General features: G+C 65.0%; 50 protein-coding genes (2 of these 50 running past the window's edge). 29 read left to right on the top strand and 21 right to left on the bottom strand.

The genetic code is table 11. The annotated features are described in order from the left end of the window. The 12 genes from C3Y92_RS13000 to C3Y92_RS12945 all read left to right on the top strand — a co-directional run. A protein-coding gene (locus C3Y92_RS13000; RefSeq protein ID WP_129353180.1) for a monovalent cation/H+ antiporter subunit D family protein crosses the window boundary here: on the top strand, positions 1 to 927 show its 3' portion. It extends 567 nt beyond the left edge of the window; the window shows 927 of its 1494 coding nt (coding positions 568-1494); its start codon lies beyond the left edge, outside the window; it ends in the stop codon at positions 925 to 927. 223 nt (positions 928 to 1150) lie between these two features. Continuing rightward, complete coding sequence (locus C3Y92_RS12995; RefSeq protein WP_129353178.1) at positions 1151 to 1417, top strand: hypothetical protein; 267 nt, start codon at positions 1151 to 1153, stop codon at positions 1415 to 1417. Continuing rightward, positions 1404 to 3215: a Na(+)/H(+) antiporter subunit D gene (locus C3Y92_RS12990; RefSeq protein WP_129353176.1), complete on the top strand. Its 1812-nt coding sequence runs from the start codon at positions 1404 to 1406 to the stop codon at positions 3213 to 3215. The genes C3Y92_RS12995 and C3Y92_RS12990 overlap by 14 nt, the downstream gene beginning before the upstream one ends. A 24-nt stretch (positions 3216 to 3239) precedes the next feature. Further along, entirely contained in the window at positions 3240 to 4814 is a 1575-nt protein-coding gene (locus C3Y92_RS12985; RefSeq protein WP_129353174.1) for a complex I subunit 4 family protein, read from the top strand. Then, complete coding sequence (locus C3Y92_RS12980) at positions 4811 to 6214, top strand: NADH-quinone oxidoreductase subunit N (RefSeq protein ID WP_129353172.1); 1404 nt, start codon at positions 4811 to 4813, stop codon at positions 6212 to 6214. Before C3Y92_RS12985 ends, C3Y92_RS12980 begins: the two co-directional genes overlap by 4 nt. Before the next feature lie 59 nt (positions 6215 to 6273). Beyond that, positions 6274 to 6666 carry an NADH-quinone oxidoreductase subunit A gene (locus tag C3Y92_RS12975; RefSeq protein WP_006917786.1) on the top strand — a complete coding sequence of 131 codons (393 nt, stop codon included), beginning with the start codon at positions 6274 to 6276 and terminating at the stop codon, positions 6664 to 6666. Beyond that, a complete protein-coding gene (locus tag C3Y92_RS12970) occupies positions 6630 to 7160 on the top strand; it encodes an NADH-quinone oxidoreductase subunit B (protein ID WP_129353170.1) in 531 nt (176 codons plus the stop codon). Before C3Y92_RS12975 ends, C3Y92_RS12970 begins: the two co-directional genes overlap by 37 nt. Beyond that, positions 7157 to 7705, top strand: a complete 549-nt coding sequence (locus tag C3Y92_RS12965) for an NADH-quinone oxidoreductase subunit C (protein WP_129353168.1) — start codon at positions 7157 to 7159, stop codon at positions 7703 to 7705. Before C3Y92_RS12970 ends, C3Y92_RS12965 begins: the two co-directional genes overlap by 4 nt. Positions 7706 to 7719: 14 nt before the next feature. Beyond that, positions 7720 to 8877 (top strand): NADH-quinone oxidoreductase subunit D, encoded by a 1158-nt coding sequence (locus C3Y92_RS12960; RefSeq protein ID WP_129353166.1) that lies wholly within the window; start codon positions 7720 to 7722, stop codon positions 8875 to 8877. Continuing rightward, positions 8874 to 9860 (top strand): NADH-quinone oxidoreductase subunit NuoH, encoded by a 987-nt coding sequence (gene nuoH / locus C3Y92_RS12955; protein ID WP_129353164.1) that lies wholly within the window; start codon positions 8874 to 8876, stop codon positions 9858 to 9860. The genes C3Y92_RS12960 and nuoH overlap by 4 nt, the downstream gene beginning before the upstream one ends. 1 nt (position 9861) lies before the next feature. Next, on the top strand, positions 9862 to 10365 hold the full coding sequence (locus C3Y92_RS12950; RefSeq protein ID WP_129353162.1) for a 4Fe-4S binding protein: 504 nt from the start codon (positions 9862 to 9864) through the stop codon (positions 10363 to 10365). 342 nt (positions 10366 to 10707) lie between these two features. Beyond that, positions 10708 to 11865: an iron-containing alcohol dehydrogenase gene (locus tag C3Y92_RS12945; RefSeq protein ID WP_165352113.1), complete on the top strand. Its 1158-nt coding sequence runs from the start codon at positions 10708 to 10710 to the stop codon at positions 11863 to 11865. A 166-nt stretch (positions 11866 to 12031) separates the two neighbouring features. Here the strand turns inward: C3Y92_RS12945 and C3Y92_RS12940 are convergent, their stop codons facing one another. The 5 genes from C3Y92_RS12940 to C3Y92_RS12920 form a co-directional block, all read right to left on the bottom strand. Beyond that, on the bottom strand, positions 12032 to 13453 hold the full coding sequence (locus C3Y92_RS12940; RefSeq protein ID WP_129353160.1) for a radical SAM/SPASM family putative metalloenzyme maturase: 1422 nt from the start codon (positions 13451 to 13453) through the stop codon (positions 12032 to 12034). 145 nt (positions 13454 to 13598) lie between these two features. Next, positions 13599 to 15092 carry a glycerol kinase GlpK gene (glpK, locus tag C3Y92_RS12935; RefSeq protein WP_129353158.1) on the bottom strand — a complete coding sequence of 498 codons (1494 nt, stop codon included), beginning with the start codon at positions 15090 to 15092 and terminating at the stop codon, positions 13599 to 13601. A gap of 13 nt (positions 15093 to 15105) precedes the next feature. Further along, positions 15106 to 15864, bottom strand: coding sequence for an MIP/aquaporin family protein (locus tag C3Y92_RS12930; RefSeq protein WP_129353156.1), 759 nt, complete (start codon positions 15862 to 15864; stop codon positions 15106 to 15108). Positions 15865 to 15942: 78 nt separating this feature from the next. Next, entirely contained in the window at positions 15943 to 17601 is a 1659-nt protein-coding gene (locus C3Y92_RS12925) for a glycerol-3-phosphate dehydrogenase/oxidase (protein WP_129353154.1), read from the bottom strand. 12 nt (positions 17602 to 17613) lie between these two features. Next, positions 17614 to 18561: a sugar-binding transcriptional regulator gene (locus tag C3Y92_RS12920; RefSeq protein WP_129353152.1), complete on the bottom strand. Its 948-nt coding sequence runs from the start codon at positions 18559 to 18561 to the stop codon at positions 17614 to 17616. 129 nt (positions 18562 to 18690) lie between these two features. On the opposite strand from C3Y92_RS12920, the gene C3Y92_RS21500 reads away from it, so the two are divergent. From C3Y92_RS21500 to C3Y92_RS12895, 5 genes are read left to right on the top strand one after another with little or no spacing between them, the layout of a single operon-like run. Then, positions 18691 to 19137: a hypothetical protein gene (locus C3Y92_RS21500; protein ID WP_235669483.1), complete on the top strand. Its 447-nt coding sequence runs from the start codon at positions 18691 to 18693 to the stop codon at positions 19135 to 19137. Between the two features lie 42 nt (positions 19138 to 19179). Then, positions 19180 to 20220, top strand: a complete 1041-nt coding sequence (locus C3Y92_RS12910) for a DUF6599 family protein (RefSeq protein WP_129353151.1) — start codon at positions 19180 to 19182, stop codon at positions 20218 to 20220. Then, positions 20217 to 21278: a DUF362 domain-containing protein gene (locus C3Y92_RS12905; RefSeq protein WP_129353149.1), complete on the top strand. Its 1062-nt coding sequence runs from the start codon at positions 20217 to 20219 to the stop codon at positions 21276 to 21278. The genes C3Y92_RS12910 and C3Y92_RS12905 overlap by 4 nt, the downstream gene beginning before the upstream one ends. A 4-nt stretch (positions 21279 to 21282) precedes the next feature. Then, positions 21283 to 23022 carry a 4Fe-4S binding protein gene (locus C3Y92_RS12900; RefSeq protein ID WP_129353147.1) on the top strand — a complete coding sequence of 580 codons (1740 nt, stop codon included), beginning with the start codon at positions 21283 to 21285 and terminating at the stop codon, positions 23020 to 23022. Between the two features lie 14 nt (positions 23023 to 23036). After that, positions 23037 to 24260 carry an aldo/keto reductase gene (locus C3Y92_RS12895; RefSeq protein WP_129353145.1) on the top strand — a complete coding sequence of 408 codons (1224 nt, stop codon included), beginning with the start codon at positions 23037 to 23039 and terminating at the stop codon, positions 24258 to 24260. A 60-nt stretch (positions 24261 to 24320) separates the two neighbouring features. Here the strand turns inward: C3Y92_RS12895 and C3Y92_RS12890 are convergent, their stop codons facing one another. Beyond that, the gene (locus C3Y92_RS12890) at positions 24321 to 24692 is read right to left on the bottom strand and encodes a holo-[acyl-carrier-protein] synthase (protein WP_129353143.1); all 372 of its coding nucleotides are present in this window, start codon (positions 24690 to 24692) and stop codon (positions 24321 to 24323) included. Between the two features lie 110 nt (positions 24693 to 24802). Then, positions 24803 to 25528, bottom strand: a complete 726-nt coding sequence (locus C3Y92_RS12885; RefSeq protein WP_129353141.1) for a pyridoxine 5'-phosphate synthase — start codon at positions 25526 to 25528, stop codon at positions 24803 to 24805. Between the two features lie 234 nt (positions 25529 to 25762). Here C3Y92_RS12885 and C3Y92_RS12880 point away from each other — a divergent pair, with 234 nt between their 5' ends. Together C3Y92_RS12880 and C3Y92_RS12875 are read left to right on the top strand one after the other, a co-directional pair. Continuing rightward, the gene (locus C3Y92_RS12880; RefSeq protein WP_129353139.1) at positions 25763 to 27103 is read left to right on the top strand and encodes a UDP-glucose dehydrogenase family protein; all 1341 of its coding nucleotides are present in this window, start codon (positions 25763 to 25765) and stop codon (positions 27101 to 27103) included. Positions 27104 to 27292: 189 nt separating this feature from the next. Next, a complete protein-coding gene (locus tag C3Y92_RS12875; protein WP_129353137.1) occupies positions 27293 to 29548 on the top strand; it encodes a hypothetical protein in 2256 nt (751 codons plus the stop codon). 246 nt (positions 29549 to 29794) lie between these two features. On the opposite strand, the gene C3Y92_RS12870 is transcribed toward C3Y92_RS12875, so the two are convergent. The 5 genes from C3Y92_RS12870 to C3Y92_RS12850 form a co-directional block, all read right to left on the bottom strand. Continuing rightward, a complete protein-coding gene (locus tag C3Y92_RS12870; protein ID WP_015861409.1) occupies positions 29795 to 30022 on the bottom strand; it encodes a hypothetical protein in 228 nt (75 codons plus the stop codon). Positions 30023 to 30098: 76 nt separating this feature from the next. Then, positions 30099 to 30536, bottom strand: coding sequence for a bactofilin family protein (locus C3Y92_RS12865; protein WP_129353135.1), 438 nt, complete (start codon positions 30534 to 30536; stop codon positions 30099 to 30101). A gap of 31 nt (positions 30537 to 30567) precedes the next feature. Next, positions 30568 to 30849 (bottom strand): hypothetical protein, encoded by a 282-nt coding sequence (locus C3Y92_RS12860; protein WP_129353133.1) that lies wholly within the window; start codon positions 30847 to 30849, stop codon positions 30568 to 30570. Between the two features lie 148 nt (positions 30850 to 30997). Beyond that, the gene (locus C3Y92_RS12855; RefSeq protein WP_129353131.1) at positions 30998 to 33655 is read right to left on the bottom strand and encodes a mechanosensitive ion channel domain-containing protein; all 2658 of its coding nucleotides are present in this window, start codon (positions 33653 to 33655) and stop codon (positions 30998 to 31000) included. A gap of 197 nt (positions 33656 to 33852) precedes the next feature. Next, a complete protein-coding gene (locus C3Y92_RS12850) occupies positions 33853 to 35148 on the bottom strand; it encodes a citrate/2-methylcitrate synthase (protein WP_129353129.1) in 1296 nt (431 codons plus the stop codon). Between the two features lie 142 nt (positions 35149 to 35290). On the opposite strand from C3Y92_RS12850, the gene C3Y92_RS12845 reads away from it, so the two are divergent. From C3Y92_RS12845 to C3Y92_RS12835, 3 genes are read left to right on the top strand one after another with little or no spacing between them, the layout of a single operon-like run. Continuing rightward, a complete protein-coding gene (locus C3Y92_RS12845) occupies positions 35291 to 36013 on the top strand; it encodes a (Fe-S)-binding protein (protein WP_129353127.1) in 723 nt (240 codons plus the stop codon). Next, a complete protein-coding gene (locus C3Y92_RS12840; RefSeq protein ID WP_129353125.1) occupies positions 36010 to 37422 on the top strand; it encodes a lactate utilization protein B in 1413 nt (470 codons plus the stop codon). Before C3Y92_RS12845 ends, C3Y92_RS12840 begins: the two co-directional genes overlap by 4 nt. Next, entirely contained in the window at positions 37419 to 38078 is a 660-nt protein-coding gene (locus tag C3Y92_RS12835) for a LutC/YkgG family protein (protein ID WP_129353123.1), read from the top strand. The genes C3Y92_RS12840 and C3Y92_RS12835 overlap by 4 nt, the downstream gene beginning before the upstream one ends. Positions 38079 to 38336: 258 nt before the next feature. Here the strand turns inward: C3Y92_RS12835 and C3Y92_RS12830 are convergent, their stop codons facing one another. Next, positions 38337 to 38861, bottom strand: coding sequence for a shikimate kinase (locus tag C3Y92_RS12830; RefSeq protein WP_129353121.1), 525 nt, complete (start codon positions 38859 to 38861; stop codon positions 38337 to 38339). Between the two features lie 160 nt (positions 38862 to 39021). Here C3Y92_RS12830 and C3Y92_RS12825 point away from each other — a divergent pair, with 160 nt between their 5' ends. Further along, positions 39022 to 39633, top strand: a complete 612-nt coding sequence (locus C3Y92_RS12825; RefSeq protein WP_235669482.1) for an RNA polymerase sigma factor — start codon at positions 39022 to 39024, stop codon at positions 39631 to 39633. Further along, complete coding sequence (locus C3Y92_RS12820; RefSeq protein ID WP_129353119.1) at positions 39626 to 40027, top strand: hypothetical protein; 402 nt, start codon at positions 39626 to 39628, stop codon at positions 40025 to 40027. The genes C3Y92_RS12825 and C3Y92_RS12820 overlap by 8 nt, the downstream gene beginning before the upstream one ends. A 6-nt stretch (positions 40028 to 40033) precedes the next feature. Here the strand turns inward: C3Y92_RS12820 and C3Y92_RS12815 are convergent, their stop codons facing one another. After that, positions 40034 to 42583 carry an ABC transporter permease gene (locus C3Y92_RS12815; protein WP_129353117.1) on the bottom strand — a complete coding sequence of 850 codons (2550 nt, stop codon included), beginning with the start codon at positions 42581 to 42583 and terminating at the stop codon, positions 40034 to 40036. Between the two features lie 195 nt (positions 42584 to 42778). Between C3Y92_RS12815 and C3Y92_RS12810 the strand changes: the two genes are divergently transcribed. Both C3Y92_RS12810 and ltrA read left to right on the top strand, forming a co-directional pair. After that, positions 42779 to 44812, top strand: coding sequence for a methyl-accepting chemotaxis protein (locus C3Y92_RS12810; RefSeq protein ID WP_129353115.1), 2034 nt, complete (start codon positions 42779 to 42781; stop codon positions 44810 to 44812). A gap of 555 nt (positions 44813 to 45367) precedes the next feature. After that, entirely contained in the window at positions 45368 to 46639 is a 1272-nt protein-coding gene (gene ltrA / locus C3Y92_RS12805; RefSeq protein ID WP_207213993.1) for a group II intron reverse transcriptase/maturase, read from the top strand. 97 nt (positions 46640 to 46736) lie between these two features. On the opposite strand, the gene C3Y92_RS12800 is transcribed toward ltrA, so the two are convergent. The 5 genes from C3Y92_RS12800 to C3Y92_RS12780 all read right to left on the bottom strand — a co-directional run bounded on the left by C3Y92_RS12800 (position 46737) and on the right by C3Y92_RS12780 (position 52042). Next, positions 46737 to 47999, bottom strand: a complete 1263-nt coding sequence (locus C3Y92_RS12800) for an ABC transporter permease (RefSeq protein ID WP_129353113.1) — start codon at positions 47997 to 47999, stop codon at positions 46737 to 46739. Then, positions 47977 to 48681, bottom strand: a complete 705-nt coding sequence (locus C3Y92_RS12795; protein ID WP_129353111.1) for an ABC transporter ATP-binding protein — start codon at positions 48679 to 48681, stop codon at positions 47977 to 47979. The genes C3Y92_RS12800 and C3Y92_RS12795 overlap by 23 nt, the downstream gene beginning before the upstream one ends. After that, positions 48678 to 49946 (bottom strand): efflux RND transporter periplasmic adaptor subunit, encoded by a 1269-nt coding sequence (locus C3Y92_RS12790; RefSeq protein ID WP_129353109.1) that lies wholly within the window; start codon positions 49944 to 49946, stop codon positions 48678 to 48680. The genes C3Y92_RS12795 and C3Y92_RS12790 overlap by 4 nt, the downstream gene beginning before the upstream one ends. A 140-nt stretch (positions 49947 to 50086) precedes the next feature. Further along, positions 50087 to 50584, bottom strand: coding sequence for a hypothetical protein (locus C3Y92_RS12785; RefSeq protein WP_129353107.1), 498 nt, complete (start codon positions 50582 to 50584; stop codon positions 50087 to 50089). A gap of 93 nt (positions 50585 to 50677) precedes the next feature. Further along, positions 50678 to 52042, bottom strand: a complete 1365-nt coding sequence (locus tag C3Y92_RS12780; protein ID WP_129353105.1) for a phosphomannomutase/phosphoglucomutase — start codon at positions 52040 to 52042, stop codon at positions 50678 to 50680. A gap of 80 nt (positions 52043 to 52122) precedes the next feature. On the opposite strand from C3Y92_RS12780, the gene hflK reads away from it, so the two are divergent. Beyond that, a complete protein-coding gene (gene hflK, locus C3Y92_RS12775) occupies positions 52123 to 53235 on the top strand; it encodes an FtsH protease activity modulator HflK (RefSeq protein WP_129353103.1) in 1113 nt (370 codons plus the stop codon). Beyond that, positions 53232 to 54080 carry a protease modulator HflC gene (hflC, locus tag C3Y92_RS12770; RefSeq protein ID WP_129353101.1) on the top strand — a complete coding sequence of 283 codons (849 nt, stop codon included), beginning with the start codon at positions 53232 to 53234 and terminating at the stop codon, positions 54078 to 54080. The genes hflK and hflC overlap by 4 nt, the downstream gene beginning before the upstream one ends. A 335-nt stretch (positions 54081 to 54415) precedes the next feature. Here hflC and C3Y92_RS12765 read toward each other — a convergent pair whose 3' ends face one another. Continuing rightward, entirely contained in the window at positions 54416 to 54817 is a 402-nt protein-coding gene (locus C3Y92_RS12765; RefSeq protein WP_129353099.1) for a response regulator, read from the bottom strand. Between the two features lie 239 nt (positions 54818 to 55056). On the opposite strand from C3Y92_RS12765, the gene C3Y92_RS12760 reads away from it, so the two are divergent. Continuing rightward, positions 55057 to 55839: a nitroreductase family protein gene (locus C3Y92_RS12760; protein ID WP_129353097.1), complete on the top strand. Its 783-nt coding sequence runs from the start codon at positions 55057 to 55059 to the stop codon at positions 55837 to 55839. Between the two features lie 124 nt (positions 55840 to 55963). Here C3Y92_RS12760 and C3Y92_RS12755 read toward each other — a convergent pair whose 3' ends face one another. After that, on the bottom strand, positions 55964 to 55971 hold the end of the coding sequence (locus tag C3Y92_RS12755; RefSeq protein WP_165352112.1) for a SpoIIE family protein phosphatase. Its footprint extends 2008 nt past the window's final position; the window shows 8 of its 2016 coding nt (coding positions 2009-2016); its start codon lies off the right edge, out of view — the gene reads right to left on this strand; its stop codon occupies positions 55964 to 55966.

The raw sequence follows: 55971 nt of genomic DNA, 5'->3' as shown, positions 1-55971 counted from the left end.
CTCACCTACGTTCTGTGCGGCACCCTGGACTTCAACCTCGGCGACATCTCGCGCGGCATGTTCCCGCCGGGGGCCGATCCCAAGCTCGTGACCATCACCTACTTCCTGTTCCTCTACGGCCTGGGCAAGGCGGCGCTCATGCCCATCCACAACTGGCTGCCCTCGGCCATGGTCGCGCCCACCCCGGTCTCGGCCCTGCTGCACGCCGTGGCCGTGGTCAAGGCGGGCGTGTTCTCGGTGTCGCGCATCATGTTGTCCTGCTTCGGCGTGGATCTGCTGTCCACCCTGGGTTTGGGACTCATCACCGCCTACCTGGCCGCCTTCACCATCGTCGTGGCTTCCATCATCGCGCTCACCAAAGACGACCTCAAAGCCCGGCTGGCTTATTCCACCGTCAGCCAGCTCTCCTACATCATCATCGGCGTGGCCATGCTCTCGCCCCTGGCCGTCAAGGGCGGGCTGCTCCACATCGCCCACCACGCCTTTGCCAAAATCACGCTCTTTTTCGCCGCCGGCGCGATCTACGTGGCCACCCACCTCAAAAAGATCCCGCTCATGGACGGCATCGGCCGTAAGATGCCGTTCACCTTCGGGGCCTTTGCCGTGGCCGCTTTGTCCATGATCGGCGTGCCGCCGGTGTGCGGCTTCGTCACCAAATGGTATCTGGCCAACGGGGCCGTCAGCATCCACCAATACATCCTGCTGCTGGCGCTGCTCGCCTCCACGCTCTTAAACGCCGGTTACTTCGTGCCGGTGGTCTACCGGGCCTTTTTCCGGCCCCCGGCCGAGGGCGTGGATCATTCCCACTTCAAGGAGGCCCCCATGGTCATGGTGGTCCCCCTTTGCCTGACGGCGCTGATCTCCGTGCTGCTCGGGCTTTTCCCGGGAACCTTCGGCTCGTTCACCGACGTGTTCGGAGGATTCTAGGCAAGCCCCGCCGCGCAATACGCCCGTATCGCGCAGGCCAGGCGCCGAGGCAGGAAGCCCGAAACGGGCGGACGCGCGGCGCGAGAGCAGGGGAGTCGTGGCCATGACCGGCCGTCCGGGAGAAGTTGGGCGGTTGGAGACCTCAGGCAGAAAAGCCGGGGTCGCGTAAAACGAAAGTTGCCGGCGCGGGGAACGCGCCGTTTGGAAAGCAAGGGAGGACGTCATGCGGGAACCGCAACTGCTGGGGAGCTGGCTCGAAGCGGCCAGGGCCAGGGCGGACGCCTGGAAAAAGGCCTTGTTTACAGTGCTCGGGGTGCTTGTGGCCTTGAATCTCTTTATAACGCCCCATCATCCGCATTTTACCGGCGAAGGCCTGCCCGGCTTCTGGGCCGTGTTTTCCCTGGGCGCGGCCATAGCCATGGTCTACGTGCTCAAAAAGATCGTCTACCCCGTGTTGGCGCGTCCGGAGGATGACAATGGCCGGCCTTGATCAGCTCGCGGGGATCCATTTCCTCCATCCCTCCATCGGCTTTTTGGCCCTGGCCCTGGTCATGGCCTTTTTGTCCAACGAACGTTACATGACCTGGCGCTGGCTGCTCCTGGCGCCGCCGGTGCTGGCCATCTTCTCGGTCATGGCCCTGACCTTTGGCGGCGACGGCGCGCGCGAACTGGCCACCCTGCACTACCTCGGCCAGACCCTGTCCTTGGGCCGGGTGGACACGTTGGCCCTGGTTTTCGCCAACGTCTTCGCCATCCAGTCGCTGATCGGCTTCATCTACGCCCTGCACGTGGCCGACCGGGGCCAGCACATGGCCGCCTGCCTCTACATCGCCGGCGGGTTTGGCTGCGTGTTTGCCGGCGACTACGTGACGCTCTTTATCTTCTGGGAAGTCATGAGCATCGGCTCGGTCTTCCTCATCTGGCTGCGCGGCACCCAGGCCGCCACGGCCGCCGGTTTCCGCTACTTCCTGTTCCACATCTTCGGCGGCCTGTTCCTCCTGGCCGGCCTGCTGCTGCGCTACGCGGAACTGGGCACCTTCGCCTTCACCGCCGTCTCCCCTGAGGCCGCGCGCTACTACGACTACATCATCCTCATCGGTTTCCTGGTCAACGCCGCCTGCGTGCCGCTGCACGCCTGGCTGCCCGACGCCTACCCCGAAGCCACGGTCACCGGCGCGGTCTTCATGAGCGCCTTTACCACCAAGACCGCCGTCTACGTCCTGGCCCGGGCCTACGCCGGCTTCGACATCCTGGCCGTGGCCGGCGTGGTCATGTGCCTCTACGGCGTCTTCTACGCGACCATCGAGAACAACGCCCGGCGCATCCTGTCCTACCACATCGTCTCCCAGGTCGGGTACATGGTGTGCGGCATCGGCATCGGCACGGCCATGACCATCGACGGGGCCTGCGCCCACGCCTATGCCCACATCCTCTACAAGGGCCTGCTGTTTATGGGCGCGGGCTGCCTGCTGTACTCGGCCGGCACGGCCAAGCTCACCGAGCTTGGCGGACTGGCTTCCCGGCTGCCGCTCGTCATGATCTGCTACATGGTCGGCGCGGTCTCCATCTCGGGCATGCCGCTTTTTAACGGCTTCGTCTCCAAGACCATGACCATCACCGGCGCGGCCGAGGCCCATCGCACCTGGCTGGCCCTGGGCATGGAGCTGGCCGCCGTGGGCACGTTCCTTTCCGTTGGCATCAAGCTCCCGTACTTCGCCTTCTGGTCCAAGCCGAAAAGCACCGTGGAATTAAAGCCCATCCCCTGGAACATGTACCTGGGCATGGCCGTCTCGTCGCTGTTGTGCCTGGGCACGGGCCTGTTTCCGGAACTGCTCTACGGGATCTTGCCGTACCCCACCGATTACCAGCCCTACACCGCCTGGCACGTGCTCCAGGCCTGTCTGATCCTCGGCTTCACCGGCCTGGGTTTTTATCTGATGCGGGCCATCATTCCGCCCCATGCCAGCCGCAACCTCGACTTCGACATCCTCTACCGCCTCATTGGCCGGTGGTTTGTGAAGCTCGTCAGCGTGCCGGCCGCCGCCATCGACAACATCTGGACCGACGTCTACGAGAAGATCGGACTCAAGGCGCTTATCGAAGCCGGTTTTCTCACCAGCGTGTTTGACGTCAAGGTCATAGACGGCGTCCTGGACGGTTCGGCCAAGGGCGTGCGCGAGGTCGGCGGGGCGACGGTCGCCCGCAGCCAGACCGGACGGTTGCAGGATTATCTGGCCGCCGCCGTGGCCATCGGCCTGGTCGTGTTCGTGGCCGTGTGGCTGCGGTAACGGGCAGGGAAGGGAGCGATACTCATGATGACCCAAAACGGATTCCCGGTGGTGACGGCGCTTATTGTCGTGCCGCTTATCGCCGCCGTGGCGCTGCTTTTTATGCGCCGCGACTGGACGGTGCGGGTGACGACCCTGGCGGTCGGCATCCTCGAATGTCTGCTGTCCTTGCCGCTGTTAGGTTATGTCCCTGACGGAGCGGCCTTCCAGTTCGTGGAAAAGGCCGATTGGCTGCCGGCCCTGGGCATGACCTACCACCTGGGCGTGGACGGCTTAAGTCTCTATATGATCCTCTTGACGGCGCTCATGCTGCCCTTGTGCGTGCTCGGGTCCTGGACCTACATCGCCAAGCGCGTAACCGAGTTCCACGTCTGCCTGCTGCTCATGACCGCCTCGTGCATCGGGGTGTTCGCAGCGCTGGACTTTGTCCTGTTCTACGTCTTCTGGGAGGCCATGCTGGTCCCCATGTACCTGCTCATCGCCGTCTGGGGCGGCCCCCGCCGGCGCTACGCCTCCATCAAGTTCTTCCTCTACACCCTGGCCGGCTCCACCTTGCTCCTGGCCGCCATCGTGGCCTTTAGGCAGGTGGGCGGCACCTTCTCCATCCCCGAACTGATGGAAAAGAGCTACGCCTTCAAGTTCCAGTTCTGGGCTTTCCTGGCCATGGCCCTGGCCTTTGCCATCAAGGTGCCCATGTTTCCGTTCCACACCTGGCTGCCGGCCGCCCACGTCGAGGCCCCGGCCGCCGGCAGCGTGCTCCTGGCCGCCATCCTCTTGAAGATGGGCACCTACGGCTTCCTGCGCTTCTGCTTGCCGCTGACCCCGGCCGCGTCCGAGACCTTCGCGCCGCTGCTCATCGCCGTGTCCATCGCCGGCATCATCTACGGCGGCTGCATTGCGCTGGGGCAGACGGACATCAAAAAGCTCATCGCCTACTCGTCGGTGGGCCACATGGGCTTTGTGACGCTCGGCATCTTCCTGTTCAGCGTCAAGGGCGTGTCCGGCGCCATCCTGCAGATGCTCAACCACGGCATCACCACCGGCGGCCTGTTCATGATGATCGGCCTGCTCTACGAGCGCAGCCACAGCCGGGAGATCGCCGACAACCAGGGGCTGGGCAAGTTCATGCCGGCCTTCATGTTCCTGTTTGGCGTCTTCTCCCTGTCCTCCCTGGCCTTCCCCGGCACCAACAGCTTCGTGGGCGAGGTGCTGGTCCTCATCGGGGCCTTCCAGGGCAATCCCTGGATCGGCTTTGCCGCCGTGCCCGGGGCCATGCTGGCCGCCGCCTACATGCTGCGCCTGCTCCAGCGGGTGACCTGGGGCGAACCGGCCGCTTACAAGCCGTCCTGGGGCGACCTGGGGCTGCGCGAATGGGCGGCCCTGGCTCCCTTGGGCATCCTGGTCTTCTACATCGGTCTGGCCCCGGCCCTGTGCATCAAAACCATCGAGCCCTCCATCACGCGGGTGCTGTCCGTCATGGAGGCCAAGAACACGGCCATGGGACTGACCAAGGACATGTCCATGGCCGAGCGGTTTAACCTGGCTGCGCCCCTGGCCGTGGCCGAGGCCGCCGACGCCGTCTCCAAGGAGCATCCATGAGCATCTTCTCGCTTCTGCCCGAACTGTGGCTTTTGGGTCTGGTGTGCGCCCTTTTTGTCGCCAGCATCAGCGACAAGAAGCAGTCGGTGGCCTCCTGGCTGCCCGCCGCCGCCGGCCTTGGCGTCCTGGCTGCGCTTTTCGCCCTGGGCGAGCGCGGCGAGTTCCTCTACGCCGCCTACAAGCTCGATGGCCTGTCGCAGTTTTTTAAATTGCTCATCGCCTTCGGGTTCGCCGTGGTGACGGGCATCGCCGCCGGCAACAAGGAAGGCAAGGACCTGACCCCGGACTACTTCATGCTCCTGGCCTTGTCGGCCTGGGGGCTGATGCTGCTCGCCTCGTGCGTGGAGCTCATCACCCTCTATCTGGCCCTGGAGCTGTCCTCTTACAGCCTCTATGCCCTGATCCCGCTTCGCGGCCAGGATCGTCGGGCGGCCGAGGCCGGCATCAAGTACATCCTGTTTGGCGCGGCCGTGACCGCCCTGGCGCTTTTCGGCCTGTCCTACATCATCGCGGCCAAGCACACGACCTATCTGTCGGGTCTGGCCGCCACGTCCTGGAGCTTTGCCGACGCGCCCATGGCCGTTATTGGCTTAACACTCTTCCTGGCCGGCTTCTTCTACAAGCTGGCCCTGTTCCCGTTCCACTTCTGGTGCCCGGACGTCTATCAGGGCGCGAAAAACGAAACCGCCGCCTACGTGGCCACCATCCCCAAGCTCGGGGCCGTGGTGGTGCTGATGCGGCTGGCCGCCTTCGTGGCCCCGCATCTTGAGGTCACCACCATCCTGGCCATCCTCGGCGCGGTGTCCATGACCGCCGGCAACCTGGCCGCCCTGGTCCAGCGCGACCTGAAGCGCTTGCTCGGTTTCTCCTCGGTGGCCCACGCCGGCTACGTGATGCTCGGCCTTGCCGCCGGCTCGGCCGCCGGCATGTCGGCCGCCGCCTTCTACAGCCTGGCCTACATCCTCATGAACCTGGCCGCCTTCTACGTCGTGTGCGCCATCGCCAAAAACGACGAGAACCCCAGTCTCGACGACCTCGACGGCCTGTACAAGCGCGCCCCGGCCCTGGCCATGATCCTGGCCGTGGCCGCCTTCTCCCTGGTGGGGCTGCCGCCCACCGCCGGTTTCGCCGGCAAGCTGTTTTTGCTCTCGGCCGCCTGGGACCAGGGCTACCACTGGCTGGTCATCGTGGCCGTGCTCAATACGGCCATCTCCATCTACTACTACCTGAGCATGGTGCGCCATGCCTACACCGGTGAATCCGACGCGCCGGCCATTGTCTGGCCGCGCGGCTACCTGATCTTTGGCGGGGCCTTGGCCGTGCTGGTGCTGCTGCTCGGCATCCTGCCCGCGCCCATGTACGACTTGGCCGCCCAGGCGGCCGGGCAGCTGCATCCGTAACCGTGCGTCCCAACGCCTAGAGACACGGTTACCGCAACTTCGAAAGGAGGAGAGGACGCATGGTTTTCACTTGGCTGCAAGCGGCGATACTGCTCTTTTTCCTGGGCGGCATCCTCTTTGCCGCAGGCCCGCTGGTCGGCTCCCTGCTCATCGCCCCCAAGGCGCATGGCGGGGCCATGGGCGAATCCTACGAGTGCGGCGTGCCCACCCACGGCAACTCCTGGATCAAATTCGGCATCAACTACTACTTCTACGCCCTGATCTTCTTGGCCTTCGAGGTGGACATCCTCTACCTCTTCCCGGTGGCGGCGGCCTACGCCTCGCCCCAGGGACTGGCCACGACGTTTAAACTGTTGGTGTTTCTGGCTGTGCTGGCCGCCGCCGTCGTCTACTTCATGCGCAAGGGAGTGTTCACATGGCCCCGCAAAATCCAAGTCTCGCCCCGGCCGTAAATACGGTCGACCCGGCCCTGATCGCCCAGCCGGCGGTCCAGAAGCTGGTGGACGTGTGCCGGGCCATGTCCATCTGGCCCATGACCTTTGGCCTGGCCTGCTGCGCCATTGAAATGATGGCCGTGGGCATGGCGCGCTTCGACATCGCCCGCTACGGCGCCGAAGTGTTCCGGCCCTCGCCGCGCCAGTCCGACCTCATGATCGTGGCCGGCACGGTCAACAAGAAGATGGCCCCGGCCGTGGTGCGGCTCTACGAGCAGATGCCGGCCCCGCGCTACGTCATGGCCCTGGGCAACTGCGCCATCTCCGGCGGCCCGTTCAACATCGAAAACCAGTACAACATCGTCCAGGGCGTGGACACGCTCATCCCGGTCGACGTCTACGTGCCCGGCTGTCCGCCCCGTCCCGAAGCGCTGCTGGAAGGCCTTTTCGCCATCCAGGAGAAGATGACCGGACGGCGCTGGTGGCAGGTTCCCCAGGGAGGCCAGTCATGATCCCGGCCTTTGTCGCCAAGATGGGGCCGGTGTGTTCCGCGCCCATGGACCATGCCAAAACCGGCATGAGCTTGTCCGTCACCGTGGAGGCCGCCAAGGTGGTAGCAGCCATGGAAGTCCTCGACGCCGAAGGCTATCTGCTCGAAGACGTCATGGCTTCCGATCTCCAGGACGGCTTTGAGATCACCTACCACCTAAGCCTGCTGGACGGGGCCAACCGCCTCGTGGTGCGGGCCATGATCCCCCACGACGCCCCGAGCCTGCCGACCATCAGCACGGTCTACCCGGGCGCGGACTGGCACGAGCGCGAATGCTTCGATTTCTACGGCATCCGCTTCGAGGGCCACCCCAACCTGCACTATCTGCTGTTGCCCGAGGACTTCGAGGGACATCCGCTCATTAAAGCCGACAAGGCCCGCAAGTCCCTGGCCGACCTCATGCCCCTTGGCTACCTCGTGGACTGCGGCCTGGCCGAACCCGAGGCGGAAAAGCCCAAACCCGCCGCCGTCAAGGCCGTTAAAACGGCCAAGACCGAAGACGCCTAAGGCGCGGAGGATGCATGCAAGCTTTTGACACCGCCCAACTGCCGCGCGACCCCTCGTCGGTGCGCTTCGAGCCGGGTCCCACCGAAGACAAGCTCATTTTGAGCATGGGACCCCAGCACCCGTCCACCCACGGCGTGCTGCGCATCCTGCTCGAACTCGACGGCGAGTACATCGTGCGGGCCGAACCCGTGCTCGGCTACATCCACCGGATGCACGAGTGGATGGCCGAACAAAAGACCTACTTCCAGTTCATGCCCAACATGGGCCGGGTGGACTACCTCCACGCCATGGCCTGGAACTGGGCCTATGCCGGGGCCGTGGAACGTCTGGCCGGCATCGAGGTGCCCGAGCGCGGCGAGCATATCCGCGTGGCCGTCACCGAACTCAACCGCATCAGCTCCCACCTGCTCTGGTGGGGGGCCTATCTCCTCGACCTGGGGGCATTCACCCCCATCATGTACGCCTTCGACGACCGGGAAATCCTCCTGGACATCTTGCAAGCCGTCACCGGCTCGCGCCTGACCTATTCCTACTTCACCTTCGGCGGCGTCTATAACGACGTGCCGGACGACTTCGCGCCGCGCTGCCTGGCCTTTACCAAGCATCTGCGCTCGCGGCTGCCCATGTACCGCGATCTGGTCACGGACAACGTGATCCTGCGCGGCCGCTGCGAAGGCATCGGCGAGATGGACGTGGATCTGGCCCGCCGCTACGGGGCCACGGGACCGGTCATCCGGGGTTCGGGCGCGCCCGTGGACACCCGCCGGGCCGAACCCTACAGCGTCTACGGCAAGTTCGACTTCCGCATCCCGGCCTACAAAGAGGGTGACGCCATGGCCCGGTACATGGTGCGCATGGACGAACTGGAAACGAGCTGCGACATCATCGACCAAGCCGTTTCCAACTTGCCCGACGGCCCCTGTTCGGCCAAGGCCCCCAAGACCTTGAAGCCCCCCAAGGGCGAGGCCTGCTACGCCGTGGAAGGCGCGCGCGGCAAGATTCTCGTCCATGTGCGCTCCGACGGCGGCCCCAAGCCGTACCGCGTGAAGCTGCGCGCCCCGGGCTTCTCCAATCTGAGCGTCTTCTGCGAGCTGGCCAGGGGAACCCTTCTGGCCGATGCCGTGTCCATCCTGGGCAGCCTGGACCTCGTCATCCCGGAGATTGACCGATGAGCCCCGACCTTTTGAGCTTCGACCATCCCCTGACGCGTCTCGTCGTCGGGCTGTTGTGCGTGTTCGCCTTCGTGGGCTTAAACGGCCTCGTCCTCGTCTGGGTGGAGCGCAAGGTGGCCGGCCATGTGCAGTTGCGGCCCGGCCCCCTGCATGTCGGCCCCTATGGCCTGCTCCAGCCCATCGTGGACGCGGTCAAACTGGTGGGCAAGCAGCTGGCCATGCCGGCCGGCGCGGACAAGTACCTCTACTGGGCCGCGCCGCTTCTGGCTTTCGCCCCGGTGACGGTGTGCTTTTTGCCGCTGCCCTTTGACCCCGACCTCGCGCCCATGCGCCTGAACATCGGCCTGGTGCTGATTCTGGCCTTCTCGGGCCTGGGCGTGCTGTCGCTGATCCTGGCCGGGTGGGGTTCCAACAACAAATGGGGCCTTCTTGGCGCGGCCCGGGCCGTGGCCCAGTCCGTGGCCTACGAAGTGCCGCTGCTGCTGGCCGTCATGTCTGTCGCCATCACCGCCGGGTCGCTGGATCTCTACGAGATCACGGGCAAGCAGGGCGGCTGGCCCTGGCAGTGGTACGGCGTGCAGAACCCGTTGGCCTTTTTCATCTTCCTGGTCTGCGCCGTGGCCGAGACCAACCGCGCCCCCTTCGATTTGCCCGAGGCCGAATCCGAGCTGACGGCCGGCTTCCACACGGAATATTCCGGCATGGGCTTTGGCCTGTTTTTCCTGGCGGAATACGCCAACATGATCGTGGTTTCCGGTGTGGCCGCCGCGCTGTTCCTCGGCGGCTGGCAGGGACCCTTTATGTCCGGCATCCTGTGGTTTCTGGTCAAGGTCTACGCCATTTTGCTGCTCATGATCTGGATGCGCTGGACCTATCCCCGCGTGCGTTTCGACCAGCTGCTCAATCTGAGCTGGAAGTGGCTCACGCCGCTGGCGATCATCGATCTGGCGCTGGTGGTCATCATCAAGGGCATCGGAGGCTGACATGTCGGTGAGTGAACTGTTCGAGGAAGCCCGTACCGGCCTCAAGAGCCTGTTTGTGGGCCTTGGCATCACGGGCAAGGCCTTCTGCCAGCCCCAGGTGACGGTGATCTACCCCAAGGAAGAGGTCGACAACCTCTCCACTTTCCGGGGCCATGTCGAGCTGGTGGGCAAGGAAGACGATCCGTCCGTGCCGCGCTGCGTGGCCTGCGGGGCCTGCGTCAAGGCCTGTCCGTCGGATTGCCTGACCATCCTGTGTCCGGTGCCGGCCAAGGAAGGCCAGGAAGACGCGCCGGTGGTCATGGGGCCGGCTCCGCAAAAGGGCAGCAAAACGCCCGGCGCGGTGATCGTGGATTTCTCGTTGTGCAGTCTTTGCGGCCAATGCGCCAAGACCTGCCCGGTGGATTCGCTGCGGTTTTCCGACAACCCGTACATGGTGGCCCTTGATCGCAAGGAGTTTCGCATCGACCTCATGGCCCGGCTCAAGCGCCAGGCCGAGGAGGAATAGCAGCTAAACCACGCTGGGCCAGAGGCGAATATTCGGACAGGCAACCGAACGTTCCCTTCTGCTGGCCGCAGCGGTAACGCCGCACCCTCTATAACCATTCAGGGGGTCCGGGGGGAATGATTCCCCCCGGCCGCCGGAGGCATCTTCCTCTTCTGCTTCTGCTTCTGCTTCGCATCATGCTGCCGTCTTCGGCGCGGGGAGCACCCTGCCGCGAGCCGCGCCGAAGTATTGCCCGGTTACCCTCCCGGGCTCCCTTGGAACCCCCCGCTCAACCCGGCCGGGGGGTTCTTTTTTTGCGGGCAGGGGGTTGCCTGGGGGGAGGGCTGAGGCCATAATGGAGCCATGAACTTCGAATTCGCCGCACCGGCCAAGATTGTTTTCGGTCCCGGCCAGGCCGCGCGCCTGCCGTCCCTTGTCACGCCCTTGGGCAAACGCCTGCTGCTGGTCGTGGGGGCCAGTCCCGGCCGCCATACGGCGCTGGCCCAGGCGTTTGCGGCCGCCGGCCTTGGGGTGACGCTCTTTTCCGTGGCCGGCGAACCGTCGGTGGACATGGCCAAGGCCGGCGTCGCCCTGTGCCGTGAGGCCGGCTGCGACGTTGTCGTCAGCGTCGGCGGCGGCGGGGCCATCGACGCCGGCAAGGCCGTGGCCGCCCTGGCGACCAATCCCGGCGACCCTTACGACTATCTGGAAGTGGTGGGGGCCGGGCGGCCCATCACCGAACGGCCCTTGCCCCATGTGGCCGTGCCGACCACGGCCGGCACCGGGGCCGAGGCCACGGCCAACGCCGTGCTGACGGCCCCGGCCGAGCGGGTCAAGGTGAGCCTGCGCTCGACCATGATGCTGCCCACCGTGGCCCTGGTCGATCCCGAGCTGACGGTCTCCATGCCGCCGGCCGTGACCGCCGCCACGGGTCTCGATGCCTTGACGCAATTGCTGGAGTCCTTTGTTTCCATCAAGGCCAATCCCATGACCGACGCCTTGTGCCGCGACGGCTTGCGCCTGGCCGCGAAGCATCTGGCCGCCGCCTACGACGACGGGGCGGGCATGGCCGCCCGGGAGGGCATGGCCCTGGCCAGCCTGTACGGCGGCCTGGCCCTGGCCAATGCCAAGCTTGGGGCGGTGCACGGGTTTGCCGCGCCCATCGGCGGGCTTTTCGACGCGCCCCATGGGCAGGTCTGCGCCAGCTTGCTGCCGGCGGTGGTGGCGGGCAACATCGCCGCGCTGCGGCAGCGCGAACCGGGTTCGGGGCGGCTGGCCGCCTATGCCGAGGCGGCGGCCATTCTGACCGGCCGGGCGGAAGCCTCTCCCGAGGACGGGGCGGTCTGGCTGGAAGCCTTGTGCCGCCGCTTGGGCGCGCCGACGCTGACCGCCCTGGGCTTGACCCACGGCGACATTCCCATGGTGGTGGAAAAGGCGGCCCGGGCCAGCAGCATGCAGGGCAATCCCATCGTGCTCACCACGGCCGAACTGACGGCCATCGTGGAGCGCGCCCTGGGCTGAACCCACGGGAGAGAAACGGCCCTCAGCCGTTTTGAATGATAGTGTTATCGCGGAGAAAACGGCTGTGCCAGTCCAGCCGGGCCTAAGCCGTCGGGTTTTGGACTAGCGACGGCTCGGCACCGGGGACGATCAGCGACAGGCCAAGGGCTTGGTCTGCCGCATAAGGTCAGGATTGGAGCAGATTGCCGTCCTGCACGCCGGGCCGGAAACGGTCGCAGGGAGGGGTAGCACCCGTGCCCAAGGCGTCTTCCTGGAATTCGCCATGAAGGTCTTCCTGCCCCATGCACTGTAAAAGCCCCATGCTCCACAGGCAGTCGCCGCAAGGGACGGTCTCGCCGTAGCAATCGTTTTCGAAATCGAGGCTGTTGATGTCCTCGCAGGGATAGACGTTGCAGCTCGGGCAATGGGGGTAGCGCCGGCGCAGCACGTCGTCGCGGAAGGCCGTATAGGCCGGATTGTTCCAGATGGCCGAGAGCGGTTCCCTGGTCAGATCCCCGAAGACCTTGCGGCCGACCTGTTTCTCCCGGCCATAGAAATAGCAGGAAAAGCTGCGCCACAGAAAATGGCACGGGGAGACCGTGCCGTCCCAGGCGACGAACATTCCGCCGTGTTTGACGCCCAGGCAGGCCTGTCCGCTGACCGGCCGGACCGGCGGCAGGACAAGTCTGAGGCCAAGCCGCTCGGCCACGGCTTGGGCTTGCCCGAAGACGTCTTCCGTCTGGCGCAGATCCTCGCCGACGATGCTGTTGGTCACCTGAAAGGGGATGTCGTGTTTTACGGCTGTAAACACCATCTCTTGGACGAAATCCACAAGCCGCTGTTCTTGCGGGGTCTTGTGATACTTCCAGGCGATCTCGAAATACTGGTCCAGGGACAGGCCTTTGTCCTTGGCCGTGTCCGACCACGCTTCGTAGTATTGCCTGGCCTGCCGCGTGTTGACGCCAAAGACCGGCTGGTTCGCCATGGCGGCGCTAAACGGCAGCACGTGGGACACGACCAGGGTGCTTGCGCCCCTTTGGGCCAGCCAGGAGACAAGTCCCGGCAGCTCGGCCAGATTGTCCCGCATGACCACGAACTCCGCCCCGACTTCCAGCGTGCGGCCGGGGTGGGCCTGCCTGGCTTCGGTCAAGGCGGCCAGGGCGCGTTCCACGTGGCCCAGGCTGCCGCCGGCCCGGACGGCTTGAAAAAGTTCCTGGGAGGCGGCGTCCACGGACAGAAAGATTCTGTCCAAACCGGCAGCGGCAAGCGACGCGGCCCGAGTCTGGTCGAGGAGATGGCCGTTGGTTTGAAACCCCACCCAACCATCGGCCGGCATGGCGTTTTTGGCGGTCCTTATGAACGCCTCCAGGCGGGGGTGGAGCAGGGGTTCGCCGATGCCGTTGAGGATGAGGGCGTCGAGGTTGGGCAGCGCCGGTTCCAGGGCGCGAAACGTTTCCGGCGACATGTCGCCCTCGGCTTGGACGCCGTGGCCGGAATGCTTGACGCACATGGCGCAGCGCAGGTTGCACCGGGAGGTCACCTCGACGAAAAGCCGCGAGGGATGATCAAGCCGGGACACATCTTCGGTAGCGTGGCGATTGGTCGTCATGGGAGCCTCTGGCTGCGGCGGAGCGGGAAATGGTGATCCTTGTCGAGCCGATGGGAGCAGAATCGGCGGCGTTTCGCAAGCCATAAAAAAGGGGCGCGACCGGGTGGGTCGCGCCCCTTGGCGTCGGGTGCGGGAACGTCCTGGACTAGGCTTCGATCCAGGCCTTGCTGCGGGCCACGGCGCGCTGCCAGTCGTGGAGGAGCTTGTCGCGGTCGGACTGGGCCATGTTGGGTTCGAAGCGGCGGTCGAGCTGCCACATGGCGGCGATCTCTTCCTCGCTCTTCCAGAACCCGACGGCCAGGCCGGCCAGGTAGGCCGCGCCCAGGGCCGTGGTTTCGGTCACCATGGGGCGCTCGACGGGCACGCCCAGCACGTCGGCCTGGAACTGCATGAGCAGGTTGTTGCGGGTGGCGCCGCCGTCGGCGCGAAGGGTGTCGAGCTTGATGCCGGCGTCTTTTTGCATGCAGTCCATGATGTCCAGGGTCTGCAGGGCGATGGACTCCAAGGCGGCGCGGGCGATGTGGGCCTTGGTGGCGCCGCGGGTGATGCCGACCATGGCCCCGCGGGCGTACTGGTCCCAATGGGGCGCGCCCAGGCCGGCAAAGGCCGGCACGAGGAAGACGCCGCCGTTGTCGGGCACGGATAGGGCGAGTTGTTCGACATCCGGGGCGCTCTGGATGATGCCCAGGCCGTCGCGCAGCCACTGGACCACGGCGCCGGCGATAAAGACGCTGCCTTCCAGGGCGAAGTAGCGGCCCGACGGGGTGGCCCAGGCCATGGTGGTCAGCAGGTTGTTGTTGCTGGGGCGGGGGGCCTTGCCGGTGTTCATGAGCATGAAGCAGCCGGTGCCGTAGGTGTTTTTGGCCATGCCTTCCTTGAGGCAGGCGTTGCCGTAGGTGGCGGCCTGCTGGTCGCCGGCGTTGCCGGCGATGGGCAGGGCCTTGCCCAGGAATTCGGGGTGGATTTCGCCCACGACTTCCGAGGACTTGGACACCCGGGGCAGCATGGCGGCGGGCACGCCGATGATGGCCAGCAGCTCGTCGTCCCAGGCTCCGGTGTTGATGTTGAAAAGCAGGGTGCGGCTGGCGTTGGACTCGTCGGTGACGTGGACCGCGCCCTTGGTCAGGTTCCAGATGAGCCAGGAGTCGATGGTGCCAAACAGCAGTTCGCCCTTGTCGGCCTTTTCCCGGGCGCCGGGCACGTTGTCGAGGATCCAGCGGACCTTGGTGCCGGAGAAGTAGGCGTCGATGACCAAGCCCGTTTTCTGGCGGATGACGTCGGCCAGGCCCTTGGCCTTGAGTTCGTCGCAGAAGCCGGCGGTGCGGCGGTCCTGCCAGACGATGGCGTTGTGGATGGGCGCGCCGGTTTTCTTGTCCCAGACCACCGTGGTTTCACGCTGGTTGGTGATGCCGATGGCGGCCACGTCCGAGGCGTCCACGCCGGCGAACTGCAGGCATTCGCGCATGACGTAGGATTGGGTGTCGAAGATCTCGTTGGCGTTGTGCTCGACCCAGCCCGGCTGGGGGTAGATCTGGGTGAACTCTTTCTGGGCGATCTGTTTGATGTCGCCTTCGCGGGTGAACAGGATGGCGCGGGAGCTGGTGGTGCCCTGGTCGAGGGAGAGAATGTAATTGGCCATGGGTGTACGCCTCCTAGGCTTCGAGATCCTTGTTGAGCGAACCGGTGGTCTTGTCGTAGATCAGCGCGCCCAGGGGGCCGCCGATGAGCGGGCCGATGATGGGCACCAGCACGATGCTCACGTCCATGAGGTTGGGCTGGGTGAAGCCGGCCACCAGGGCAAAGAAGCGGGGGCCGAAGTCGCGGGCGGGGTTGATGGCGTATCCGTTCATGGCGCCAAGGCTCATGCCGATGCCCATGACGAGCATGGCCACGGCGATGGGGCCGAGCCAGCCGTTTTTGTTTTTGGCGGCGAAGTCGCCGATGGCCAGGACGCCGAAGAGCAGGATGGCGGTGCCGATGATCTGGTCGATAAAGCCAGGCCAGAAGCCCGGCACGGCCGGGAAGGTGCAGAAGATGCCGGCGGTCTTGACCAACTGCGGATCAAACAGGAGCCATTTGGCGTGGAAGTCGGTGAAGACCAGGGCCGCTCCGGCAAAGCCGCCGGCGGTCTGGGCCAGGGAGTAGGGCAGCACTTTCTTCCAGGGGAAGCGGCCGGTGACGGCCAGGGCCAGGCTCACGGCCGGGTTGATGTGGGCTCCGGACCGCAAGCTGGCCAGGACGCCAAAAAGGACGCCCATGCTCCAGCCAAGGGTAATGGTGTTCCAAGTGACGGTCAGCGCGTCCCCGAAAAAGACTTTCATGGCCACGCAGCCTGCGCCGAACAGGATGAGAACCATGGTCCCCATGAATTCGGACAGCATTTCCCTGCCCAGTGACGACTCGTTGCTCATGTAACCCCTCCTCCATTTGCACCGTTTGCCGCATCCCTCCTGGCGGGTGGGGAAGCGGCGGTTGAACCCAGACCTTCCCTAGCCGTTTTGGGCCTGCGCGGCGGCCTGGTCCTCCCGCCCGGCGTACCAGGCGGCAAGCAGCCGGCAGGCGTTTTCCACTTCGCTGTCGCGCCGCGCCTCGTCCCAGCCGAGTTCGCGGGCCATGATGGCGGCCACGGCCCCAGCGGCCTCCTGCGCGTGGCGCATGTTGAGCAGCCCAAGGGGCAGACGGCGCAGGAGCACGTCGCCCACGTGTTGGGCCATTTCGCGGCGCACGGCGAAAGCCACTTCCGCGCCGACGTAAGGGTGTTCGGGATGCAGCGGGGTCAACAGATCCTCGTCGCGGCCCAGTTTGACGATGGCGGCGGCTTCGTCGCCGTACAGGGTCCACAGGGAGCGGGCCAGCTCGTCGGCCACGCCCTCGCGGCGGGCCAGATCGCGCCAGCCCTCGGGCAGGTAGGCCCGGGAGCCGAGCAGACGCAGTTCCTGGGTGACGCAGGGGCGGGACTGGCCCAGGCAAAACGTCCGGCAAGCGGCGTCCACGGCTTCCTCGGCCATGCTGCGGTAGCTCGTCCATTTGCCGCCGGTCATGGTGAGGAGTCCCGAGGCGCTGATGTCGATGACGTGGGAACGGGCCAGTTCCTGGGTGTTTTTCTTGTTGGGATTGAAAACCAGGGGCCGCAGGCCGCTCCACACGGCCAGCACGTCGTCGCGGGTGACGGGGCGAAGCAGGTAGGCGCTGGCGTAGCGCAGCAGATAATCGACGTCGCGGCGTTCGGGAGCCGGATCGAATTCGATGGGCGCGGGTTCGTCGGTGGTGCCAAACAGCACAAACCCCTGCCAGGGGATCATGAAGAGCACCCGGCCGTCCTCGGTCTTGGGGATCATAAGCGACAGGTCGCGGGGGGCGACCTCGGCCGGCAGCAGGATGTGGATGCCGGAGCTGGTCTTGAGCATGGGGGCGACGTCGGGATCGTCCATGCGCCGGATGGCGTCGGCAAAGGGGCCGGCGGCGTTGACCACACCCTTGGCGGCGATGGTGAATTCCTGGCCGTCCAGGCGGTCGCGCACGGTAACGCCCGCGATGCGGCCGCCCTGCTTGACCAAGCCGGTGACCTCGACATGGTTGGCGCAGACCGCGCCGTAGGCGGCGGCGGTGCGGGCCAGCGTCACGGCCATGCGGGCGTCGTTGAACTGTCCGTCGCTGTAGATGACGGCGGCCACGTAGCCGTCGAGGTTGAGCTGGGGAAAAAGCTTGGCGGCCTTTTTTTTGCTGACCACGGCGCTACGCCCCAGCGACAGGCAGCCGGAGAGCATGTCGTAGAGCACGAGTCCCGCGTAGATGTAGGCGGCCTCGCGCCAGGTCTTGACCGGGGTCATGAGCCGGATGGAGTGGGCCAGGTGGGGGGCGTTTTTGAGCAGGCGGCCGCGTTCGCGAAGGCCCTCGCGCACCAGGTCGAACTGGGCCTTGTCGGCCTTCATGATGGCCTTTTCGAGGTAGCGCACGCCGCCGTGGACAAGCTTGGTGCTTTTGCTGCTGGTGCCCTGGGCGAAGTCGTCGCGTTCCAGCAGGGCCACGGACAAGCCGCGCGTGGCGGCGTCCAGGGCGATGCCGCAGCCGGTGGCCCCGCCGCCGATGACGACCAGATCGAAGGGGCCGCCTTGGCGCAGCCGATTGATGTTGTCTTGTCTGTTCATGATACCGCCTTGTTACGCGTCGAGAAGGCTTTGCGCCGTCTGGGCGTCGGTGACGCAGACGTGGACGTAGCCCCGGCGCAGGATGGTTTGAAGGATCGGGACCTTGGCCATGCCTCCGGACACGAGGACGATGTGCGGGACGTTGAGCAGGCCGCCGAAATCCGGCGACATGCTGCAATGGTTGACCTCGTGGTCGAGGACGTTGCCCTCGGCGTCGAGGAAGCGGCCGAAAAATTCGCCCACGGCCCCGGCCCGGGCCAGATCGCGGCGCTGGTCGAGGCTGATGGCCCCCAGGGCGATGTTGGTGGCCTGGGCGGTCATGTCGCCCACGGCGGTCAGGATCATGTCCACGGCCAGGGCTTCCTTATAAAAGGTGCGGAAGAAGGGCTGGGCGGCGATGGTGTCGCGCACTTCCGGGGTGGAGACGAACATGGGGGCGGGCAGGTGGTTGCACACGGCGGCCGAGAGCTTTCGGGCGAACATGGCCGTGGAGTCAAACGGGTTGACCGGGCTTCGGGGCACGCCGCCGTAGAGGGAGGTGACGGAGATGTCGCGGAAGTTGCGCACGGCCATGCCGTTTATGGCCGAGCGGATGGTGTGCCCCCAGCCTACGCCGATGGACTGGCCGTCCTGGAGCTGGATTGAGGCGTATTCGCCGGCCGGGCGGCCGATGGCGTCGTAGTAGTAGCGTCCGCCGCGTTCGGGGGTGGGCAGGACAATGGCCCGGGCCAGCCCGTATTCCTTGGCCAGCCCGGCTTCGAGGGCGACGCAGTCCTTGAAGGCGGTGTTGATGACGACGCGGATGAGCCCGGCTTCGCGTCCGGCCTGGAGCAGCCGGTTGACCTTGATGCGGGTGATGCCGAGGCGTTCGCCGATTTCGGCCTGGGTGAGCTCTTCCTTGAAGTACAGCCAGGCGACCCGGGAGATGAGCTGGTGTTCGCTGTCGTCTGGGGTGGTCATGGCAGGCTCCGAGGGTCCTGGGCCGGGTTTGGCGTGTGAACTTTTGGTGACCAATTAGTACAATTGTTATGCGGGTGCGTCAATAGCGCTTCGAAAAAACGACAGGATATCCACATAAAGGCGTCGATAATGGCCATGGTCGGCTTCAAGTTTTTATGGCTACTATTTCTCCTGATAGATCGAATTGTTGCTGCTGGCGGGGGATTGCCGCTGATGAGGTCGGGTTTGACAAATTTGGAAACAAGTGGATCATCTGTTCAAATTTACGGCATCTGTTCGAAAAAAAGTCTGGACGCGAAAGCCCATGGTGGGGTGCTGGAGCACAGCGGCCTGGAAATCGCGGAAGAGGCGGGCAAGGCCGTTCTGGCCTCGTCCTTTGTCCCGGCCAAGCGGGCGGCAAGCCCTAAACAGCCGGGCCATCCGCATCATCCGTTTCAGGGGCAATTGTTCCGGCCAGGGTACGGCCGGGCCTCTTGGCCGTGGCCTTGGCGGCGAGGCTTGCCTTCGCCGGACAAGGTTGGTAGTGGGCAGGCATCCTCGGTATCCCTTTCACGACCGTGTGGGATGGACGCGTGACGGCCTGGCAACGGGCCGCGCGGCAATCGGGCGGGTGCGGCCATGACGGCAAGACGCAAGCGTGTTTCGCGTCGGGAGCGGTGGACGGCCTGGGGCGTGTTGACAGTCCTGGCCGCCATTGTCGTCTGGCTGGGGCTTGCCCAATCGCGCCTGAACCCTGCCGTGCTGGTGGCGCTGAGTCCGCCGCCTGCGACGGGCGTGGCCGCTTCCCAAGCTTCGGGCCGGACCTTTGCCGACGCCGCCTGGCTGGAGAGCCTGCCCGGCGCCCAACCGGCCGGGCCGGTGGAAAGCTACGACCCCGAAACCCTGTCTGATCGCATCGACGGCAAGGCCGAGCTGTATCTGGCCGCAAATTTTCAGGAAATGTCCATACGCGCCTTCAGACTGCCCGATGGGACGCGTCTGGAGGTCGCCGTCTACACCCAGGCCACGCCCACCGACGCCTTTGCCGTCTTAAGCTCCCAGCGCCGGCCCGGGGCCAGCCCCAGTCCGGTCTCCCCGGACGCCTACGCCACGGAAAACGCCCTCTATTTCACCAAGGGCAATCGCTACGTGGAAATGACGGCTGACCGGGCCGAGGCGGCGACTGGTCCGGCCCTGGCCGCCCTGGCCCTGAAACTGGCCGAAGCCCTGCCCGCCGAGGCCGCTGCCAAGCCTGGGCAGGGGGCCGCCCGAAACGTCAAGGCACTCTTTCCGGCCGAGGGTCTGGTTCCCGGCAGTGTGCGGCTGGCCGCCTCGGACGCCATGGGTATGGAAGGCTTTTCCAATGTCTATACCGCCGAGTACGACTTGCCGTCCGGCTCGGCCACGGCCTTTCTGGCCGAGCGCGATACGGCCGAGGCGGCCGCAGCCGACGCCCGGGCCTTTGCCGGTTTCCTCAAGCAAAACGGCTACGCCGCCGCGCCACCGCCGGCCGGGGCCAAACTGCCGGCCGGGGTCGTGGCGCTGGGGGCCGACGGCTCCTTTGAGATTCTCTGGACACGAGGCCGGCTCCTGGCCGGCGTCCACGACGCCGTCAACATGGAGGCCGCCGTGGAATTGACTGCCAGGCTGGCGGCCAGCCTCAAGGATGTGACGCCATGACGCTGTCCCAAAAGCCCGGCGTCCCTGGCGACGGTTCCAGCCCTGACTCGTCGGGCCGGCCTGCGGACCTTGATCGCCGGCAATTCCTGCGCCGGCTGGCCGGGGCGTCGATCCTGGCCGTGGCCGCCGGGGGCCTTGGCGCGGCCCTGTACGACCCCAAGGGGCCGGCGGGCGTCGCCGGGGGCAAGGTGCTGGCCGGGCTGGGCGATTTCCGCGCCGCGCCGCCGCCGGCCGGCCAGCCCCGGCTGGCTACGGTCCACGGCGCGGACCGTCGGGCCATGTTCGCCCTTGGCGTCAAGGCCCTGGGCGGCATGGAGGCCTTCGTCTCCCGGGGCGACGTGGTGCTGCTCAAGGTCAACGCCGCTTTTGCCTCGCCGGCCATCCTCGGGGCCACAACCCACCCGGATTTGCTCGCCGCCGCCGTGGAGGCCTGCCGGGCGGCCGGGGCGGCCCGGGTGGTCGTCACCGACAATCCCATCAACAGCCCGGAAAGCTGTTTCGAGGTCTCGGGGCTGGCCGGCGCGGCGCGCAGCTGCGGCGCGACCATCCTCCTGCCGCGGCCGGCCCTGTTTTCACCCCTGACCCTGCCCGGCGGCCGGCTCCTGACGGACTGGCCGGTCCTGGCCGGGGCTTTTGCCGGCGTCACCAAGGTCATCGCGCTCTCGCCGGTCAAGGACCACCAGCGGGCCGGGGCCTCCATGAGCCTCAAAAACTTCTATGGACTCCTTGGCGGGCGGCGAAACATTTTCCACCAGGACATAAACGGCGTCATCGCCGAGCTGGGCCAGCTCCTGCGCCCGACGCTGGTCGTGCTTGACGGCGTGAGCGCCATGATGGCCAACGGCCCCACCGGCGGCTCCCTGGCCGATCTCAAGGCTACCAACACGATGATCTTTTCCGCCGACCCCGTGGCCGCCGACACCCTGGGCGTGGCCCTGCTCGGGCGAACGCCGGTCGATCTGCCCTATCTGGCCCTGGCCCAGGCAGCCGGGGTGGGCACCATGGACGTAGCCTCCCTGGCCCCGGTGACGCTCTCCCTCGACAAGGCGGCAGGGTAGGGCCATGCGCATCGTCGTCGCCCGCCGGGTCAGCCAAGGCTTTTTTCTGCTCCTGTTTGTCTGGTTTTGCCTCGTGGCCACGGTGGGGGGCGGCTTTCTGCAACTGCGCGGCTGGCCCATCAACTGGCTGCTGTCCCTGGACCCGCTGACCGCCCTGGGGACCATGCTGGCCACGCATACGCTCTACGCCCCCTTGCTGTGGGGCCTCGGCGTGCTGGCCCTGACGTTTTTTATCGGCCGCTTTTTCTGCGGCTTTGCCTGTCCCCTGGGGACGCTCAACCAGATGACAGGCTGGCTGGCCCGGCTGGGGCGCGCAGCCAAGGACCGGGCCGAGGACAACCATCCCGGCCGCGCCCAGGCCGTCAAATACGCCTTATTGGCCTTTTTCCTGGGCTGCGCCGCCTTGGGCGGCTTGCAAACCGGACTTCTCGACCCGTTGCCGCTGGTGTTTCGCAGCGTTAACCTGGCCTTGCTCCCCCTGGCCGACCCGGGCGTGGGCGTCGTCCACGACGCGCCCCGGCACTACGAAGGCGTGTGGTGGATCGGACTTATGTTCTTGGCCATCCTGGCGTTAAACGCCGTGCGCCCCCGGTTTTTCTGCCGGTTCATCTGCCCCCTGGGGGCGCTTTTCGGCCTGGCCGCCCGGGTTGCCCCTTGGCGCATCGGCAAGGCCACGGACAAGACCTGCGGCGACTGCCGCTTGTGCGAGTCCCACTGCGAGGGCGGCTGCCGGCCGTCCGGGACCCTTGTCGTCAGCGAGTGCTTGTTGTGTTGCAACTGCCTGGACCGCTGTCCCTCGGGGCGCATCGGCTTTGCCGGCCGGGCTTCGGCCGCCGGGGAAACGGCCCTGCCCGATTTTTCCCGGCGCGGCGCGGTCACGCTCCTGGCCGCTGGCGCGGCCGGAGCCATGAGCGCGCCGCTGTGGCGGGTGGAGGACGCCGCCGGCCTGGGGCGCTCGCCCTCGCTCATCCGGCCGCCCGGTTCCCTGGACGAAGAGCGCTTCCTGGCCCGCTGCATTCGCTGCGGCCAGTGCCTGCGGGTCTGTCCGTCCAACATCATCCAGCCCTCGGTCACGACAGCCGGACTCATCGGGCTGTGGACGCCGATCCTCAACTACCGCCTGGGCCGCTCGGGCTGCCAGCCAAACTGCATCGCCTGCGGCCAGGTCTGCCCCACGGCGGCCATCCGGCCGCTCACGCTTCAGGAAAAACTCGGCCAGGGCGACCATGCCGCCGCCGGCCCTCTCCGCCTGGGCACGGCCTTTGTTGACCGTACCCGCTGCCTGCCCTGGGCCATGGGCCGGCCGTGCATCGTCTGCCAGGAAGTCTGCCCGGTCAGTCCCAAGGCCATCTTCGTGCGCGAGGTCTTCGAGCCGGTGCGCGGCGGCCGGCTGCCCCTGGCCGGCGTGCGAGGCTCGACCCTGGCCCTGGCCCGGCCCTTGGCCGTGTCCGGCAATGCGGCTAGCGGCGACTATTACGTTCGGCTCCTTGGCGCGCCCGAGGCCAACCCGGTGCGGCTGGTCGGCGGCGGCGGGGCCGAGCTGGCCTTGGCCGCCGCTCTGCCCGGAGCCGCCTCCGGGCGCGAGGTCGAGGTGCTTATCCATCTGATGCAGCCCCATGTGGATCCGGCCCGGTGCGTGGGCTGCGGCATGTGCGAACACGAGTGTCCGGTTTCCGGCCTTCGGGCCATACGCGTCACCAGCGAAAACGAGTCCCGCTCAGGTCCTGGCCGCATGCTGGCCTGACAAGGAGGTTTCCCATGGCAAAAGACCGTCAGGCCGGTTTGACCCGGCGCGAGCTCATGAAGACCCTGGGCGTAGGTGGACTGGCCGTGGCCGGTCTTGGCGCGTTGCCGACGGCGGCCGCGGCGGCCGAGGAAAAGTCCGAGGCCGGCGGCGCGGCCATGCCCCGGCGGATGCTGGGCAAGACCGGGCTGGAGGTTTCGATTTTAAACCTTGGCGGCATGTTCGACACGGTCAACAACCAACTGCTCCTCAAGCAGGCCCTGGCCTGGGGCATCAACTTCTGGGACACGGCCGAGGCCTACGGCAACGGCCTGTCCGAGGAAGGGTTTGGCCGATTTTTCGCCCGCAATCCCGAGGCGCGGGGCCAGATCGTCCTGACCACCAAGCTCACGCCCAAGGGCGGCAACTTCGACGAACGCCTGGACGCCGCCCTGGCCCGGCTCAAGACCAACCATGTGGAGCTTTTCTACATCCACGCCATCTCGTCGCCGGCCGAGCTCGACGGCCAGCTCAAGGACTGGGCGGCCAAGGCCAAAAAGGCCGGCAAGATCAAGAACTTCGGCTTTAGCACCCACAATAACATGGAAGACTGTCTGCAGGGCGCGGCCGGCTTGGATTGGATCGACGCCTGCATGATCTCCTACAACTTCCGCCTCATGCATGAGGCCAAGATGCGCCAGGCCCTTGCCGCCTGTAAAAAGGCCGGTATCGGGGTCGTAGCCATGAAGACCCAGGGCGGCGGGCCGGTCAAATCCGACAGCCCGGCCGAACTCGACATGGCCGGCCGGTTCCTGGAAAAGGGCTTCACCGACAAGCAGGCCAAGTTGAAGGCGGTCTGGAACAATCCCGACATCGCCTCCATCTGCTCGCAAATGCCCAATCTCACCATCCTCGGGGCCAACGTGGCCGCCGCCCGGGACCGCACGGCCCTGGCCGGCGAGGATATCAAGTCCCTGCGCCGCTTTGCCGAGGCCACCTGCGGCGACTACTGCGCCGGGTGTTCGTCCATCTGCGGCGCGGCCATGGGTGGAGCCGTGCCTGTGGCCGACGTCATGCGGGCCATGATGTATTACCGCGACTATGGTGAACGGGGCATCGCCCGGGAGCTTTTTGCCAGCCTGCCCGAGAGCGTGCGCACAAAGCTTGGCTCCATGGATTTCTCCCCGGCCCAGGCGGCCTGTCCGCGCGGGCTGGCCATCGCCTCTATTGTTCAGGACGCGACGTCGATTTTGGCGTGACGGTTGAGAGGGATTGCCGCGAGTCGGGGTATGCGAGCAGGTGGCCGCCGGACCGCCGGGTCAACCTTCGAGCACCACCACGGCGGCGGCGGTGTCGCGGCTGTGGCTGATGCTCACGTGCCAGGACGTCGCGCCGAGAACCTCGGCCCTGGTCAGGGCCGGGCCGTGGAGCGTCAAGGCCGGGCGGCCGGCGGCGTCGGAGAGAATCTCCAGGGTATGGAAGGCCACGCCCTGGGCAAAGCCCGTGCCCAGGGCCTTGGCGGCGGCTTCCTTGGCGGCGAACAGCCCGGCCGTGCGGGTGAGCGGTATCGGGGGCAGGGCGGCCCGTTCGGCCGGCGTCAGGATGCGGGCCAGAAACCGCGCGCCGAAGCGGGCCAGGGCGGCCTCGATGCGATCGAGTTCCACCACGTCGATGCCAAGCCCCCGGATCATGGGCGGCTAGTGTCGCGTCCGCGAAAAGCGCATATGGTGTTTTGTAGTCAACATGCTAAAACCATTTGTTTTTCTTAAAAATACTATCGTATTTTTTAAGGGAGGCGACACTAGTCGGGAAACCCGTCGATGATGGCGCACATGGTGGAGACGGCCTCCACCATGCCGGTCAGCACGGCCCGGGCCACGATGCTGTGGCCGATGGAATACTCGCTGACCCCCGGCGTGTCCTTGAAGGCATGGATATTGTCGTAGTCCAGGCCGTGGCCGAGGTTGACGCCAAGCCCCTGGCTCTTGGCCAGGGGGATGGCGGCCAGCAGCCGGTCGAGTTCCTTTTGCCGGGCGGCCGGGGTGGCGGCGTCGGCAAAGGCCCCGGTGTGCAGTTCGACGTAAGCCGCGCCCACGGCTTTGCTCGCCTCGATCTGGCGCGGGTCGGGATCAATAAACAAGCTCGTGGGAATGCCGGCCTCGTCCAGTTTGGCCACGTAGGCGGTCAGTTCAGCTTCGCGGCCGGCCACGCCAAGGCCGCCCTCGGTGGTCAGCTCCTGGCGTTTTTCCGGCACCAGACAGACCATGTCGGGCTTGCGCTTAAGCGCTATGCCGAGCATCTCTTCGGTGGCGGCCATTTCCAGGTGCAGCCGGGTTTTGATGGTCTCGCGCAGCACATGGACGTCGCGGTCGCCGATGTGGCGGCGATCCTCGCGCAGGTGCACGATGATGGCGCGCGCGCCGCCGAGTTCGGCCAGGGCGGCGGCGGCCACGGGGTCCGGGCTTTTGGCCAGCCGGGCCTGGCGGATGGTGGCCACATGATCGACGTTGACCGCAAGCAAGGGCATGACGCGCTCCTTAAAGACAGTGTCAAGGAAGGGTAAGCGTTTTACAAATGGGTGGCAACCGACGGAAACGGGGTGGAGCGGGCCGTGAATTGTTGACAAAGGTCCGACGAATCCGTAAGTGCGAACAACTTTCTTCGATGACGGGGCCCTGCCGCCATGCGCAGATATTCTTCCGCCCCGTTCCCCGCCCGCCCTTCGAGCCGGCGGGGGCAACCCTAACAACGAGATATAGGTATGAATCTTTGTATCGTAGGCACCGGGTACGTTGGTCTGGTGAGCGCCGCCTGTTTTGCCGAGATGGGCAACGACGTCTGCTGCGTGGACGTCAATCCCACCATCGTCGAGAACCTTCGCCAGGGCAAGGTCCACATCTACGAACCGGGACTTGACGAGCTGGTCAAGCGCAACGTGGCCGAAGGCCGCCTGCGTTTCACCACCAAGGTCGCCGAAGGCATGGAGAACGCGCTGTTCGTGTTCATCACCGTCGGCACCCCGCCCCGCGAAGATGGCTCCTGCGACCTGTCCTTCGTCTATCAGGTGGCCCGGGACATCGGCGCCAACATGAAAGACTACAAGATCGTCGTCGACAAATCCACTGTCCCGGTCGGCACCGCCGACGAGGTGCGCAAGCTCATCGGCGAAGAGCTCAAAAAGCGCGGCGAATTGATCGAATTCGACGTGGTGTCCAATCCCGAGTTCCTCAAGGAAGGCGACGCCATCAACGATTTCTTCAAACCCGACCGCGTGGTCGTCGGCACGGACAACGTCCGCACTGGCGAACTCCTCAAGGCCCTGTACGCCCCCTATGCCCGCAGCCGCGAGAAGGTCATCGTCATGGGCGTTCGTTCGGCCGAAATGACCAAGTACGCCGCCAACTGCATGCTGGCCACCAAGATTTCGTTCATCAACGAAGTCGCCAACATCTGCGAGAAAGTGGGCGCCGACGTGCGCGACGTGCGCATGGGCATCGGTTCCGACCACCGCATCGGCTACCAGTTCATCTACCCGGGCCTGGGCTACGGCGGCTCCTGCTTCCCCAAGGACGTCAAGGCGCTCATCGACACCGCCCGCAAAATCGGCTTCGAGCCGGAATTGCTGGCCGCTGTTGACGAGGTCAACAAGCGTCAGAAGCATGTGCTCAGCAAACGGATCATGGAATACTTCGCCCCCCAGGGCGGCGTGAAGGGCAAGACCCTGGCTTTGTGGGGTCTGGCGTTTAAGGCCAACACCGACGACGTGCGCGACGCCTCGTCCTTTGAGCTGATCCGCGACCTGACCGACGCCGGCATGCGCGTGGTGGCTTTTGACCCCGTCGCCGGCCCCAACACCCGTGAGCACTTCAAGGGCAACGAGCTGCTGACCGTGGTTGACGAGCAGTACGCGGTGCTGGACAAGGCCGACTGCCTGGCCGTGGTCACCGAGTGGAACCAGTTCCGCAACCCGGATTTCGGCCGCATCAAGAAGTCGCTCAAGGCGCCGCTCATCTTCGACGGCCGCAACCTCTACTCCCCGCAGCTGTTGGCCGACCTCGGCCTGGCCTACTTCTGCATCGGCCGCCCGGCTCCCAAAATGTAGCTGGCGATCGGTTTTCTGACGGTTTAAAGAGGGCGGGCGACCGCCCTCTTTTTTTTGACAGTGGCATAGGTGTGTGCTGTTAGCGACCCGGGATGGTGGCGGTGGCTTGTTGCGTAGTTCGTGTTGACATATTGGGGTGTACAGTATTTATTCTGAGGCATATTTACTAACTAAAAATTAGAGAGTTGTATGATGAGTACTCCTTTATTTTTGAAGTTTAAACGAGCATTTAATTATAAAGTTGCACTGGTGTGGCAGCGTATATATTTCGTTGAAAATTTTCTTAAACAACCTCTTGTCAGGATTATTTGTTTTGTCTTGATGGCATTGGCGCTTGCTATTTTCGTAGGTAGTCTGTGTTTTTCGCCAAATGTTCAGAACTTGGTGGATATATACCATGCAACGGGAAAAGTGGCTGAAGGCCTGCAAAATCTTGCTCTAAGTGTAGGTAGTGCGTTGATAGGTGCTACAGCCATCGTTGCGTCTCTGGTTCTCTTTGCAATGCAAATCAATGTAGAGCGAATGCCTTATGGATTATTCCAGCGGTTAAGTTCAGATTTTAAATTGCTTAGTATGTTTGCAATAGCATTTATGGTGGCAGTCGCCATTGCGGTTTTGTCGTTGTTTGTGAGTACAGTTCGTCCGTTATATGTTTTGTGTTTTGTATTATTTTCAACTGTTGTTGTATTGCTATTGTTTGTTGGTGCATACAGAAGGGCTTTGTTTCTTATTAATCCGTTAAACCAGCTGATGGTATTGCTTGACGATACCAAAAGAGAGCTTCGTGCATGGGGTGTTAGGGCTCAGCGGGCGATACCTCTCATCGAAGCCAATGGAGGTGACAAGAGTGCATCAGAAGTAGAAGAGTCAGCACACGATTTGGCTCGTACAATCTATTTCCATCGCAATAGCCGCTGGGTGGAGGGGACAAAGAGATCAGTCAGGCATGCCATGTCGTTTGCTCGACGTTATTCAGAAGCTGGGGATCATGATGTTTCCAATGTCGCGCTAATAACTGTGGTCAATATCAATGCCGTTTATATCGCCGTGAAGGGGAAAACCTTTTATGCTGACAGCTCTCTTGTTGAGAACCCTCTAGCGACTGATGACCTTATTAATGATATTCTTGAAAGTATACGGCAACATGTACAAGATGGGATATTGCGGCGTGATGAACGGCAGATTGAGCAAACATTAAAAGCGCTTGCGCATTTAGTCCGTTTGTATCTTTCAATTGATTACTCAAATCCTCGTGCTTCAAAAACTCATGCACTACTTGCCGCTGGATATCTTTCGAGTGCTGTGCAGGCAGTTGTTCCTCACGATATGGCCGATGTTTTAATGGAAGGATTGCGGCTTATGGGGCAGTCTGCTCAATGTGTTCTCTCTGTTGGAAGTCCAAACGACATCGTATTATTGAGCCAAAAAATTGCCATTATTGCATGTGCAGGATTTTCAAAAGAAGATTATCATCCAGTTACGTTAGAAGGAGTGGCGCAGTTGGCGGACATAACATTTCAATTGTTGCATTCAAAGAATGGTGATATTCATTTTGCCGCCGAGAGTGTCAGAAAAAATATTGTTTATTTTGTTAAGTTATTTCTTAAAGTCCCCCGCACCCCATTGTTAAACAGTCTTAGCGAAGCGTTTGGTCCGTACTATTCGTCGACAAGCTTGCAGAGTTTTCGTGCTAAACTTACTACGCTGGCAAATAATCTCGCTAAAGCACAGGCTGACAATGTTGATGCTCAACAAATAATACGAAACATTGAGAATTGGGCAGATGGACTTTATCGAATCGAAAAGGAACTTCTGATTGCGTCAATAAAAGAAAAGTCATTCTTTGTATTTGATGTGATTTACTGGATAACCGGAATAACTGACGTATTGTTGGCAGTGTCGAATGCACCTGCTTGCCATGAGCATAGCAAAGATAAACTACAAAAGCATGCTCTTTTGTTGATTTCGACTTTTACTTCGGTTCCAGATGATGAGGAATCTCTGGTTTTTGTTGAAAATTATAAGTTTTCGGAAATATTGTTTGAATCAGCAAACAGCGCACTTAGCCGTGGTTGTGGGGATGTAGCTGAAACACTTGGAAGGATACTTTTGTCGTGGTCATTTAAAGTAGGGGTTAAAGGGAAAGATTGGCTTGCCATGGCGCATGGGTTATGTGGGTTTGCAGCATTTTCTCTGATGATTGGACACGATCAAGGACTTTGTTGGCTCAAAGAATTAATTTCTAAGCAGTTTTCAAGTAAATCGACCTCAACGCAAGAGATATTCGACAATGCTGCAAAGGAAATATTAATAAAATCTTCTGATATATATGATAATATGTATTCGCATTCAGGAATTGATAGGGCGGTTGCTGCGGCAGAACACGATAGCATAGTTCACATCCTTGTAGTTATCGCGGCCTCTTTGTCTACAGAAACAACGTGAAGTGTGGAGAGATCATCACTCTCCGGCAGTGTAAAGGGTGACTAGTGTCCGAGACGCTGCACCCCTGCCTTTTGACTGGCGCAGCGTAGTCGCCAGCGCGTGACGAATGCGAGCGAACCCTTTCGGGCCAACCCCTTGCCGTCAAAATGCGCGTGACAGAAGAAAGGATACTCGGGGAGAGGTGCGGGACAAGAAGACGGACAAGCCGCCGACGCAGCGTTCGCGCCAGGGCGGCGACGCCCCGGGCTAGCGTTCGCTAACCAGGGCGCGGCGGCGGCAGGTGCGCAGCATCAGCTCTTGGAGGATCACCCGTTCGTACTCTTGGGAATGGTCGGCTTCGGGATTTTCCTCTTCCACGAGCATGCGCTCAATGTACTGGGTCTCTTCCCAGAAATCGAGCAACTCATCGTCGCCAAGGTGCTTGATCTGGTCTTCAAGGGGAAACTGGTCGGCATCGGGGAAAAATTGGCCCATGGGGACGGGACTCCTTAAACGGGGACGGGTGAAGGCGTTTTGCCATTAATCGGACGAGGCCTTTTTGGCAACCCTTTCATGACGTCGTTTCCGTGACGTCGTCGGCCGGCTGTCCGGGCAGGGCGCAGGGGGCCAGGCCCTCGGACAGGACAACGGCTTCGGCCTCGGTCATGCGCAGCTGGCCGTTGAGCATGGCCCCGTCCTCGATGACCACCGACGGGGTCTGGATGTTGCCGGTCAGCTTGGCCGTCTTGTTGAGGATGACGCGCCGGCTGGCCGTGACGTCGCCGCGCACGCTGCCGCTGGCGATGAGTTCGCCCACGCTGATGCTGCCCTCGACTTGCCCTTCCTCGCCGAGCACCAGCACGCCGTCGGAGATGATGTCGCCGATGACGCCGCCGTCGATGCGCACGACGCCCTGAAAGTTGAACTGGCCATGATACTGGGTTCCAGCCCCGAGAAAGGCGGTGATGGCGTCCAGGCGGGGCTTTTTCTTCGACGAGAATCCGAACATGGGTCTGGGTCCTTGGCTGGCGCGGGCGGCGTTAGTAGTGCGGATTGGTCTGACGCTGCAGTTCGATGTTGATCTGGATGATGCGGGCGTTGATGCGTTGGATACGGTCGAGGTTGTCGCTCAAATTCTCGGACAAGGTCCGCTTTTCCTGCTCTAATTGGTAGCGCTCGATCTCCAGGGGATTGGCCCCGGGGCCGGGTTCGAGGGCATCGTATTGGGGCATGGCCGGGGCCGTGCTCTTGGCCTTCTTGCAGCCGGGCGCGACAGTCAGGGCCAGGAGCAGGCAGGCCAGGGGCAGGACTCTTCGGTTCATGCGGCGTCCTTTTCTTGAGCCGTATCAGAAAACCATCCGGCTGTCCCGTGCAAATGCCCGCCGGCCAAGGCGGCGTCCGGGCCAGGGCGGGTCCGGGCGGCCCGGAGCGAACACGCGCCCCGGGCCGCCTTTTGGCCCAAGGCTCGGATCAATCCGCAGCCGCGCCGGCGGCGGCCTGAACCGGGTCGCTGGCCCCGGCCACGATGCGCACCTCGCGCTGGGGGAAGGGGATGTCGATGCCGACCTCACGGAAACGTCGGTCGATGGCGAAACGGATGTCGGAGGTGGTGCCCACGGCCACGCCCACGTTGTCCACCCAGAAGAGCAACTTGAAGTCCAGGGAACTCTCGCCAAAGTTGGTGAACTGCACCGACGGAGCGGGAGTCTTGAGCACATGCTCGTGGCCGGCCACGGCGTCGAGCAGTATCTGGCGCACCTGTTCGGTGTTGGAGCCGTAGGCCACGCCGATGGTGATCTCCCGGCGCACGGTCGGGTCGCGGTGGGTCCAGTTGACGAGCTTGCCGCTGATGAGGTCGGAGTTGGGCACGAAAAGCGTGGCGTTGTCAAAGGTCTGGACCACGGTGTTGCGGATGTTGACCTTGCGTACCTGGCCCCAGATGGCGTCGATCTGGATGGTGTCGCCGGCCTGGATGGAGCGGCCAAACAGCAGGATCAGGCCGGCCACGAAGTTGTTGACGATGTTTTGCAGGCCAAAGCCGATGCCCACGGATAGGCCGCCAGCAACCACCGCCAGACTGGTGAAGGAGAAACCAAGGAGGAACAGCGAGATGAGGATGTACAGGCCCCACAGCACATAAAGCGAGGTGGTTTCCAGCACGTCGCGTACGCCCGGATCGATGCCCGGTCGCAGGCGCGGCAGGTCCATGATAAAGGAGCGCACGGCGAAAAGCGTCGAACGGGTGACGAAAAAGCCGGTGAGAATAAGGGCCAGCCGGCCAAGGGTGACCGAGACCGTGCCGATGGTTACGGTGAACCCCACGGCTTCCATGAACAGTTCCTGGCCGCCCAGTTCCGTGGAGAACCAGTAGAGGACCAGCAGGAACAGCGACAGAAAGATGAGCGGGAACCCGAGACCCGAAACCATGGCCCGCGTGAGCGCCGAGGCCCCTTCCTGGCTGGCCCGGGCCTGCCAGGCGGTGACGATGCGCGACAGCCCGGCCCCGATCTGCACGGCGGCCAAAAGCAAAAACCAGCCGGCGATGACCAGCACCGACAGGTGCTGCCAGCCCAGGGCGGCCATGACGGCCAGGCCCATGGTCAGGGGCGGCGTGGCCCGGCAAAAGAGCCTCAGCGGCCCGGCATAGCGGCGCAAAAACCGGCCCGTGGCCAGCAGGAACACGAGCAGCAGGGCCATCCACAGCGTGGTCAGGGCCGGCTCGGGGATGTCGGCGATCTGGAGCAGCAGGCCCAGGGAGAACATGGCCCACAGGCCGCGCAGGGGATTGCCGGCCCCTGGCGTGGCCGCGCCCGAGGCTTCGGCCAGATAGCGCGAGAATACGGCCAACCCGGCGGCGAGCAGGATCTCGGCCAGGATGTTGCCGATCTCTTGGAGCAGCAGCGGCGCGCCGGCCGCCGCCCAGTGCAGGATGAGCCCGGAGCCGGCCAGCAGGCAGACCAGACGCAGTTTGCCGGGCGCGTAGAGCCCGGCAATGCGGCGGCGCAACCGGGCGATGGCGATGAAGGACACCACCGCCAGCACGGCCAGGGCCACCGCGGCCCGGATGCCCACGGCCTGGGCTCGGGCGGCGTCGGAACCGCGCGTCATGGAGCGCAGCATGGAGGCGTTGGACTTGGCCCAGTGCTGAAAACGGGTTTCCAGGTCGTTCCAGGCCTTGTGGGAGAACAGTTCGTTGGAGGCCGTGAAATAGTAGGTCTTCCAGGCCTTGGGGATTTTCAGGCGCAGGGCTTCTTCGGCCTTGTCCAGGGCGGCCAGCAGCTCGCGGGCCGGGCCGAGTTCCTTCTCCAGGGTGGAACGCACGCCGGTGAGGGAAGCGCGCACGCTTTTGACGTAACGCAGATAGTAGCCGATGGCGTCGGCGATGGGCTGCTCGGGATCGTCTTCCAGGCGCTTGGCGAACTCCTCTTTGAGGGAATCGAGCCGGGCGGCGATCTTGTCGAGTTCGTCGCGGCTTTCCTGGGAGGGGGCGATGAGCGTTTCCACGGCCCGGCGCAGGCGGGCGAAATCGCCCAGCACGGCCCGCAGCTCCCAGGGATTGCCGCCGGACAGGCTGATGATAAGCCCCAATTCATCGAGCTTGCCTTCCAGGGCCGATAGCTCGGAGCGAAACTTGCGCACGTTTTTGGGGAGCAGTTCTTCCATGGACTTGAACCGGGCCGCCTGCTGCACCACCGATTCCTGGTGGATGGAGAGCAGCACCTGCCAGTCCTTGGGCGCGTCGGCCTCGGCTTCGGCTTTTTCGCCGTTTTTGTCGCCGGGCTTGTCCGAGGCCTTGGCGGCCGGTTGCTTGTCGGCCGGTTTGGGTGCCGGCTTGTCGGCTTCCTTGGGCGCGGGCTTGTCCGGGGCTTTTTCGGCCGGTTTGTCGGCGGCCTTGTCCGCCGGCTTATCGGCCGGCTTGGCCGCTTCCTTGCCGGCTTCGGCGGCGGGAGCGTCCGGCGCTTTGGGCGCGTCGGCCTTGGCCTCGGGGGCGGCGGGCTTGTCCGGCGTCTTGGCCGGTTCGGCCTTGGCGGCGGCCGGGGCCGCGTCCTGGGCGGGCAGAGCCCCCGGCAAGGCGGCCAGGAACGTCAGGGACAGGCAGCACAAGACAAGCAGACGAAAAGAACGCATGAGGGCTCTCCGGGGCGTCCAGGGGAACGGACGGCGGGTTGGCGAAGCCGGGGTGTCGGTAGGGCCGGCCGGGACGGCGCCGGAGGCCTGGAACGGAGCAAACCTGCGGCGGCGCGCCGAAGCGCCGGTCGGGTTTGGGACGGCGGCCGCCGCGCCTGGGCGCGGGTTGGCCGCCGGGCAGGTGTTACGCATGGGAATCAGGACTTGCGCTTCTCCATGGGCGTGTAGGCGTGGCGCTTGCGGCCCATGTAGACCTGGCGCGGCCGGTGGATGCGCTGATCCGGGGAGTGGGTCTCCTCGTTCCAGTGGGCGATCCAGCCGGGCATGTTGCCGATGGCGGTGATGACCGGGAACATGCGCGGCGGGATGTTGATGGCCCGCAGCAGGAGGCTGGCGTAGAAATTGGTGTTGGGGAAGAGCTGGCGCGAGGCGAAATAGTCGTCGGCCAGGGCGCGTTCCTCGATCTCCAAAGCGATGTCGTGGAAGGCGTCGCGCTTGGCGTAGCCGTTTTTCACGAGATTTTGGTAGGTGCGCTTGATGATGCGGGCGCGCGGGTCTTCCACGTGGAAAAGCCGCTGGCCAAAGCCCATGAGGCGGCCGGCGCTGGTTTTCGAGGCCTCGAAAATACGCTCCACAGTGGTGCGCCCGGCCACCACGTCCTCGAACATGGTCAGCGCCGCCGAGCTGGCTCCGCCGTGCTGGCGGCCCCACAGGGCGCAGATGCCCGACGACACGCTGGCGAACAGGTTGGCCTGGCTCGAACCCACCATGCGCACCGTGGCGCAGGAGGTGTCCAGAGCCTGGTCGGCGTGGCACAGCATATAGATGCTCAGCGCCCGCACCACAGGGTCCGGGGCCTGATAGGTCCAAAACGGCACCGAAAACATCATGTGCAGGAAGTTGCGGCAGTAATCCAGGTTGGGGTTGGGGTAATTGAGCGGCAACCCCTGGGATTTGCGGTAGGAAAAGGCGGCGATGGTGCGCACCTTGCTTAAGATCTTGGCGGCGGCCAGCCGGAAGTCCTCGGGGGAGCCGATGTCGTAGAGTTCGGGATAGTAGCTGCCCATGGCGTTGATCATGGCCGAGAGGATGGACATGGGATGGCCGTTGGGCGGAAACCCGTCGAGGTGGCTCAGCAGATCCTCGTGCAACAGTTCCTGGTCGCGCAGCATGATGCGGAATTCTTCGCGCTCGGCCCGGGTCGGCAGCTCGCCGAACATGATGAGCATGGCCGTTTCCACGAAGGTGGCCTTTTCGGCCAGCTCTTCGAGGTCATAGCCGCGATAGAGCACCACGCCATTTTCGCCGTCGATATGCGTGATGGCCGACTTGCAGGCCGCCGTGTTGGCGTAGCCGGGATCAAAGGTGATCCAGCCGGTCTGGCTGCGCAGCTTGCGCACGTCCAGGGCCTTTTCGACGTGATCGCCAATGATGACAGGGATTTCAACAGTCTTGCCGGCATAGGTCAAGGTGGCGGTGGGTGCTTCGTTCATGGCGCTTCCTTATCTGTTGCAACGGCTGTCCATAGCAACGGACCCCCTTCCTGTAAAGCGGGCGGGGCGGGAAGCCGCCTGTGGCCTTGACCCGGCGGGTCTAAAGCGTAAGGTGTCGCCCCGTTGCAAGGAGGGCTTTTTCGTGGAAGCGTTTCTTTTCATTCCCTGTCTGGTCGAACACGTGTTGCCCCAAGTGGGCGAGGCGACCACGGCCGTTTTGGTCCGGGCCGGTCTGACGCCGGTGCTGCCCAAGGGCCAGACCTGCTGCGGCCAGTTCGCCTACAAGCGCGGCCGGGCCGATCTCGTGCGGCCTCTGGCCCGGCGGTTTGTGGAAATTTTTCAGGACGCGCCGGTGGTGGTGTGTCCCTCGGGTTCGTGCACGGCCATGGTGCGCCGCTATCCCTCGCTTTTCGCTAAGGACGATCCCTTTCGGGAGCAGGCCGCCCAAGTCGCCGCCAAGACCTTCGAACTGGGGCAGTTCCTGGTCGAACGCCTGGGGCTGACCGACCTGGGGGCGCGCTGGGACCTGACCGCCGCCCTGCACGGCTCATGCCAGACCACCCGGGTGCTTGGGGCCGGATCGGCCACCGAGGCGCTTTTGGCCAAGGTCGCCGGCCTGACGCTGGTCCCCTTGGCCCGGCCCGAGCGTTGCTGCGGCTTTGGCGGGGCGTTTAGCATCGACTACCCCGAAGCCAGCGAAGCCATTGTCGCGGAAAAAATCGACGACATCGTGGCCAGCGGAGCCGAGGCGGTCATCACCGCCGAGCCGAGCTGTCTGCTCAACATCGCTTCGGCCATGGCCAAGCGCGACCTGCCGATAAAGGCCCTGCATCTGGCCGAGGTCCTGGCCGGGGAGGGCATATGACCAAGACCGCCCACGATTTCGCCAAAGCTTCGGCCAAGGCCCTGGGTGACCGCCAAAGCCGGGCCATCCTGCACAAGGCCATCGGCCACATCCGGGTGCTGCGCCAGCGCTCGGTCAACGCCATGCCCGACTTTGCCGAGAGGCAAGCCCGGGCCGTGGCCGTGCGCGACAAGACCCTGGCCAAGCTGCCGGAGCTGCTGGAAAAGCTGGAAGCAAGCGTTACCGCCGCCGGCGGCCGGGTCCACTACGCCGAGACGGCCGAGACGGCAGCCAAGCTTGTGGCCGGCATCCTGGCCGAGCGCGGGGTGAGGCTCGTGGTCAAGGGCAAGTCCATGGTGAGCGAGGAGATGGGACTCAACGAGGTTCTGGAAGCGGCCGGCATCGAGGCCGTGGAGACCGACCTTGGCGAGTACATCATCCAGTTGGCCGGCCAGCGCCCCTCGCATATCCTGGCTCCGGCCCTGCACGTGTCCAAGGAGCAGGTCTCCGACCTTTTCGCCCGCAAGTTCGGCCGCACCAGCACCGACATCCCGGAGATGACCCGCATCGCCCGGGACAGCCTGCGCCAGAAGTTTCTGGCCGCCGACGCCGGCATCACCGGCTGCAACATCGCCATCGCCGAAACCGGCACGGTGACGGTGCTGGAAAACGAGGGCAACATCCGGCTTTCCGGCTCCTGCCCGCCCATCCACATCGCGCTGATGACCCTGGAAAAAGTGGTGGAAACCCTGGCCGACGCCGCCGTGGTCCTGGACATCCTGCCGCCGGCCGCCACCGGCCAGACCCTGCCGGTGCACCTGTCCTTTTTCACCGGCGCGCGGCGCGAGGGCGAACGCGACGGCCCCAGGGAAATGCATTTGGTCATCCTGGACAACGGCCGCTCGGACATCCTGGCCGATCCCAAGCTGCGCTCCATCCTGCGCTGCATCCGCTGCGGCGCCTGCTTAAACGTCTGCCCGGTCTACCAGAGCGTTGGCGGCCACGCCTACGGCACGGTCTACCCCGGCCCCATGGGTTCGGTCATTTCGCCGCTTTTAAAGGACAACCCCGGCGATCCGCGCCAGCCCTTTGCCTGCACCCACTGCGCCGCCTGCTCGGAAGCCTGCCCGGCCGGCATCGACCATCCGGCCCTGCTCCAGGAACTGCGCCGCCGCGTGTCGGAGACCGAAACCGACCTGCCGGTGGCGGCCTTCAACCTGCTGGCCCGCCATCCGCTGCTTTTCGGCGGCGCGGCCGCCGTGGGGCGTCTGTTCGACCCCAAGCTGCGCGAGGTCGCGGCCGTGGCCCCGGACGCGCCGGTGGGCCGTTTCCTGCGCTGCCGGGAGTTCCCGGGTCTGGCCCGGCCTTTCTCCCGGCGATTCAAGGCCCTTGCCCGCCGGCTTAAGCGTCTCCAGGGAGGACGTGCATGAAAACGCGCGCCAAAAACGCCATCCTCGGCCGCCTGCGCGCGGCCACGGCCGCCGGCTTCCCCCGCGTTTCGGCCCCGACCATTCCCCGCAAGCCGGGCGGAGGCGTGGCCGATTTCCAGGGCTTCGCCGCCGTGCTGACCGGCCTTGGCCCCACCTTCGAACTGGCCCGCACCCCCGAGGAAGCCCGGCAGGCGCTGGCCGCCTATTTGGCCGCCAACGACGTGAAAACCGCCGTGCGTTGGGACCATCCCGACCTCGACGCCGTCGCGGCCGCGTCGGTTCTGGCCGAGGCCAAGGTGGCCGTCATTGCCCCGGAAGAGCTGCCCGAGCGCGTCTGTCCGGGCTTGGCCGCCGTGGATCTCGGCGTCACGGCCGTGGCCTACGCCCTGTGCGCCACCGGCAGCCTGGTCATGGCCGCCGCCCCGGGACGTGAGCGCGGCACGTCGCTGGTGCCGCGCCTGCATGTGGCCTTTGTGGCCAAATCGCGCCTTGTGCCCGACCTGCCGACCATGCTGGAGCGGGTGGGGCAGGGCCCCATGCCCAGCGCGCTCAACTGCGTGTCGGGCGTGTCCAGCACCGGCGACATCGAATTTGTGTACGTGCGCGGCGTGCATGGGCCGCTGGCCGTGCACGTCATCGGCCTGGAGTGGTTATAAAGGAGCGGGTATGAGGTTGTAGGAACGTTATCAGTGCTCCGGCGGCCGGGGGGAAGCATTCCCCCCGGCCCTCTGCTTGCGGGGGCCGGGCGGCCGGGCAAAGAGACGTCGGCGGGCGACTACGGCCCCCAACTCCCCAGCGAAAAGGGCTGCTTTGGGCGCGAGCATGGCTTGCGCCCAAAGCAGCCCTTTTCGCAAGCTTGGCGACGGGACAGGGACTGTCGCACAAGCCTTCGGCCAAAGGCGCGGCGGAGTCCCCTAGAACATTTTGAGCGCGCGCAGGGTATATTCCAACAACTCGTCGATGGGACGTTCGGGCAGGCAGGCGTGGGCCAGGGAGAAATACAGCGGTTCGCGTTCGGCCAAGGTGGCCACGATTTCCTCTTTGAGGCCAAGCTGCGTCAGATTGGGGCGCTGGTCCGGGTTGAGATCGGCCATGAGGCGTTCGGCCAGACGGTCGGGATGGGCTTGCAGGTAGAGCACCAGCCCCTTGGCCAGGATGGCCCGGTTTTCCGGCAACAGCACCACGCCGCCGCCCGTGGCCGCGACCAGTCCTTTTTGGGCGGCGGTTTCAGCCAGGATGTCCGCTTCGGCCCGGCGGAAGGCGTCCCAGCCCTCCCGGGCCACCAGCTCGGCGATGGTTTCGCCGCGCGCTTCGACGAACCGGGCGTCGAGATCGACAAACGGGCGGCCGAGGCTCTCGGCCAGTTTGCGGCCAAGGGTGGTCTTGCCCGAGGCCCGGGGACCGATGAGGTAGATGTTGGTGTCGGCGGCAAGAGGCATGGCTCGCTCCGGGAAGTGGCGTGCGGCCGGGTACGGCCGCCGGCAGAGCAGATAGCCTGCCGGGCTCGGCTTGTCGAGGCGGGCGTGTAACCGATTGGCTCCGCTGGACGCCTGAGCAGGCAAACGCGCCTGGGGAGGGGCGTTGGCGGAGGCTTGCTGCATGACGACGCGTGTTGGTGAGAAATGCGTTCGGTTGAAAGACGGCGTGTCCGGCCGTCCCCGGCCGCGTCTGGAAGGCATTGACGACGCCGCCTTGGCCCGGGCGGCCTTCGAGGGCGACCAGCGGGCCTTTGCCGCGCTGGTCACCCGGCATTGGCCGGGCGTTGCCCATCTGGCCTCACGGTTTTGCCGTGATCCGGCCGGGGTCGAGGATCTGGCCCAGGAAGTCTTCGTCAAAGCCTACCTGAATCTGGGCGGTCTTCGGGACTGGGGCATGTTTCGCGGCTGGCTGCACCGCATCGCCGCCAACACCTGCATCGACTGGCTGCGCCGGCGCAAGATCGAGGACGGGCTGGTGGGCGGGCTGGACGACACCTTGCCCGACGAAGGCGAAGCGGCCCGGCGCGAGGCCCGCGAGGCCAGAAGGCGTCTGGAGGCGGCCATGGCCGTGCTTGGCCCCAAGGACCGACTCCTGGTCGCGCTTTTAGGTCTTGAGGGCAAAAGCGTCGAGGAAGTGGCGGAACTGACCGGCCTGACCCGGGTCAACGTCAAGGTTCGGGCTTTTCGTGCCAGGCGTAAACTCAAGGCATTTCTGGAGAAAGACCATGGCTGAAGGTTCGCGCCAATTTGGGGCGGGGAGCCTCATCGCTGTTTTTATCGTCGGCATCGGACTGGGCTGGCTTGTTTCCAGCCGGCAGGCGTTGCTGGACAGGCGGGCCAGCGACGGCGCCGGCTTTGAGGACGTGCGTAAGCGGTTCGCCGACGAGTCCATGCGGCGTCTGGATCTCAGTCCCGAGCAGCGCCGCGTCTATCTCGACGCCTGGGAGAACGGCCGGCGTGATTTCGATTTGGCCCTGGGCCGCATGCGTCCGGAAATCGATGCCGTGTTCAGCCGTATCGATGCTCGGGTGCGGCCGATCCTGTCGCCGCGCCAGTTGGCCGTCTATGACCGCATCGAAGCCGAGCGACGCGCCCACATGCCCCAGCGCCCGGCCGGGGCCGACTGATCCCGCCTATTCGTTTCGCAGATACGGCAAGGCCCGCCTGGAGAGCATGGCAAAGGCCCCGGCCGAGCCGAAGACCAGGGTCAGGGCGGCAGCGGCGGACACCACCAAGGCGGCCGGGCCGGCAAAGACCGAAAACGGCAGTTCCATGAAATACGTCGTAAACCCAAACGACACGGCCGTGCCCACGGCCAGGGCCACCAGGCCCGCCAAGAGGCCAAGCAGGGCGTTTTCCAGACACAGCACCGTCATGATGTCGCGCCGGGTCGCGCCGCAGACCTTATAGATCACGGTCTCGTAGGCCCGTCGCCGCAGGCCTGCGGCCAGGGACTGGACAAGGACGAGCAACCCCGCCCCGAGGGTTGCGGCGGCGGCGGCGCGCACGGCCGAGGACACCTTGTCGGCCACGGCCAAGACCTCGGTCAGGGCGTCGCCGATGCCCACCACCGTGACATTGGGGAAGCGCTCCGTGACGGCGGCGAAGACCGCCTCGCCCGGAGCCTTGCCGGCGGCCTTGTCGGTGTAGGCCGTGGCCAGCCAGGTGGCCGGCAGCCCGTCCAGGGCGTTTGGCGAGAAAACAAAGACGTAGTTGATGCCAAGGGTCAGCCAGTTGACCCGCCGCAGGCTCGAAATCTTGGCCGTTATTTCCCGGCCGAGCACATTGACCGTCACCGTGTCGCCAACCCCGACGCCGATGCCCTTGGCCACGGCCTCCTCCACAGAGACCAGCGGCTCGCCCGCATAGTCCGGCGGCCACCACGCCCCCTCGATCAGGCGCGTGCCCTCGGGCATGGCTGCGGCAAAGGACAGCCCCCGGTCGCCCGAAACGGCCCAGCGCACATCCTCGCTGACCCGCGACTCGTCCGGAGCCTCGCCGTTTACGGCCGTCACGCGACCCCGGATCATGGGCGAGGCGTCCACCCGGGTGACGCCGGCAACGCCCCTGGCCGTTTCCAGAAAGGCCGGCAGTTGTTTCGGCTGGACATCCACAAAAAAGTAGTCCGGCGCGGTCTTCGGGATGTCTTCCACAAAGGCCTGGCGGAAATTGGCTTCCACCTGGGTCATGGCGGCCAGGGTGGACAGCCCCAGGCCCAGGGCGGCCAGCACCCGGGCTACCTGATTGCCGGGCCGGGCCACGGCCCGAAGGGCCAGGGAGAACAGTCCCGGGCGATGCAGCGGCGCCAGCCGCATAAGCCGCACCGTGGCTATGGCCAGCAGCCGGAAGATGGCCGCCGCGCCCAGGGCCGCCACGACAAAGCCCAGGCCCAGCCGGCGGTTGGGCGTGGCCAGGACGGCCAGGGCGAAAAGCCCGGCCAGGGCAATCACCCCCGGCAAGGCGTCGCGCCAGGGCAGCCGGCCGTTGCCGGCCGTTGCGTAGCCCCGAAACAGGAGCAGGGGCGAGACCCGGCCGGCCTGCAGGAGATGGGGCAGGGAAAAGGCCAAAACGGCCAACGCACCAAAGGCGGCGGCCAGGGCCAGGGCTTCGGGGTAGGGCCCGGGCGGCAGGCGCACCGGCAGCGCGCCGGCCGCCAGGGGGGCGACAAGGGCCGGCAGCGACGCGCCGCCGGCCAGCCCGATGGCAATGCCCAGGCAGCCCTGGGCGGCCACGGCCAGCAGATAGGTCCAAACTACCACCCGCCGGGGCGCGCCCAGGCACTTGAGCGCCGCGATGGAGCCTTCGCGTCCCCCCAGATAGCCGGCCACGGCCTGGGACACGCCGATGCCGCCCAAAAGCAGCGAGGCCAGGCCGACCAATCCGGTCACGGCCCCCAGCCGGTCCATGAAGCGGGTCAGCCCGGGCTGGGCCGAGGCCAGATCGCGCACGCGCCAGCCGGCCTTGGGATAGGCGTCCTTTACATGCGCGGCGACGGCCTTGGCCTCGGCCCCTGGCGGGAGCTTGATGCGGTAGGCGTGGCGGGTGAACATGCCCGGTCCGACAAGGCCCGTTTGTTCCAGGGCTTTTTGGGCCACGAGCAGGCGCGGCCCCAGGGACACCAAGCCCGTCGAAGCGTCGGGTTCGCGGACGATGGTCGCCCGAATTTCGATGGGCACGTCGGCGACCAGGATGACGTCGCCCAGGCGCGCGCCCAGGCGGGCCAGAAGTTCCGGGGCGACGACCGCGCCGGGCAGGCCGTTTCGCGCCTCCAGGGCCTCGGCGGCGGTCATGGGCGGCGACAGGTCGAGGGAACCGTAGAGAGGATAGGCCGCGTCCACGGCCTTGAGGGAGGCCAGGGCGCGGCCGGCGTTGTCATCCCGGCCCCGGGCCATGGTTTGCATGGTGACCACATGGGAGACCGTGCCGAGGCCGGCCAGGGCGTGGCTTTCCTCGGGCGAGGCCGGGCGTAGGGACAAGGCGACTTCGACATCGCCGCCAAGAAGCGCCGCGGCGTCCTCGGCCACGCCGGCCAGATAGGCGGCGGACAGGCTTTTGGAGCCGGCCACGGCGGCCACGCCCAGGGCCAGGCAGGCCACGAAGACGCCAAAGCCCCGCAGCCCGGCCCGGAGTTCGCGGCGGGCCAGACGCCCAGCCAACAACAGATCATGCAAGAAGCCTTTCATGGCGCAACTCCCCTGCGACATTCCCTACTGGAAACGCAGGTAATGGTCCATGTCCGTAAAAGTGTGAGGTTTGCGTTGCAAGAGGCATCAAAATAGGCCAGAAACAAACAATCCGAGGACGACCGCGCCCAGGTCCCGAATCCGTATCAGAAACTGAAAAGCGCGGGATACCACCACGTCAAGGGGAGGCCGGCAGTGAAGAACTTGAAGCTTGGCGTCAAGATCAGCATCGGTTTTGGACTCCTGATCGCCATCGCCTGTGCCCTGGGGGGCATGGCCGTGCTCAACATGCGTAGCGTGGAAGGGCAATCCACGCGGCTGGTCCAGGAGTATATCCCGGAACTGGCCATAGCCAATAGCGTCGAGCGGGCAGCCATGCTGACTATGGTCGAAATGCGCGGCTACGGCTACTCCGAGAACAAGAAGGAGTTTGAAACCGGCATGCGGTATTTTGCCGACCTCAAGCGTTCCTTGAGCGAAGCCAAGGCCCATGCCGACAAATATCCACAGCTCGTGCAGTTGCGCGACAACGTGACCAAGGCCCAGGCCAAGGCCCTGGAGTACGAAAAGCTCATCGGCGAGACCAACACCCGCATTGAGGCCACGCATGGCGTGCGCAAGACTCTTGACGCGGCTGCGGCGGAAATCGTCAAGAACAGCGAAGCCTATCTGGAAAGCCAGCAGAAGCGGATTCGCGAGGAAGTCGCTTCGGGCGTCGCCGCCGCCGGACTTTTGGAGCGCATCGACAAAATCGACGGCGCCGCCGAAGCCATAAGCGCCATCACCGCCATTCGCATCGGCAACTACCGGGGGCAGCTTTTCCGCGACCCCAGGCCCATCGAGGAAGCCATCAAGGCCTTTGGCCAGCTCGACCAAGCCATCGACGCCATCCGCGCCAAGACCCGCGACGAGGCCAACATCCGCCAGTTGGCCGCCATCAAGGACGCTTCTCAGAGATATCGCCAAGCGCTTACGGATTATCTCGACAATGCCAAGGGGTTGCAGGAGCTTGTCGCCAAGCGGGGGGAAGCTGCAACGGGCGTGCAGGACGCGGCCGAGGAAACGGCCAAGGCCGCCATGGACGCCACCACGAAGATCGCCGTCGACGCCGTTTCGAGCTTGGAAACCGCTTCCTCGGTCATGCTCGGCGGGCTGGCCGTGGCGCTGATCCTGGGCGTGGTCATCGCCGTCTTCCTGACCAAGGCCATCACGGGACCGGTCGTCAAGGGCGTGGAATTCGCCAAGGCCATGGCCGAGGGCGACTTCACCCGGCTGCTGGACATCGACCAGAAGGACGAGATGGGCATTTTAGCCGCGTCCCTCAACGAGATGGTGGGCAAGCTGCGCGAGGTCGTGGCCGAGGTGCAGTCGGCCTCGGAGAACGTGGCCTCGGGCTCCGAGGAACTCTCGGCCTCGGCCCAGAGCATGTCCCAGGGGGCCACCGAACAGGCGGCCAGCGTGGAGGAAATCTCCTCGTCCATGGAAGAGATGAGTTCCAACATCAAGCAGAACGCCGAGAACGCCCAACAGACCCAGTCCATTGCCGTCAAGGCCGCCCAGGACGCCCGGGAAGGCGGCGAAGCCGTGGTCTCGGCCGTGGCGGCCATGAAGAACATCGCCGAGAAGATTTCCATCATCGAGGAAATCGCCCGCCAGACCAACTTGCTCGCCCTTAACGCCGCCATCGAGGCGGCCCGGGCCGGCGAACACGGCAAGGGCTTCGCCGTGGTCGCGGCCGAAGTGCGCAAGCTGGCCGAGCGCAGCGGTTCGGCCGCCGCCGAGATCTCCGAACTTTCGTCATCCAGCGTCCAGGTGGCCGAACGGGCCGGTTCCATGCTCACCAAGATGGTGCCCGACATTCAGCGCACGGCCGATCTCGTGCAGGAAATAGCCGCCGCCAGCCAGGAGCAGAATTCCGGGGCCGACCAGATCAACCGGGCCATCCAGCAGCTTGACCAGGTGGTGCAGCAAAACGCCTCGGCCTCCGAGGAAATGGCCTCCACCTCGGAAGAGCTTTCGAGCCAGGCCGAGCAGCTCCAGTCCACCATGGCCTTTTTCCGGGTGGACGGAGCCACGGCCCGGCGCACGGCCTATCGTCCGGTCAAGGCTCTGCCGTCGGCGGCCCGGCGTCCTGCTGCTGCGGCGCGTCCGTCCGGCGCGGCCGCCAAGCCCGCCAGCGGCGTGGGCATCGACCTCGACGCCCGGGACGACGAATTCGAGCGGTTCTAGAGACTCCAGATAACGATTGCCAAGGCCGGATGCGGGAACGCGTCCGGCCTTTTTCATGTGTGCCGAGCATGCGCGTCAGCTTGGAGGTGCAAGTCCTCTATCCAGCCTGATGGAGGCGAAGGATTAGCGAAGGGCAAGGGCGTCGTCGTGAGGCGGGGTCTGAAGGAAGCCTGGAGCAAAACCGCGACCCGATGAACAAGAACCGGATACGAGGCAGTCATGGGCGGACGAGCGGGCATGAGATCGCGAAGTCCCTATCCATCAAGGCCCATGGCTGTATATCCGGCGGGTGTGCGGGGAAGGCGGACGTGCTTACCTCGGGAGGTCCGCGCCATGTCCCGGAATCGAGACTGAGGCGGCAGCAATGCCGCCTGATCGTGGCGCGGAAGTCAGCAGAGGCCATAGTAGGCGCAAGCCGAAGGGCCAAACGGCAAGGAGCGGTAAGTAGGCCCTATGTCTCATGGCGTTTTGCGGCGGAATACCGGTAGACCGGCCTTGGCGGGTGAAAGCAGGGGTGAAGCCCCGAGGATGCCTGTTGGAGGGACCGAAACGTCCATGGCGGCACAGGAAACCGAAAGCCCGGCGTCAACCAGGCACTTGATGGAAGCGGTCTGCGAGAGGGCAAACCTCCGGGAGGCGCTCAAGCGAGTCAAGGGCAACAAGGGCAGTGCGGGGATCGACGGCATGACCGTGGATCAGCTTACGGACTACCTCAAGGAGCACTGGCCGGACATCAGGCAACGGCTTCTCACGGGCGCGTACCGGCCCAGCCCGGTGAACCGGGTGGAGATTCCCAAGCCGGATGGCGGCAAACGCAAGCTCGGCATTCCCACCGTACTCGACCGATTCGTGCAACAGGCGGTGATGCAGGTTTTGCAGCGCCTGTTGGATCCCTCCTTCTCCGAGCACAGCTACGGCTTCCGGCCCCGGCGCTCGGCCCATCAGGCGGTGCGCCAGGCCCAGGAGCACATCGCTCGGGGCTTGCGCTTCGTGGTGGACATCGACCTGGAGAAGTTCTTCGACCGGGTCAACCACGACATCCTGATGGGGCTTTTGGCCAAGCGGCTGGAAGACAAACGCATGCTCCGGCTCATCCGTGCGTTCCTGAACGCGGGGGTGATGGAGAGAGGGCTCGTAGGCCCGACGGACGAAGGGACGCCGCAAGGCGGTCCCCTTTCGCCGCTGTTGTCGAACATCGTGCTCGACGTCTTGGACCGGGAACTTGAGAGACGCGGCCACCGCTTTGTGCGCTACGCGGATGATTGCAATATCTACGTGCGCAGTAGGCGGGCCGGAGAGCGGACAATGCACAGCATCAGCCGTTTTCTGGAAAAGCGCCTCAAGCTCAAGGTGAACGCAGGGAAAAGTGCGGTGGACAGGCCAGCCCGGCGGAAGTTTCTCGGAGTCAGCTTTACGGCCGGAAGTGAGCCGCGACGGCGGATAGCGCCGCAGGCGATCAAGCGGTTCAAAGGCAGAATCCGTGAACTGTCCGGTACGGGACGGAGTATCGAAACGACGGTGGAACGTCTATCGGTCTACCTGCGCGGCTGGATCGGGTACTTTGGATTCTGCCAGGCGAAATCAGTGCTCAAAGGCCTGGACTCATGGCTCAGGCGTCGCTTGCGATGCGTGTTGTGGCGGCAGTGGAAACGGGGGCGGAAGCGGTTTGCTGAACTGAGGTCAAGGGGCGTAGGTAAAGACCTTGCCGCTCAAACGGCCGGAAGTCCTCTCGGACCTTGGCATATCAGCCGAAGCCCGGCCCTGAGCATCGCTCTGCCCAACAGCTATTTTGCCTCACTCGGACTGCCAACCCTAGGTGCCAGGTGAACGCTTAACTTGCCGAACCGCCGTGTACGGACCCGTATGCACGGTGGTGTGGGAGGAGGGGAGCCGCAAGGCTCCCCCCTATCCCGATGGTGGCCGGCTATTCGCCGCCGCCGCGCAGGGCTTCGATGGGGTCGAGACCGGCCGCCTTGCGGGCCGGGCGCAGGCCGAAGGCCAGGGCGATGGCCAGGGCGGCGGCCAGGGACAGGACAAAGATCTTGGGCGACAGGCGCAGCTCCAACATTCCCAGGCGCGACAGGGATTCGCCCAGGCCCACGCCGAGTCCCACGCCGAGGATGGCCCCGGCCAGGGTCAGGTAGACGGCCTCGGACAGAAACTGGATGAGGATGGCCCCGGAGGTGGCCCCCACGGCCTTGCGCAGCCCGATCTCCACGCGCCGTTCGCTGACGCCCAGAAACATGAGGTTGGCCAGCACGAAACCGCCGACCAGGATGGCCACCCCGGCCGTGACCCCGAGAAAGGCCACCAGCCCGCCGGTAAACGCCGTAAGAAACTTGAGAATTTCGCTGGCCGACATGATGGTGAAGTCGTCGGGGATGGTCGGTCCGAGCTTGTGTTCATGGCGCAGCAGGGCGCGCAGGTTTTCCATGTGGACCCCGATGAGGTCCGGGTCATGGAAGCGCACCCGCAGGCCCCGGAAGTAGTTGCGGTCCAGGTTGAAGCGCTGGGTCAGGGTGGAGATGGGCATGATGAGGCGGTCGTCCACGGACACGTCCGAGCCGCCGCCGGTAAAGCCCCGGTAGGACAGCCGCCCGACGATCTGCACGGGCAGGTTCTTGACCATGACGGTGCGGCCGATGGGCGAGGCGTCGCCGAAAAGGGCCTTGGCCGGGGCGTCGCCGATAAGCGCCACCTTGGCTCCTCGGGCGATGTCCTCTTCGGACAGGTCGCGGCCTTCGGACAGGGGCCAGTTCCAGGTGGCGGCGTAATTCTCGGTGGCTCCGACCACGGTGGGGGCCTCATGGTTCTTGTTGCCGTAGCGCAGGGTCACGGCCCGCACCGAGCGCATGGGCAGCACAGCGTAGGCTCCGGGCAAGGAGCGGGCAATGGCCCGGGCATCGGACCAGGTGAGGGTGTTTGTGCGCTGGCCCACGGGTCGGTTCTCGATGTCGCCGCCAAGGACCAGCACCGCGTCCGGGCCGAAGAAATCGACGATTTCCAGGGCCTTTCGCCGCGCGCCGTCCACCGAGGCGACGATGACGGTGAGCGCCGCGATACCCATGGCCACGGCCGCCACGACAAAAAGGCTGCGCGCCTTGTGGGCGAGCAGGGCCAGGCCGGCCATGCCCTGCAGCCGCCACAGCAGGCGCGGATAGCGGCTAAGAACGCGCCACACGGCCATCGGTCACGACAATCTGGCGGCGGGCGTAGGCGGCGGTGTCCGGGTCGTGGGTGACGACGATGACCGTCTTGCCGGCGTCGCGGTTGATGGCGGCGAGGAGTTCCATGATTTCGCGGCTGGTGCCGGAATCGAGCTGGCCGGTGGGTTCGTCGGCCAGGATGAGGTCGGGATTGTTGATGAGCGACCGGGCCAGGGCCACGCGCTGCTGCTGGCCGCCGGAGAGCTGGGAAGGCTTGTGCCGGGCCTGGGCGGTCAGCCCGACCTTTTCCAGGAGTTCATGCGCCCGCCGGGTCAGTGCGGCCCGGGGGGCGTCGCTGTAGAGCCCCGGGAGCAGCACGTTGTCCAGGGCGGTGGCGTAGGGAATGAGATAAAAGCTCTGGAAGACGAAGCCGATGGCCTGGTTTCGCAGATGGGACAGGGCGTCGTCGGACAGCGTGCCGGTCTCCCGGCCGCGCAGCCGGTAGCTGCCGGAGGTGGGGCGGTCGAGCAGGCCCAGGATGTGGAGCAGGGTGGACTTGCCCGAACCTGACGGCCCCATGATGGCCGCGAATTCGCCGGCCGCGATGTCGAGGGTCACCCCGGAAAGCACCGTGTTGGTCGCGCCGCCCATGACGTAGCCTCGGGTGACGTCGGTCAGGCGGATAAGGGGCTCGCCCTGGCCGGGGGGCGTCTGTCCGGTCATCGGCCGCCGCCGGGACGGTTGGCCTTGGGGGCGTTTATCGTCGGCGCGGCCAGTCCCGGCAGCACGATCTGGGTGGCCACTTTCTCGCCCGGGGCGAGGCCTTCCAGTATCTCGGTTTCGTTAAGCCCTTCCAGACCGAGCTTGGGCTGTACCTCGCGCACGCCACCGCCTTCGGCCACGGCGAAGACCACCTGCTTGTCGCCGATCCATTTGAGCGCCGCGTTGGGAATGACCAGCACGCCCTTTTTCTCCTGCACCACGATCTGGCACTGGGTGGTCATTTCCGGCCGCAGCTTGGTGGATTCGGCCGGGTCCAGGCGCACCAGGGCCTGGTAGTAGACGATGTTGTCGCGGATTTCGGGCTGGGGGTAGATCTGGTTGACGCTGCCCTTGAAGGTCGTGCCCGGGTAGGCGTCCACCCGAAATTCCACGGCCATGCCGGCCTTGACCTGGCCGACGTCGGTCTCGTCCACGTAGATCCACATTTCCAGGCGGCTGGGGTCAAGGACGGTGATGAGGTTGGCCACCTGCAAACCGGCCACCACGGTCTCGCCGGCCTGGGAGGTGACCAGAGCCACCACGCCGTCAATGGGGCTGACGATGCGGGTGTAGGAAATCTTGGTGTTGGCCGAGTCGATGACCGCCTGGGCCTCGTCCCTGGCCCGCTGGGCCTTGATGAGCTCTTTTTCGAATTCGGTGCGCACCCGCACCAGCGAGGCCTCCCGGGCCAGGACCTCGTTTTGGCTGACCAGATTGTCGCGGCGGGCGGCGTCCAGAACGTCGCGGGCCACGAGTTCCTTGCGGAAAAGCTCGTCCTGGCGCTTGAGGGTGGAGGCGGCGTAGTCGTACTTGGCTTGGGACAGGCGCAGTTCGGCCTCGGCTTCGGCGATGCGGCGGGGGTAGACGGTCTCGACCTGGGACAGCTCGGCATTGGCTCGGGCCAGCCTGGCTTCGGCTTCATCAAGCTGGGAGCGCAACTCCCGGGAGTCGATGACGGCGATGAGCTGGTCGCGCTTGACCTCGTCGCCGACCTTGACGTTCATTTCCTTGATCGTCCCTGTGGCTCGGGCGCCGATCTTGACGATGGCCCCGACCTGGGCCTTGATGATGCCCGTGGCCTCCAGCACCTTGCGCACGTTGCCCAGGCTGGCCTCGGCCGTGGCGATGACCCGGGGCGGCTCGGGTTTTTTGGTGTAGTGTTTGTAGCCGAAGTAGCCCCCGGCGGTGAGGAGGGCGAGCAGGAAAAGCCATTTGAATATGCGCATGCGGTGGTGTCCGGTGGTCTGGTTTCACCGTCCTATAGCCCCAATCGCGCCCGGGAGCAAATGGCGAGGCGAGCTTGGCCCCTTGGCAGGGAGTATTCCGGCGCGTCCTTGCCATGCCGCATTTTTCAACGGCCGGGCCGCTAGGGCAGCATCTTCTTCCAGAACGAGCGGTCATCCTTGGGCGGTCCGGGTTTGACCCGGTTTTTTTCCTCCTTGCACTCGGCGATGGCGAAGATCTCGGTCTTGCCTCCGGCGCAGGCCACGTAGATCTTGACAAAGTAACTGTTGCCGCCGTGCAGCAGGCGGTATTCCAGCAGTTTCTTGCCGCCGGGAGCCTCGGACACCAAATCGGGCGGTCCGTTTTTGGCCGTGAATTCCGCCACGGCTCCGGCCACGTCGCAGCGCTCCAGCACCTCCTTGGACGGGCTGATGGAGAAGCTGTCCTTGTAGATGCAGCTGTTTTCCAACACGTTTTTGCCGCCGGGATTGGTCCCGCTTTTGACGTAGGGCGTGTGGGCCAGCAGTTCGCCCAGGGCGGCGTTTGGCCGGTAGTCCTGGGCCAGGGCTCGGATTGGGGCTGTCCAGGCGGCCAGAGCCACGAGAACGGCCAGCAGGCGGGGCGGGAAGGCGTGTCGCATGTCTCCTCCGGGGCGTTGACGGGGAGTCGCCGGACGGCCGGGCCGGGTTGCGGCCGGCCGTCCGGCGGACACGGGCATGATCGGGGCGCGACCCTAGGAAAGCTCCTTGATCCAGGCCGCCACCGGTTCCTCGATGAGACGGCGGATTTCGTCCAGGCGCGTCTCGTTCTCGGCCTCGAAACGCACCACCAGGGCCGGCTGGGTATTGGAGGCGCGCAGCAGTCCCCAACCGTCCGGGAAGGTCAGGCGCACACCGTCCACGTCGATGACGTCGTAACCATTGGTAAAGTGCCGTTTGGCCTTGTCCACCACCGCGAACTTGATGGCGTCGGGGCAATCGACGCGGATTTCCGGCGTGTTGACCGTGGCCGGCCAGTCGGCCAGCATCTCGGACAGGGGCGTGGACGAGGCGGACACGATCTCGGCCAGCCGGGCGGCGGCGTAGATGGCATCGTCGAAACCGTAGTAGCGGTCGGCGAAAAACATGTGGCCGCTCATCTCGCCGGCCAGGATGGCCCCGGTTTCGCGCATTTTGGATTTGATGAGCGAATGGCCGGTGGCGGCCATGAGGGGATCGCCGCCGTGGGCGGCGATGTCTTTATAGAGCAGATGGCTGCACTTGACCTCGCCGATGACCGTGGCCCCGGGGTGGTTTTGGAGCACGGCCCGGGCGTAGATGGCCAGGAGCTGGTCGCCGTAGAGCAGCCGGCCGGTGTTGTCCACCACGCCGATGCGGTCGGCGTCGCCGTCAAGGCCCACGCCGAAATCCGCGCCCTCGGCCACGACCCGGGCGGCCAGATCGGCGATGTTTTTGTGGATGACCGGGTCGGGGTGGTGGTTGGGGAAGCGGCCGTCGGGCTCGCAGTAGAGGGGCGTGACCCGGGCCCCGGCCTGGCGCAGCACGTCGCAGCAGACAAGCCCTCCGGCCCCGTTGCCGCCGTCCACCACCACCGAGACGGTCCGGGGCAGCACCATCTGCTCGGCCACGTGTTCGATGTACGACGGCTTGATGTCGTGCTCGCACACGATGCCCGCGCCCGAGGGAAATTCCCCGGCGGCCATGATGTCGTAGATTTCCCGGATGTCGTCGGTGTGGATGGTGGTTTCCCCGGACCAGATTTTGAAACCGTTGAATTCCGACGGGTTGTGGCTGGCCGTCACCACCGCGCCGGCCCGGCGGCCCAGGGCCTTGACGGCGTAGTAGAAAACGGGGCTGGGGACCATGCCCAGGCAGACCACGTCCAGGCCGCAGGAGGCCAGTCCGGCGGCCAGCTGGGCCTGGTAGCCCGGCGAGGTCAGACGGCAGTCGTGGCCGACCACGGCCTGGCTGTGGCCCCGGCGCAGGAAAAATGTCCCCAATGCCCGGCCAAGGCGTTCCACCCACTCCTGGTCGAAGTCGGCATCGACGATTCCCCTGATGTCATAGGCCCGAAACGGCGCGGGTGTGATCGGCTTCATGCGGTCTCCTGTGCGCGAAGGTAAGTTTTACGTCCGGCCGTCCCTTGACCTGCCCCCATGTTGTCCCCTATTCGTTCAGGATGAACTGGGATTGGGACAAGCTCTCGGAGCAAAAACGCCGCCAGGGATCTCCGATTCCGGACCCTGGACGGCTTGGCGAGGACCTGGCCGACAGATTGTCGGATATGAAAAAACGGCTGCCTGGCGGCCCCAAAATCATCATCGGCGTCCTGGCGCTCTTGTGGGCGGCCAGCGGCATCTACATCGTGGAACCCGACGAAGCCGGCGTGGTGCAGCGCTTTGGCGCTTACGCCTATTCCACCGGACCGGGGCCGCACTACCATTTACCGTTTCCCATCGAGACCGTAAAGACCCCGAAGGTTTCCCAGGTGCGCCGGGTGGAAGTGGGCTTCCGTTCCTCCTCCCGCGACGGCATGACCACGCAGTCCCGGGCCGTGCCCGAGGAATCGCTCATGCTGACCGGGGATGAAAACATCGTCGATGTGCAGTTTATCGTCCAGTATCAAATCAGCAACCCCGTGGACTACCTCTTCAAGGTGGACCGGCCGGACGAAACCGTCAAAAGCGCGGCCGAGGCGGCCATGCGCGAGGTCATCGGCGACGCCAAGATCGACACCGTGCTCACCTCGGGAAAGGTCACGGTCCAAGACGACACCAAACGCGTGCTTCAGGCCATGCTTCAGCTGTACAACTGCGGCGTGGAAGTGGTGGCTGTGCAGCTTCAGGACGTGCATCCACCCAAACAGGTGGTGGACGCCTTCAAGGACGTGGCCAGCGCCCGGGAAGACAAGATCCGCTTCATCAACGAGGCCGACGCCTATTCCAACGACATCCTGCCCAAGGCCCGGGGCCGTTCGGCGGCCATCATCAACGAGGCCGGGGCTTACCGGGAGCAGGTCATCCGCCGGGCCAAGGGCGGCGCGGACCGTTTCACGGCCCTTCGCACCGAATACGACAAGGCCCCGGCCGTGACCCGGCAGCGCCTTTTCATCGAAGGCATGGAAACGCTTTTGGCCAACCCCGAGCTGGACAAGCTCATCATGAGCGACGAGGCGGCCCGGCAGGCCGTGCCCTATCTGCCCCTGGAAGCGGTAAGGCCCGGACACAAGGCCCCTGAAACCACGGCCGCCCCGTCCGCGGGACCGGCCAAGGCCAAGGGAGGCGCTCAGTGAAAACGTCGCTTGTCATTGGGATCGTGGTCGCCTTTTTGGTGGCTGTGGCCGTTTCCCAATCCCTCTACGTGGTGGACCAGACCGAAACGGCCATCGTGCTGCAGCTCGGCAAGCCCGTGGCCGGCCCCATCAAGCCGGGCCTGCACTTCAAGCTGCCCTTTGTGCAAAACGTGGTCTACTTCGACGCCCGGCTCATGGAATACGACGCCAAAACGGCCGAAGTGCTGACCCTGGACAAGAAAAATTTGGTGGTCGACAACTACGCCCGCTGGCGCATCACCGACCCCTTGCAGTTCTACCGGACCTTGCGCACCCTGTCCCGGGCCACGGCCCGCCTGGACGACATCATCTACGCCGAGCTGCGCGTGGCCCTGGGCCAGTATACGCTGCTCGACGTCGTTTCCACCAAGCGCGACGTCATCATGGGCGAGGTGACCACCAAGTCCTCGCGGCTGCTGTCGCCCTACGGCATCGAAGTGGTGGACGTGCGCATCAAGCGCACCGACCTGCCGCCGGAAAACGCCCAGGCCATCTACGGGCGGATGCAGGCCGAGCGCGAGCGCCAGGCCAAGCTCTACCGGTCCGAGGGCTGGGAAGAAATGGAGAAGATCAAGTCGGGCGCCGACAAGGAACGGGCCGTGCTTTTGGCCGAAGCCGAGCGCCAGGCCGAGGTGCTGCGCGGCCAGGGCGACGCCGAGGCCGCCGCCGTGTGGGCCGAGGCCGTGAGCAAGTCCCCGGACTTTTTCGGTTTCACCCGCAGCCTGGAAGCCTACCGCAAGGCCTTCGCCAAAAACAGCCGGCTCTTTTTGACGCCGGACAGCCCCTTCCTCAAATATCTGCGCTGACCATCAAGGGACGGCTGATGCAACTCTCACGCCCGGCGGGACCATGGTCCTGCCGGGCATTTTTTATCGGGGGTCCAGGAAGACTTCTGAGAACCTGGGCGGGCCTGGGACACGCCGCCGCAAACCGCCTGGAGGCTTCGTTGGTACGGCCTTGTCACGCCACTTGAAGAAAGGCGAGAAGATGAACGAAAACCACTGGTTTCACCTCTTGACCGCGAAACGCGCCTGAATGCGGCACGAAGCGGGAGACGGAGCAATGGCACAGCCGCGCCAAAGGCGAAGATTGCGGCCGCCGCTTGGGAGCGACGGAAGGCAAGGCGTTCCCGGGATAGTTCTTAGGACGGCAGCAAGCCGAGGACCGAGAGCTTGTCCAGGAGTTGGGAACGGTTGGCCGGCTTGATGAGATAGGCCGCGACCTGGCCGTCAAACAGGGCGTTTAAGGTGTTGGCTTCGTCATCCATGGAGGTGACCATGACCGCCTTGGCCCGTTCGGATGGCGGCAGGCAGGCGGTTTCCTCGGTCTCGCGGATCTGCGCCAACGTTTCGTGGCCGTCCATATGGGGCATGATGATGTCGAGAAAAACCACGTCAAAGGGCTGGCCTTCGACAATGGCTTCGGCCACGGCCGACACGGCCGAAGCGCCCGACTCGCACAGCACGCAGTCGGCCAAGCCCCCCAGATGGGCCGCCAGCACTTGCCGGCTGGCCGGATCGTCGTCCACTACCAAAGCACGCATGAAGCCTCCCCATTACGACTTTGCCAGACATACGTCGAAGAGCAAAAAGATTCAAGAAAAAAACCCGTTATGTCGTTACCGGCAGGGACGCCGCCGTTGCCCCGACAGCCTGCCGGTACGGTACCCCGCAGGGTATCACGCTACTTTTCCGTGCCTGCTTGCAAAACCGCCCAAGGGGCATACCCTGGCTCCATCCTGGCGCTGCGCTGACCAAGCGGGCGCTTTCCCGGAGGTACGCCATGCCATTTTTGACCCTGGATAACGAGCGGTGCAACGCCGACGGCCTGTGCGCCGTCGTCTGCCCCAGTGGCTGCCTGGAAGCCGGCGCCGACGGCCGGCCCGTGGTCGCCGAAGAAAAACTGTGCATCGCCTGCGGCCACTGCGTGGCCGTGTGCCCCAAATCCGCCCTGACCATCAGCCGGGTCGATCCGGCGGCCATGACCAAGACCCTGCGCCACTGGCCCGACCCCGAGATCGTGGACGGCATGTTGCGCGGCCGCCGCTCTATTCGGGCCTATAAGAACATGCCCGTGGCCCGCGAAACCATGGAAACGCTCCTCGACGTGGCCCGCTTTGCCCCCACCGCCTCCAATGCCCAGGAAGTGGGCTGGTGCGTCACCGTCGATCCGGCCAAGGTCCACGACCTGGCGGCCAAGACCGCCACGTATTTCGCCGCCGCCGGCACGCGACCCAAATATTCGGCCATGTGGACCGAAGGCCGCGACGCTTTCCTTCGCGGCGCGCCGGCTCTGGCCGTGGCCTATGCCCCGGCCGACGCTCCCTACGGCGCGGCAGACTGCGGCATCGCGCTCACCTTCATGGAGCTGGCCGCCGTGGCCCGGGGCCTGGGAACCTGCTGGGCCGGACTGCTCGTGCGGGCCGCCCGCAACGACGCCGCCCTGGCCAAGGCCCTGGGCATACCCCAAGGCTGCGTCATCGAAGGCGGACTCATGCTCGGCTACCCGGCCCTGCGCTACGCCGCCGTGCCGCCCCGCAATGCGGTAAGGGCAAAATGGTTGTAGATCTTTGTAATAAAAGAAGAAGATGAAGATGCCTCCGGCGGCCAGGAGGGGCTCAGCCCCTCCTGGACCTCCCGACATGGGGAGGAGGAGGGGGGGGCTGGGCTGGTCGTGACGGGGCGAGCAATCAGATGG

This window comes from Solidesulfovibrio carbinolicus (assembly GCF_004135975.1).
Lineage (GTDB): Bacteria > Desulfobacterota > Desulfovibrionia > Desulfovibrionales > Desulfovibrionaceae > Solidesulfovibrio > Solidesulfovibrio carbinolicus.
This window is presented reverse-complemented; position numbering and strand designations above follow the sequence as displayed.

Excerpts from the sequence above, each read along its gene's own strand:
- C3Y92_RS12995 (WP_129353178.1), top strand. The coding sequence starts at position 1,151 with ATGCGGGAACCGCAACTGCTGGGGAGCTGGCTCGAAGCGGCCAGGGCC.
- C3Y92_RS12990 (WP_129353176.1), top strand. The coding sequence starts at position 1,404 with ATGGCCGGCCTTGATCAGCTCGCGGGGATCCATTTCCTCCATCCCTCC.
- C3Y92_RS12985 (WP_129353174.1), top strand. The coding sequence starts at position 3,240 with ATGATGACCCAAAACGGATTCCCGGTGGTGACGGCGCTTATTGTCGTG.
- C3Y92_RS12980 (WP_129353172.1), top strand. The coding sequence starts at position 4,811 with ATGAGCATCTTCTCGCTTCTGCCCGAACTGTGGCTTTTGGGTCTGGTG.
- C3Y92_RS12975 (WP_006917786.1), top strand. The coding sequence starts at position 6,274 with ATGGTTTTCACTTGGCTGCAAGCGGCGATACTGCTCTTTTTCCTGGGC.
- C3Y92_RS12970 (WP_129353170.1), top strand. The coding sequence starts at position 6,630 with ATGGCCCCGCAAAATCCAAGTCTCGCCCCGGCCGTAAATACGGTCGAC.
- C3Y92_RS12965 (WP_129353168.1), top strand. The coding sequence starts at position 7,157 with ATGATCCCGGCCTTTGTCGCCAAGATGGGGCCGGTGTGTTCCGCGCCC.
- C3Y92_RS12960 (WP_129353166.1), top strand. The coding sequence starts at position 7,720 with ATGCAAGCTTTTGACACCGCCCAACTGCCGCGCGACCCCTCGTCGGTG.
- nuoH (WP_129353164.1), top strand. The coding sequence starts at position 8,874 with ATGAGCCCCGACCTTTTGAGCTTCGACCATCCCCTGACGCGTCTCGTC.
- C3Y92_RS12950 (WP_129353162.1), top strand. The coding sequence starts at position 9,862 with ATGTCGGTGAGTGAACTGTTCGAGGAAGCCCGTACCGGCCTCAAGAGC.
- C3Y92_RS12945 (WP_165352113.1), top strand. The coding sequence starts at position 10,708 with ATGAACTTCGAATTCGCCGCACCGGCCAAGATTGTTTTCGGTCCCGGC.
- C3Y92_RS12940 (WP_129353160.1), bottom strand. The coding sequence starts at position 13,453 with ATGACGACCAATCGCCACGCTACCGAAGATGTGTCCCGGCTTGATCAT.
- glpK (WP_129353158.1), bottom strand. The coding sequence starts at position 15,092 with ATGGCCAATTACATTCTCTCCCTCGACCAGGGCACCACCAGCTCCCGC.
- C3Y92_RS12930 (WP_129353156.1), bottom strand. The coding sequence starts at position 15,864 with ATGAGCAACGAGTCGTCACTGGGCAGGGAAATGCTGTCCGAATTCATG.
- C3Y92_RS12925 (WP_129353154.1), bottom strand. The coding sequence starts at position 17,601 with ATGAACAGACAAGACAACATCAATCGGCTGCGCCAAGGCGGCCCCTTC.
- C3Y92_RS12920 (WP_129353152.1), bottom strand. The coding sequence starts at position 18,561 with ATGACCACCCCAGACGACAGCGAACACCAGCTCATCTCCCGGGTCGCC.
- C3Y92_RS21500 (WP_235669483.1), top strand. The coding sequence starts at position 18,691 with ATGGCCATGGTCGGCTTCAAGTTTTTATGGCTACTATTTCTCCTGATA.
- C3Y92_RS12910 (WP_129353151.1), top strand. The coding sequence starts at position 19,180 with ATGACGGCAAGACGCAAGCGTGTTTCGCGTCGGGAGCGGTGGACGGCC.
- C3Y92_RS12905 (WP_129353149.1), top strand. The coding sequence starts at position 20,217 with ATGACGCTGTCCCAAAAGCCCGGCGTCCCTGGCGACGGTTCCAGCCCT.
- C3Y92_RS12900 (WP_129353147.1), top strand. The coding sequence starts at position 21,283 with ATGCGCATCGTCGTCGCCCGCCGGGTCAGCCAAGGCTTTTTTCTGCTC.
- C3Y92_RS12895 (WP_129353145.1), top strand. The coding sequence starts at position 23,037 with ATGGCAAAAGACCGTCAGGCCGGTTTGACCCGGCGCGAGCTCATGAAG.
- C3Y92_RS12890 (WP_129353143.1), bottom strand. The coding sequence starts at position 24,692 with ATGATCCGGGGGCTTGGCATCGACGTGGTGGAACTCGATCGCATCGAG.
- C3Y92_RS12885 (WP_129353141.1), bottom strand. The coding sequence starts at position 25,528 with ATGCCCTTGCTTGCGGTCAACGTCGATCATGTGGCCACCATCCGCCAG.
- C3Y92_RS12880 (WP_129353139.1), top strand. The coding sequence starts at position 25,763 with ATGAATCTTTGTATCGTAGGCACCGGGTACGTTGGTCTGGTGAGCGCC.
- C3Y92_RS12875 (WP_129353137.1), top strand. The coding sequence starts at position 27,293 with ATGATGAGTACTCCTTTATTTTTGAAGTTTAAACGAGCATTTAATTAT.
- C3Y92_RS12870 (WP_015861409.1), bottom strand. The coding sequence starts at position 30,022 with ATGGGCCAATTTTTCCCCGATGCCGACCAGTTTCCCCTTGAAGACCAG.
- C3Y92_RS12865 (WP_129353135.1), bottom strand. The coding sequence starts at position 30,536 with ATGTTCGGATTCTCGTCGAAGAAAAAGCCCCGCCTGGACGCCATCACC.
- C3Y92_RS12860 (WP_129353133.1), bottom strand. The coding sequence starts at position 30,849 with ATGAACCGAAGAGTCCTGCCCCTGGCCTGCCTGCTCCTGGCCCTGACT.
- C3Y92_RS12855 (WP_129353131.1), bottom strand. The coding sequence starts at position 33,655 with ATGCGTTCTTTTCGTCTGCTTGTCTTGTGCTGCCTGTCCCTGACGTTC.
- C3Y92_RS12850 (WP_129353129.1), bottom strand. The coding sequence starts at position 35,148 with ATGAACGAAGCACCCACCGCCACCTTGACCTATGCCGGCAAGACTGTT.
- C3Y92_RS12840 (WP_129353125.1), top strand. The coding sequence starts at position 36,010 with ATGACCAAGACCGCCCACGATTTCGCCAAAGCTTCGGCCAAGGCCCTG.
- C3Y92_RS12835 (WP_129353123.1), top strand. The coding sequence starts at position 37,419 with ATGAAAACGCGCGCCAAAAACGCCATCCTCGGCCGCCTGCGCGCGGCC.
- C3Y92_RS12830 (WP_129353121.1), bottom strand. The coding sequence starts at position 38,861 with ATGCCTCTTGCCGCCGACACCAACATCTACCTCATCGGTCCCCGGGCC.
- C3Y92_RS12825 (WP_235669482.1), top strand. The coding sequence starts at position 39,022 with ATGACGACGCGTGTTGGTGAGAAATGCGTTCGGTTGAAAGACGGCGTG.
- C3Y92_RS12820 (WP_129353119.1), top strand. The coding sequence starts at position 39,626 with ATGGCTGAAGGTTCGCGCCAATTTGGGGCGGGGAGCCTCATCGCTGTT.
- C3Y92_RS12815 (WP_129353117.1), bottom strand. The coding sequence starts at position 42,583 with ATGAAAGGCTTCTTGCATGATCTGTTGTTGGCTGGGCGTCTGGCCCGC.
- ltrA (WP_207213993.1), top strand. The coding sequence starts at position 45,368 with ATGGCGGCACAGGAAACCGAAAGCCCGGCGTCAACCAGGCACTTGATG.
- C3Y92_RS12800 (WP_129353113.1), bottom strand. The coding sequence starts at position 47,999 with ATGGCCGTGTGGCGCGTTCTTAGCCGCTATCCGCGCCTGCTGTGGCGG.
- C3Y92_RS12795 (WP_129353111.1), bottom strand. The coding sequence starts at position 48,681 with ATGACCGGACAGACGCCCCCCGGCCAGGGCGAGCCCCTTATCCGCCTG.
- C3Y92_RS12790 (WP_129353109.1), bottom strand. The coding sequence starts at position 49,946 with ATGCGCATATTCAAATGGCTTTTCCTGCTCGCCCTCCTCACCGCCGGG.
- C3Y92_RS12785 (WP_129353107.1), bottom strand. The coding sequence starts at position 50,584 with ATGCGACACGCCTTCCCGCCCCGCCTGCTGGCCGTTCTCGTGGCTCTG.
- C3Y92_RS12780 (WP_129353105.1), bottom strand. The coding sequence starts at position 52,042 with ATGAAGCCGATCACACCCGCGCCGTTTCGGGCCTATGACATCAGGGGA.
- hflK (WP_129353103.1), top strand. The coding sequence starts at position 52,123 with ATGAACTGGGATTGGGACAAGCTCTCGGAGCAAAAACGCCGCCAGGGA.
- C3Y92_RS12765 (WP_129353099.1), bottom strand. The coding sequence starts at position 54,817 with ATGCGTGCTTTGGTAGTGGACGACGATCCGGCCAGCCGGCAAGTGCTG.
- C3Y92_RS12760 (WP_129353097.1), top strand. The coding sequence starts at position 55,057 with ATGCCATTTTTGACCCTGGATAACGAGCGGTGCAACGCCGACGGCCTG.